This window comes from Stenotrophomonas sp. CFBP8980 (genome assembly GCF_034046095.1).
In the GTDB taxonomy this organism is placed as follows: domain Bacteria; phylum Pseudomonadota; class Gammaproteobacteria; order Xanthomonadales; family Xanthomonadaceae; genus Stenotrophomonas; species Stenotrophomonas lacuserhaii.
The window spans coordinates 227,682-285,352 of sequence record NZ_JAXCXF010000001.1; the positions used below are offsets into that span (position 1 = coordinate 227,682).

Genomic DNA, 57,671 nt, shown 5'->3' on the forward strand with positions numbered 1-57,671 from the left:
CGTGGCCAGCCAGTTCATGCTGCAGCCCGGTGATGTCGTCTTCGTCGGTGCCGCAGGCGTGACGCGCTGGAACCGCTTCGTCAACCAGTTGCTGCCGTTCACCAGCATTCTGTACAACGCAGCACGTACGGAAAGCGAAATCGGAAACAACTGACATGGCGCACGACGAGACCCCTGCTGCCACCTCTTCCATGGAGTGGCACAGGGCCGGGCTGCTTGCGGCTGGATCCATCCTGGCACTGGGGCTGGCCGCCTGTACATCGGCCAGCCGCTCCACCAGCGATTCGTTCCGGCTGCTTTTCAACCGTGACGTTGAAGCCACACCCGCGCAGGTCGCCGCCAACCGCTATCCGCAGATCCAGCTGCGCGCCCCGGACATGAGCGCGGTCATGGTGCTCGGCTATGTCGATGATGGGCAGCAGGTCTGGTACGCAGGAAGGGAAGCGGTATTCCAGCTGGATCGCGATGGCCTGGTCACAGGAACGTCGGGTAACGGAAGGCGGATAAGCAACCGCATCGTCGGCGATTCGCCGTTCCACGACCTGGCGAAGGTCACCACGCCGGTGAAGGTGCAGCGCCAGTACGACGCCATCCCCGCCTACGCGGTGTCGGTGCCGGTCACCGGGACGCTGACCCGCCACGGCACGGACAAAGTGGACATCCTCGGCAGGCAGATGCAACTGGTGCGTTTCGAAGAACAGCTGCAAGGCGGGGGCATTGGTGCCACCAACCTGTACTGGGCGGATGCAACGACCGGTTTCATCTGGAAGAGCCGCCAGCACCTCGCGCCCGGCTACGCGGTGGAACTCACCCAGCTCAAACCCTACCGCACGGCGCAGGACTGAATGATGATGTTTCGCAGTGCGGCGACGCTGATACTCCTGGCCTGCTCTTCCTCGCTGTGGGCCGCATTACCGGACTCCGGTGTGTCCGAAGTCAGCGTGCAGGGCGCGGTCGAGGTGCCCGGTGCCGTCCAGGTGCAGGCGGGTGGACGCATCTCCGATGTGCTCAACGCAGTGCGCCCCAGCGCCGCGGCCTACCTGCTCGGCAGCAGCCTGCAGCGCGAACAGGAAAGGCAGGACCAGCTGCGCCAGCGCGCCGGCCTGCTGCATACGCTGAGTCAGTTGCCGCAGCATGAAAACCTTGATGTACGGGCAGCAGGCGAACTACTGCAGGAGTGGCTGGAAGCACATCCGGCAACCGGCCGCGTGCGGTTGGTGCTGGATCGTCGCCTGATGCAGGTGCAGCCGCACAACAATCCCGTCGCCGGGCAGGGGGACAGCATCATCATCCCGCTGCGCCCGCAGACCGTGCACGTCGTCGGCGCCGTGATCCAGCCCTGCACGCTGCCCCACCAGCCGCTGCAGGACGCAAAGGCGTATCTGGCGCACTGCCCTGTTTCCGATGCCGCAGATCCGGACACGCTGTACGTGGTGCAGCCGGACGGGCTGGTGCAGGCCTTGGGCATCGCGGCGTGGAACCGTGCCGATCCGCAGCCAGTGGCCGCCGGCGGGACGATCTACGTGCCGGTACGCGAGTCGGCGATGAAGCACATCGACACCTCCTTCAACGAAGACTTTGCTTCGTTCATCGCCACGCAACCTGTCGATCCTTGATGACCGTTTCCGCAAAACCCCTGCCCGCCCGTGGCCCCGCCACCCTCGCCGTGAGCCTGCTGGCGATGTGCCTGTCCACCGCGCTTCACGCGCAGCAGGCACCACCGGTCACCGCAAGCGAATGGGGCGGCAGCGGGTTGCTGCAGACCCCCACCGCGCGCATGAACACCGCGGGCGACATTGCCTTCACCGCGTCGCACAACTCCCCCTACAGCCGCTACAACGTCACGTTGCAGCCGTTCAGCTGGCTCGAAGGAACGTTCCGCTACATCAACGTGTCCAATATCCGTTATGGTCCGAACATTGCCGGCGACCAGAACTACAAGGACAAGTCGATCGATTTCAAGCTGCGTCTGTGGCAGGAATCGCGCTGGATGCCCGACGTATCGTTCGGCGTGCGCGACATCGGCGGCACCGGCTTCTTCTCCAGTGAATACCTCGTGGCCAGCAAGAACTTCGGCCCCGTCGACGCCTCGCTGGGCCTGGCGACCGGTTACCTGGGCAACCGTGGCGACTTCTCCAACCCGCTGGGCATCATCGATGACCGGTTCAAAGACCGTCGTCCGATCGCCACCAGCGCCATTGCCCAGGCCGGCAAGTTCGGCGTCAGCAACATGTTCCGCGGCCCGGTTGGCATCTTTGGTGGTCTTACCTACCAGACGCCTTGGGATGCCTTGCTGGTGAAAGTGGAATACGACGGCAACGACTACAAGCGGGAACCGCGCAACAACAACCTGACCCAGCGCACGCCGATCAATGTCGGCCTCGTCTACGTTCCCAACCGCAATGTGGAACTGACGGCGGCGTGGGAGCGCGGCGACGCGGCGATGTTCTCGCTTACGCTGCGCGGCAATCCCGGCGGCGCCTCCCCGGCGCCCAAGCCGTTTGATCCACCGCCGATCAAGCCGAGCGCAGCTGCCGCGCAGCGCGCCGAGGCCGCTCAGCAGGCCCCTGCCCTCGCGTTGGGCGCCGACAGGCCTGAAACCGGCGCTTCCGGTGGGGTGGAGCCCGACTGGGCCACCGTTTCATCGCAGCTCCGCGACAACGCCGGCTTCCGCGTGGACCAGATTTCCCGCCGAGGCGGCGAACTGTTCGTCGACGGCTACCAGGTGCGCTACTTCAGCCCGGCCAAGGGCCTCGGTCGGGCAGGCCGGATCCTGTCCAGTACGACGGGCGACGATTACGATTGGTACACCCTGCGCACCACCCGACTGGGCATGCCGATCGTGGACATGTCGGTCAAGCGTGATGCGCTGCTGGGCAACCTGGACGGCACGGTCGAGGACGATGTCCTGCGGCGCAGTACCGATCTGCAGGCACCTGCCGAAGTGGACCGCGAGGTGCTCTACCGCGCCCCGCACAGCCCGTACGGCGGCGGCTTCAGCCTGGGTTACCGGCAGAATCTCGGCGGCCCGGACGGCTTCATCCTGTACCAGGTCGCGGCCAACTACTCGGGCAGCTTCTTCTTCCGCCCGGACATGTGGCTGACCGGGACGGTGAGCGCGGACCTGTTGAACAACTACGACAAGTTCAAGTACAACGCGCCCAGCCGGCTGCCGCGCGTGCGTACCGACCTTCGCCGTTACATGGTCGACAATGATCTCACCCTGCCCAACCTGCAGCTCAACGTCACCCATCGTTTCGGTCGCGATGTCTACGGCATGGCGTACGCCGGCTACCTGGAATGGATGTATGCCGGCGTAGGCGGTGAACTGCTGTATCGCCCGATGGACCAGCCCTGGGCCGTCGGTGTCAACATCAACCGCGTGCAGCAGCGCGACTTCGACCAGCATTGGGGCCTGCGTGATTACCGCATGACCACCGGCCATGCCACGCTGTACTACGCCTTTGATGCGCGCGAACGCATCGTCGGCTCGATGTCGGTGGGCCGCTACCTGGCCGGCGACTACGGCGCCACGGTGAACATCGCACGCGTGTTCGACAACGGCGTGACCATGGGCGCGTACGCGACCAAGACCGATGTGTCGGCCGCGGACTTCGGCGAAGGCAGCTTCGATAAGGGACTCTATTTCAGCATCCCGTTCGACAACATCCTGCCCCGCTCCACCCGCGCGCGTGCGGCGATCAACTGGAACCCGCTGATCCGCGACGGTGGCGCGATGCTGTCGCGCAAATACTCGCTGTACAACGTGACCGGCGAGCGCGACGAGCGCTTCTTCTATGACAACCTGAAGTCGATCACCGACTGACCGGCGACGTGCCGACCAGGGTCGGCACTGCCGCGGCACGCCCCCGCGCTACAGGTACTTGACCCAGCTCTGCACGCCTTCGGCCATCAGCTTGTACACATGCTCGAAGGCTGCGCGCTGCTGGCGATACGGATCGGGAATTTCACGGTCCTGCTGCCACTTGCCCAGCAGGAAGGTCTTTCCCGAGGCTTCCGGTGCGATCTCGGTGATGCGGCGGACGTGCTTGCGCTCCATCGTCAATACCAGATCGGCCTGCCCGAGGATGCTGCCACTGATCTGCCGGCCTCGATGGCTGCTGCCATCCAACCCGTGCTCGAGCAGCAATGCCTGTGCGGTGGGGTCGACGCCGTGGTCGAGCAGCGCCCCCAGCCCCGCAGAAGACACCTCGATGCCCTTGCCAGCCACCAGGTCGCGCAGCATGACCTCCGCCGAAGGGCTGCGGCAGATGTTTCCCACGCACACGAAAAGAATATTCTTGAACACAAACGGTTCCTGTCGCCATCAGCGCACAGGGTAGCGCAGCGACAGGCCGGGATGCATCAACCAGCCGGCCTAGTAAGCCGACTTCTGCCCCAACACCTTGAACGCCGTCAACGCGATGATGCGCACGTCCAGCGTCGGACTCCATCGACGGATGTAGTCGATGTCGTACTGCACGCGCTTCTTCATCGAGCGCAGCTCCGGCGTTTCGCCACGCAACCCATGCACCTGGGCCCAGCCGGTAATGCCCGGCTTGACGTAATGACGGTGCATGTATCGCCCGATCAGCTTTTCATAGTGGTCGTTGTGCTGGATCGCGTGCGGGCGCGGCCCGACCACCGACATGCTGCCGCCGAGCACGTTGAAGAACTGCGGAAGCTCATCCAGGCTGCTGCGGCGCAGGAAGGAACCGAAGCGGGTAATGCGCGGATCGTGACGGGTCGCCTGCGTGATGGTATCCGGGGTTTCGGCATGCACGCGCATGGAGCGGAATTTCAGCATCCAGAATTCCTTTCCGCCGAGCCCATGCCGGCGCTGGCGGAACAGGACCGGGCCCGGCGAACTCAGCTTCACGCCGGCCGCCAGCACGGCGAACACCGGGGCCAGCAACACCACCGCGATGCCAGCCACCAGCAGGTCCTCGATCCGCTTCACCAACCTGAAATGCTGGTCCGGCAAACCCTGCCGCACACCGATCATCGGCACGTTGCCGACCAGATGGACACCCGGGTTGAGCGTGCCGTAGCCACTGATGTCCGGAATGATGCGGACCGGCACCGGAAAGCGCTCGATCTTCTTCAGCATGTCCTTGATCTGCGGGCCGCTGCCCATCTGCAGCGACACCCATACCTGGTCAAACTCGCCGCGATGCAGGTCCATGTACTGCGGCAGGTCTTCAATCCCCCCCAGCAAGCGCGGAACGTCGGCGCGGCGGCGGGTTGGAATATCGCCGGGGCTGGAGAAGTAACCAATGACTTCCTTGCCCATTTCCGGTTTGCCCCGCAGCAGTCGATGCAGCTTCAGCGACGGCGCGCGCAGGCCTACGAGTAGTACGCGCTCGCGATCCAGTCCGCGTGCCCGCAGGCGATGCAACTGCACCCGCAGTCCGACGCGCGTGGTGGTCATCGCCGCCAGCCCCATCGCGTACCAGCCGACCAACCACGTTGTGGGCACCGAGTCGGTCATGTCCACCAGCACGGCATACATGGAGAAAAGACCGAAGACCGCGGTCCAGGCCAGCAGCAGGAACCATAGGTCGGCCAGCAGGCCGCGGGCACGCCACTGGCGATACATCGGCGCCACGGAGAAACACACCATCGTGCTCAGCAGGACCGCGCCGAAGACCACGCGCTGTGAAGTGGAAGGTGCCGCGAAACCGAAGCGGACAAGGTGGGAGACCACCGCTGCCCCCGGAATGACCAGTAGATCAGCGAGCCGGAGAACCAGCTCCAGTGCAGCGCGCGCCTCGACCCGGCGCGGCTGCGGATGCGCTGGCGCCAAACCCTCTACGGATCCATGTAGCACGTCGGTCTTTCCTTCTTCGGCGTCTGCCCGCACAACTTACTCCAGCGCACCGGCCTCCCCTGCCAGCACAGTTACGTTTGATGATCGCTTTGGGCGTCAATAAGTGACGTAAATGTACCAGACTTGGCGTGTACCAGATCGCAGCAGATTGGTGAACTGAGTCACATCTATCATCGAAACGACCATCTTGGCGCCAGATAATTGACACGCATCACTACAAGGTGACGCGGCACGTCACGTGCCGCCTGTTGAATCGCGTCGTTCGCGAACCGCGCCCTGCTAGCATGGGCGGCTCGCACGTGGAGGCCCTGGCGTGGCCCGCAACTTCGATAGGCAACCATGAAAAACGTCCTGATCTGCGGCGGCGCAGGCTACATCGGCAGCCATATGGCCCACTGGCTCAGCGACCACGGCCACAATCTGACCGTGCTCGACAATCTCTCGACCGGCCATGCCCACGCCGTACATTGGGGCGAGTTCATCCACGCAGATCTGCTCGACCCCGCCGCACTGGATCAGGCATTGAAGGGACGCCGTTTCGATGCCGTAATGCATTTCTGCGCACGTTCGCTGGTCGGCGAGTCGGTCCGACAGCCCAACGCTTACTACCGCAACAATGTCACCGGCACCATCAACCTGCTTGAGGCGATGCAGCGGCATGACGTCCAACGCATCGTGTTTTCTTCCACCGCAGCTATTTTCGGCAACCCGGTGAGCGAGGTGATCGACGAAGATCACCCCAAGGCCCCCATCAACCCATACGGCGCCAGCAAGCTGATGGCCGAGCGGATTCTTGCCGATGCTGCCACCGCCTACGGCCTGCGCTCGGTGTCGCTGCGCTACTTCAACGCCGCCGGCGCCCTGCCCGATCAGGGCATCGGCGAAGCGCACCTGTGCGAGACCCACCTGATACCGAATGTGCTGAAGGCCGCGCTGGGCGATGGGCCGGCGCTGAAAGTATTCGGCGACGATTACCCGACACCCGATGGCACCTGTGTGCGTGATTACGTGCATGTGCAGGACCTTGCCCAGGCGCATGCGCTGGCCCTCGGGTTCATGGAAGCCAATGACGGGGCGCATGCCTTCAACCTGGGCAGTGGCCGAGGCTTCTCTGTGCGCGAAGTCATCGCGACTGCGGCCGAGGTATCCGGCAAGCCGGTACCGTTCGAAGTGGCGCCGCGCCGGGACGGCGACCCGGCCAGCCTGGTCGCATCCAGTGAGAAGGCGCGGGCGCAACTGGGTTGGGTACCGCGCTGGACCGAGCTGGAGCCGATCATTGAAAGCGCGTGGCGCTGGCACCGCGATCAGCCGGACTGGTCGAAGCACGACCACACCGGGTAGCGCCGAGCCACGCTCGGCGAGCGCAGCGGAAAAAGGACCGCCAACGGCAACAGCGTGACGACCAACGGTCGTCACCCACCGGGCCCGGGCCCCACCAGCGCCCGCCCCCACCAGTCCTGCGCCCCGACGGCCCCCGCCGAGCATGGCTCGGCGCTACCGGTGACCCCCACCCCCACCGCAGCGCACCATGCCCTCGCCGGGCCCTCTGCTACCATCTCCGGCTCAGTGCGCCGCTGCCCGCAGGGCCCGCGGCCACCCCAATACAACGCGAAAAGAGGGAGTCTGCATGTCTGCCAAGCTGCTCAAGGCCTTGGGCCTGGATGCGATCAACGCCGGTACCTACCTGGGCAACGGCGAGTGGTCCACCGCCACCGGCGGCGAGCTGATCACCCCGGTCAACCCGACCACCGGTGAAGCCATCGCCCAGGTCCGCGCCACCACCGCCGACGAATACGAAACCGTGATCGCGCGGGCGCAGGAAGCTTTCAAGATCTGGCGCACCACCCCGGCCCCGCGCCGTGGCGAAGCAGTGCGCCTGTGCGGCGAAGCCCTGCGCGCCAACAAAGATGCGCTGGGTTCGCTGGTCGCCCTGGAAATGGGCAAGAGCAAGCCGGAAGGCGACGGCGAAGTGCAGGAGATGATCGACATCGCCGACTTCGCCGTGGGCCAGAGCCGCATGCTGTACGGCTACACCATGCATTCTGAGCGCCCGGGCCACCGGATGTACGAGCAGTACCAGCCGCTGGGCCTGGTCGGCATCATCAGCGCGTTCAACTTCCCGGTCGCGGTATGGGCATGGAACGCGTTCCTGGCCACCGTCTGCGGCGACATCTGCCTGTGGAAGCCGTCCAACAAGACCCCGCTGACCGCGATCGCCTCCATGCGCATCTGCAATGAAGCGCTGCGCGAAGCCGGCTTCCCGGACCTGTTCTTCCTGATCAACGACGCCGGCACCGCGCTGTCGGAAAAGATGGTGGCCGACAAGCGCGTGCCGCTGATCAGCTTCACCGGTTCGACCCAGGTCGGCCGCACCGTCGCTGAGAAGGTCGCCCACCGCCTGGGCCGCTGCCTGCTGGAGCTGGGTGGCAACAACGCGATCATCCTGGACGAGACCGCCGACCTGAAGCTGGCGATCCCGGGCATCGTGTTCGGTGCGGTCGGCACCGCCGGCCAGCGCTGCACCACCACCCGCCGGCTGATCGTGCACGAATCCATCCATGACGACGTGCTGGCCACGCTGGTCAAGGCGTACAAGCAGGTAGAAGGCAAGATCGGCGATCCGACCGACCCGGCCAACCTGATGGGCCCGCTCAACAGCGACGGCGCCGTGCAGCAGTTCCTGGCCTCCATCGAAAAGGCCAAGGCCAGCGGCGGCACCGTGCAGACCGGCGGTACCCGCATCGACCGCGCCGGCAACTTCGTGCTGCCGGCCATCGTCACCGGCCTGAAGAACAGCGATGAAGTCGTGCAGCACGAAACCTTCGCCCCGATCCTGTACGTGATGAAGTACAGCACCCTGGACGAAGCCATCGAAATGCAGAACGGCGTGCCGCAGGGCCTGTCCTCGTCGATCTTCACCACCAACCTGAAGGTGGCCGAGCGCTTCCTGTCCGCGGCCGGCAGTGACTGCGGCATCGCCAACGTCAACATCGGCACCTCGGGCGCGGAAATCGGTGGCGCTTTCGGTGGCGAGAAGGACACCGGTGGTGGTCGTGAATCCGGTTCGGATGCCTGGAAGGTCTACATGCGCCGCCAGACCAACACCATCAACTATTCGGATTCGCTGCCGCTGGCCCAGGGCATCAAGTTCGACCTGTGATGGATACGCGCAGCGTGGTCCTGGTAGCGCCGAGCCTCGCTCGGCGTGGACCGCCATGAACGCCTCACGCAATCCCGCCGAGCATGGCTCGGCGCTACCGGGCCGCCGCGTACTGGTGGCCGGTGGCAGCAAGGGCATCGGACGCTGCATCGCGCTGGCCTTCGCCGGCGCAGGCGCATCGGTGTCGGTCTGCGCGCGCGGCCAGCGGGGCTTGGATGATCTGGCACGCGATGCCCTGGACCAGGGCACGCCGTTGCACACCCACGCCGCCGATCTCTCCAATCTGGAGCAGATCGGTGGGTGGCTGCAGCACGCCGCCGAAGCCCTCGGCGGCATCGACGTATTGGTCAACAACGCGACCGGCTATGGCATGGCCGACGACGAAGACGGCTGGGCCGCCAGCCTGCAGATCGACCTGATGGCAGCGGTGCGGGCCTCGCGGCTGGCCCTGCCCTGGCTGCGCGCATCCACTGATGCCTGCATCCTCAACCTGTCCTCGATCGCCGCCCAGCAACCGCGCCCCGGCGCTGCGCCGTACGCGGCGGCCAAGGCCGCGCTATCGCATTACACGACCAGCCAGGCGCTGGCGCTGGCGCCGCACCGGATCCGGGTCAACGCCATTGCGCCGGGCTCGATCGAATTCGAAGATGGCCTGTGGGATCGCCGCCGCGTGGACGATCCGGACCTCTACCACGGCACCCTGTCGAAGATTCCGTTCGGCCGCTTCGGCCGGCCCGAAGAGATCGCCCATGCCGCGCTTTTCCTGTGCTCGCCGCTGGCGGGTTGGATCACCGGTCACGTGCTCAATGTCGATGGTGGGCAGGTATTGATGGGCTAATGGAGGCACAACCTCTATCATGACCGGGTCTTTAGGGAGGACCCGCATGAGCGTGCCTAGCCGTCATACCAGTGGACTGGCCGTCGCCAGCCTGGTCCTGGGGATCTGCAGCTGGACCGTGCTGCCCTTCGTCGCCAGCCTCGGGGCGATCATCACCGGGCACATGGCCCGCGCCGAGATCCGCCGCCGCCCGCACGAGCTCGATGGCGACGGATTGGCCATAGGCGGCCTGATCCTGGGCTGGCTGATGGTGCTGGGCGCGGTGCTGGCCATCGGCGCCTTCCTCGCCTTCTTCGGCGGCCTGGCCTGGCTGGCCCACGTTTCATCATGAGGTGGGCATGAGCACTCCGGAATCCGCCTCGCGCTTCTCCAACCGCGTCGAAGACTACGTGCGCTTCCGCCCCGGTTACCCGCCCGCCCTGCTGCGGTGGCTGCACGACGAACAGGGCGTGCCGCGCGAGGCGCTGGTGGCCGACATCGGTGCCGGCACCGGCATTTCCAGCCAGATCCTGCTGGCCGCTGGCCATCCGCTGATCGCGGTGGAACCCAACGCGGCCATGCGTGCGGCGGCCGAACAGTGGCTGGGCGCGGAATACCCCCGCTTCCGCGCCGCCGACGGCACCGCCGAGGCGACCGGCCTGGCCGATGCCAGCATCGGCCTGGTCAGCGCCGCGCAGGCCTTCCACTGGTTCGATACGGACGCCGTGCGCGGCGAGTGGAAACGCATCCTGGCCCCGGGCGGACGGGTGCTGGTGTTCTGGAATTCGCGCCTGCTGGACGCCTCTCCGTTCCTGCGCGGCTACGAACAGCTGCTGCTGGAATTCGGCACCGACTACAGCGCCGTGGCCGAGCGTTACCAGACCGACGAACAGATGCGCCAGTGGTTCGCCGGCGGCCTGCAGGCCATCGGCTATTTCCCCAACGTGCAGATGCTGGACTTCGATGCCCTGAAGGGCCGCCTGCTGTCCTCTTCATACGCCCCCACCGCCGGCCAGCCGAAGCATGACGCCATGCTGGCGGCGCTGCGCACGCTGTTCGACCAGCATGCCGTCAACGGCAACGTCGCTTTTGAATACCAAACCCGTGCCTTCCTCGGCACGCTGGACTGATCTGCCCATGTACTCGCTTGCACGCCCCTTCCTGTTCTCCCTCGATGCCGAACGCGCCCACGGCCTGGGCCTGGCCGCACTGGATACGGCCTATCGCTTCGGCACCACGCCGCTGGTGGCGCCGCGCATCGCGCCGTTGCCCACGCCAGCATTCGGCTTGACCTTCCCCAACCCGGTCGGCCTGGCCGCGGGACTGGACAAGAACGGCGCGCATATCGATGCCCTGTTCGCACTGGGCTTCGGCTCGGTGGAGATCGGCACCATCACCCCGCGCCCGCAGGCGGGCAATCCGAAGCCGCGCCTGTTCCGGCTGCCGGACCACGGCGCCATCATCAACCGAATGGGCTTCAACAATGCCGGGGTCGATGCGCTGGTGCGCAATGTCGAAGCAGCGCGTGACCGCCGTGGCCTGCTCGGCATCAACATCGGCAAGAACAAAGACACCCCCAACGAGCAGGCGCTGGACGATTACCTCGCCTGCCTGGACAAGGTGTACCCGCTGGCAGACTACATCACCGTCAACATCTCTTCGCCCAATACCGCCGGCCTGCGCGAACTGCAGGAAGAAAACGCACTGCGCCAGCTGATCGCCGGCCTGCGCGAGCGCCAGGAACAACTGGCCAGCATGCACGGCAAGCGCGTGCCGATGCTGGTCAAGGTGGCGCCGGACCTCAACGAACGCGATATCGATGCCGCAGCGCGCGTGCTCGCCGAGCTGCAGGTGGACGGGGTGATCGCCACCAACACCACCATCGATCGCAGCGCCATTGCAGGCGACGCGCTGGCCAACGAAGCCGGCGGTCTGTCCGGCGCACCGCTGCTGGACCAGTCCACGCTGGTGCTGCGCCGTCTGCGCGCGCGGCTGCCGGAAAGCATGCCGCTGGTCGGCGTGGGCGGCATCAGCTCCGGTGCCGACGCAGTGGCCAAGATGGCCGCTGGTGCCGCACTGGTGCAGCTTTACAGCGGCCTGGTGTTCCGTGGCCCGTCGCTGGTGTCCGACTGCGTGGAGGCGATCCGTCGCCGCCGCGAAGCGCCCAGTCGCGGCGCGGTGGGAGGCCTGTGATGGCGAACACCGGCTGGACCCTCACCGAAAACGCCTCGTTGCTGGCGCTCAACACCTTCCACGTGCAGGCGCAGGCCGCGCAGCTGCTGGAAATCCAGGACTCCGCCACCCTGCCCGATGCCCTGGCCTTGCCGGCCGTGGCCGAAGGCCCGTTGCTGGTGCTGGGCAGCGGCAGCAACGTGCTGCTGGCCGGCGACGTAGAGGGCACCGTGCTGGTGTTTGCCAACCAGGGGATCGACATCCTGGAACACCGTGCCGACTACACCGTGGTGCACGCCGCGGCCGGGGTGAACTGGCACAAGCTGGTGCTGTGGTCACTGCAGCACGGCCTGTCCGGACTGGAAAACCTGGCGCTCATTCCCGGCACCGTGGGGGCATCGCCGATACAGAACATCGGTGCCTACGGCGTGCAGGTCGGTGAGTTCATCCAGGCCGTCGAAGCCTGGGATCGCCAGGTCGGCGAATGGGTGCGGCTGGACAATGAACAGTGCGCCTTCGGCTACCGCGACAGCGTGTTCAAACAGCAGCCGGACCGTTACCTGATCACGGCCGTGGAGCTGCGCCTGCCGTTGCTGCACGAACTGCGCATGGACTACGCCGGCATCGCCGAAGAACTGCAGGCGCAGGGTGTTGAAACGCCAAGCGCGGTGGACGTGGCCAACGCGGTGATCGCGATACGCAGCCGCAAGCTGCCTGATCCGGAGGTACTGGGCAATGCAGGCAGCTTCTTCAAGAATCCGATCCTCGGCGTAGACCAGGTCGAGGTACTGCTGCAGTCCTTCCCGGAGCTGCCGGTGTATCCGGCAGAGCGCGAGGACCAGCGCAAGGTATCGGCCGCCTGGATGATCGAACACTGTGGCTGGAAAGGCTTTCGCGACGGCGATGCCGGTGTGGCACCCAGCCACGCGCTGGTGCTGGTGAACCACGGCAGCGCCAGCGGCGCCGAGCTTCTGGCACTGGCCAGGCGCATCTCCGCCTCCGTGCTGGAAACCTTCGCGGTAGCGATTGAACCGGAACCGCGGCTGATCGGCGCGCAGTGGTGACTCCCACCCTGTCAAATACCGGCGCGCCGCCGATGCGCGCGGCCTGGTTGATGCTGGGAAGTACGCTGTCATTCGGCTTCATGGCCCTTGCCATCCGCTACGCCACCGCCTACGTGCCGACCCAGGAAGTGGCCTTCTTCCGCAATGCGTTCGGCCTGGTGGCACTGCTGCCGATGTTGCTGCGCCCGGGCCGTGCCCCGCTGAAGACCCAGCAGTTGCCGCGCTATTTCCTGCGCAGCGCGATCGGCCTGGCCTCGATGCTGTGCGCCTTCTGGGCGCTGGGCCATCTGCCGATGGCGCAGGCCGTCTCCCTGTCCTACTCAACACCGCTGTTCGTCACCATCGCGGCGGTGCTGTGGCTGGGTGAGACGGTGCGCGTGCGGCGCTGGGCCGCGGTGATCATCGGCTTCATCGGCGTGCTGGTGATCGTGCGGCCGGGCACCGGCAGCTTCAGCGCCGGCAGCCTGGTGGCGGTGGCCGCGGCCGTGCTGAGCTCGGTGGTCGCCATCCAGATCAAGCAGCTCACCCGTGTGGACAGCGCCGATACGGTGGTGTTCTACACCTATGTGTTCTGGGTGCCGCTGTCGCTGATACCGGCACTGTTCGTCTGGCAGTGGCCCACCGGCATCGCGTGGGTGTGGCTGGCCTTGACCGGCGTCATGGGCACGCTGGGGCAATTGCTGTGGACCCGCGCGTTGCGACTTGGAGAAGTCTCCGCCCTGACCCCGATCAGCTTCATGCAATTGCCGCTGGTCAGCATGATGGCCTGGCTGCTGTTCGGCGAAGCCCTGGATCGCTGGACGGTCATCGGTGCGCTGATCATCCTCGGTTCCAACGCCTACATCGCGCACCGGGAAGCCGTACTGGCGCGCCGCGCAAAAAGCGAGGCCGCCAGCGCGGCAGCCAAACCGGGCGAATAGGCCCCCGCCGCGAGCGATGGGATCAACCTGCGCCGGCCTGCCATAACGTATCCTCCTGCAGCAGCCGGGCCCGCTCGGATTCCAACAGGCCATTCAGGCGCCGCAGCGCGTCGCGGCGTACGGCAACCGGGTGCACCGCCGCCTGCGGCCCCAGCAGCAGCTGCTGGGTTTCCACGAGGTGCCGCAGCACGCGCTGGTGGCGGTAGGCCTCGTTGCATATCCGCGATGCGGCACCGCCCGCAGGGGCTTGACCCGATACCGACGCATGTCGGGCAAGCGCATCGTGCAGCGCTTCGGCACGCGCGTGCATGGTGGCGATGTGCTGGCGGTTGCTCAGCCACATGTCGACGAACGCCTGTCCCGGGATATCCGTTGCCGTCGGCAGGCCGGCCGGCTGCGCGAGCCAGCTGCCTACCCGTTCCAGCGCGCGTCCGTCGGCGCACTCCCACGCGTGCGGTCTGCAGGAGTGGGCCGGTTCAACCCGATCCGGTTGCGGTGGCGTTGCACCGCCCGGCCCGTCCTGCGCGGCATGCACTTCCCTCAACATCCAATGCCGACCCCAGCGGGTCGCGCCCGGGGGCCATGCGTGGCCAGCCTGACGGCGCGCGGGCGCTGCCTCCAGCCGCCACTGTCGTCCTGCGACATCGACGACGTCGAACCTCGCCGTCACGTCTTCACTCCCGCTGGACTGTCGCCGTACGCTCGCTGCGACGACGCCGAACGCGCGGGCCAACATCTCCGTTGCGTGGACGATCGGCACCTGGTTCATGAGGAATCCGCCATAGGACTGGTCTGAATCCGCACTATCCCAGAAGCGGGAAAACGGGATGTAGAAACAGCCCTCGGGCGACATCGTGGGTCGCTCCCGACCCGATGGACCGGCTCACCGACGAGCCATTTACGACATACACGGCTCAGGATCGTCGCGAGGTGCGGGCTATGGCCCGACTTCAACCGCACGCTGCACGACCGAGCCCGCGCAGAATGCGGTGTCGGCGGCAGCCGGGCTACCAGAAATCGCTTGCACGCACGCGTGGACATCCGGCGCAATCTGGCGCGTTCAGCCAGCGGTCCGCGCGATCGCCCGCGAGCGTTCTCTCAACAGCCGTTCCCGCAGACCGCCTGCCACTCCCGGCCCCTTGCCTGATCCGCCCTGGGCCGGGACCGCGGCGTACCGCAGCGCGTCGTGTAAGCGCTTCCACTGCCTGTTAGCGTCTGCCCATCCCGTGGGCTTTCCAATGCGCCGAGGAGTGAAAACATGATGCTGCATGCCAGTAACAGGAAGACGATCCGAGCGGTGACGGCGGGCGTGGCACGCCTCCTGTTGCTGCCCACCCTTGCCTGGGCCGGGATCTGCAGCGCGCAGGAACTGGCGCCGCGCAGCCAATGGCAGGCCAGCAGTTCCTCGCAGCAGGTGGCGACGATGGCGATCGGCCACCTGATCGACAACGATCCGAAGACCGTCACTGGCGGCGCCTTCAGCCCAGGACACTGGTTCCAGATCGATGTGGGCCGGCCGGCACTGCTTGGCGGCGTCCGCATCACCTGGGATGTCTCCAATCCGGAGGGCTATACCCTGGAGACCTCGCTGGATGGCAAGCAGTGGGACCTGGCCTACACGATGGGCGACTCGCTGGGCGGCATCGAAACCCTGTTTTTCGCCCCGCGCCGGGCCCGCTACCTGCGCGTGGCGAGCCCTGAGCGCACCTCGGACTGGGGCGTGTCAATTCTTGAAATGGAGCCGCTGGATACCCGCAACAGCGCGCGCGTGGCGGGGCTGGGGGCCGCGTCGTCCGCCGCACTCTGGCAGGGCGGCAGCGCGGTGACGATTCCGAGCGACGACGCCCACGGCCAGCATGTGCTGGCCATCGGCCTGCCCCGCGCACTGGCCACCGCCGGCCTGGTGGTGGACTGGGCCGACAGCGCGCACGGCGCTGCGCGGCTGGAAGTGCAGAACGCAGACGGCAAGTGGACCTTGGTGGCACGCGACCCGCAGGCGGGCAGCCGACAGCAAAGCTGGCTGGCTGGCAACGCCGCGGTGGATGCGCACAGCCTGCGACTGCGGGTGGAGGGCAGCGCGCCATCGGTCCAGCGTATCCGCCTGCTCGGACCGGCTGCGGTGATGACCCCGATGAAGCGTTACCAGGTCGCCGCCAGCGGCGCCCAGCGTGCGCTGGCCCCGGCCTCGCTGCTACTGCAGCAGACCTACTGGACCGCGGTGGGTGTGCACGCAGGCGTGCAGAAATCAATCTTCGACGAGTACGGCAACATCGAGGCTTTCAAGGGGGCTCCGTTGGTGCAACCGATCTGGCGCGCTGACGGCGGCGCCGCCACGGGCGCCGCGGGGCAACGGGTACGCCACGCACTGCGCGATGGCTGGAAGCCGATGCCCTCGGCGTCCTGGCTACCGCAGCCGGGCCTGGAACTGCACAGCGAAGCATTCGCCATTGAACTCGGCGGGCAGCCGGTGACGCTGGTGCGTCATCGCCTGCACAACACCGGCACCACCACGATCAACGGCACGCTGACACTCGCCGTGCGCCCGATGCAGATGAACCCACCGTGGCAGAACGGCGGCCTGTCGCCCATACGCGAGATCGCCGTGGAAGGACGGACAGTGAGCGTGAATGGCCGTCGCCTGCTGCAATCGCTCACCGCAGTGGACGAAGCCGGCGCGGCACCGTTCGGCGCGGATGGCAGCAGCGAAATCAGTGCGGCCATTGCCGGCGGCCAGCTGCCCCACGCGCAGAGCGCGCAGGATGCCGACGGCCTTGCCGCAGCCGCCCTCGCCTACCGCGTTGCGTTGAAGCCCGGTGCATCCCGCTCTGTGGTGGTCGCCTTCCCGCTGGGCACCGCGCCAGCGGCCGCCGATGGCAGCCTGCCGCAGGCGCCGCCGCTGCCGTTCGCCGACGCCTCCAAGGAGCCCGACGCACGCTTCGATGCACTCGCCGCACGGGCGTCCGCTGACTGGCAGGCGCGGCTCGGCCAGGTCGGCCTGCGGCTGCCGGACAATTCGCTGGTGGACATGCTGCGCGCACAGGCCGCCTACATGCTGATCAACCAGACCGGCCCAGCCATGCAGCCCGGCCCGCGCAACTACAACCGCTCCTTCATCCGCGATGGCATGGCCACCTCGGCGGTGCTGCTGCGCATGGGCGAAGCCTCGGTGGCACGCGATTACCTGGCCTGGTACAGCGCGCATGGCGTGTATGCCAACGGCCTGGTCTCGCCGATCCTCAACAACGACGGCAGCGTCAACACCGGCTTCGGCTCGGATATCGAATACGACAGCCAGGGCCAGTACGTCAGCCTGGTCGCCGACGTGGCACGACTGGATGGCGGCCCCGAATCAGTGCGTGCCTACCTGCCCAAGGTAAAGGCCGCGATGCGTTTCCTGCAGGAACTGCGCGAGCGCACGCTGGTGCCGGGCTACATGGCCGGCCACCCTGCGCCGGAGCGTTTTGCCGGCATCCTGGCTCCGTCGATCAGCCACGAAGGCTATCCCGCGCCCACCCACAGCTACTGGGATGACTACTGGGGCATCAAGGGCTGGCACGACGGTGCGTGGTTGGCCGAGTCACTGGGTGACCCGGAAACCGCCGCCTGGGCGCGCGAACAGGGCCGCCTGCTGCACGACGCAGTGGCCGCCTCGATCCACGCCACGATGGCGTGGAAAGGCATCGACTTCATTCCGTCTTCGGCCGACCTGGGCGACGGTGATCCGACCGGTGTTTCGATCGCGCTGGACCCGACCGGCGCGCAGGACGTGCTGCCCGATGCCGCCCTGCGCACAACCTTCGCGCGTTACCTGGATGATGTGCGCAAACGCGCCGAGCCCGGCGCGCTGTATGCCTATACACCGTACGAAATCCGCAACGTGCTGAGCTATGTGCACCTCGGCCAGCCCGAGGCGGCCAACGAACTGCTGATCGGCCTGCTGCACGACCGACGTCCGCTGGAATGGCAGATACTGGCCGAAGTGGTGCACTCGCGGTTGCGCTTCCCGCGCTACCTGGGCGACATGCCGCACACGTGGATTGGTGCCGAATATGGCCGCACCCTGTTCGGGATGCTGATGCGCGAGGACGACGATGCGCTGTCGCTGCTGCCCGGCACGCCGGCTTCGTGGCTTGCCGGCGATGGCCTGTCGGTGGAACGCCTGCCGACCGCCTACGGCACGTTGAAGCTGGACGCGCGGCAGCACGACGGCGTGCTGACGGTGACGCTGGGCGAAGGGCTGCATGCAGGAACCGCCGTGCGGGTGTGGTGGCCCAGCCGCATGCGGCCGCGCGAGGTGCGCGTGGACGGACGCCGCGTGGACGCATTCGATGCCGATGGCGTGTTGCTGCCGCGCGCATTCAAGCAGCTGGAAGCGCGCTGGTAAACTACTGGCCGTGTAGGCACAGACGTTTACGAGCCTGCAGATTGTCGCCGCCGGGCAGCGAGTGCAGCCGCGCGCTGCCCCCGTGCGCGGCTGTGCATGGTCCGACGCAAATCCCGACTTGATGCCGCCGGTGCCGTAACCTTGAATCGACCTTGCAGGGGCCATCACGGCCCTTCCAAGGAGAAAACGTGCTGAACCGTAGATCGATGATGGTGGGAACCGCTTCCGCGCTGGCGCTGGCAAGCGGACTGGCAGGCTCCAAAGGTGCCTTGGCGCAACAGAACCTCAGGGTGCGCCGCAATATCGCGAACATGTCCCTCAACGATCCTGATCTTGTTGCGCTCAGGTCGTTTGTCGACGAGATGCGCGGTCGCAACCCGTCCAATGCGATCAGCTGGATCAAGTTCGCGGACATCCATGGCGGCTCCTACAAATTCAACAACTGCCAGCACGGCAACTGGTACTTCCTGCCTTGGCACCGGGCTTATCTGGACATGTATGAGAAAGCCGTCATCGAGCTGACCGGACGCACCCAGTTCGCCATGCCGTACTGGGACTGGTCGACCCAGCGGGCGTACCCGCCCGCATTCACCGACCCGCTGTATCAAGGCAAGCCCAACCCCCTCTTTTCGCCTCTCGTTGGCGACGATATGCGCCAGGTGAGGAAGCCCGTTCCCAGCCTGCCGCCCACCGAAACGGGACCGGACAAAATACGCCAATTGCTCAACGCCACCATCCTGGAAAATTTCGGCGGAGGCCGCCCGTTCGATCAAACCGTCACGCCACCGCAGGTCCAGAACAGCGTTTCGTCGATATGGCTGGGTCGCCCCGGCGCCATCTCAGAGCTGGAATCGGGTCCGCACAATTACGTCCACGATGAGGTGAACGGCTACATGGGCTTCCCCGCCGCCGCGCGTGACCCGCTGTTCTTCCTGCACCATGCCAACGTAGACCGGATCTGGGAGAACTGGATACTGCAGGGGCATGTCAACACCACCGACCCGCTCTGGCTGGACATGGTGTTTCCCAATCATTTCCTGCGCCTGGATGGCCAGCGCTATAGCGTCCGGGTTGACAAGGTGCTGCGCCCTGCGGACCTGGGTTACAAATACGATGACAGCCGGGCTGCTGCCCGCGCCACGCGCAGCCAGGCGCAGGCCAATGCGGATGAAACCCGCTTCAAGGCCCTGTTCAATCCGGCCGCGACCACCGCCATCCCCCGGGCACGTACCGGGAACATCGGCGCTGCGACACCGTCCGCGCCGCTGAGCACTGTGCTCAGCGTCCCGTCGGCGTCAGCTTCCAGCGGCAACCGCGTCTTCGCCGTCCTGCGAGGCACCCAGGTCGGCATCAACCTGAACTCCGTGCGCGTCTTCATCAACCTGCCAGCTGCCGGGCCGCGCACGCCGACCACCGACCCGCACTACGTTACCTCGATCAACTTCTTCGGCAACAAGGCCCACCAGGGCATGGGCAATCCCGGGCATTGCTATTCCATCGAGTTGACCAGCGCATTGAGGAAACTTGGACAGAATGGTCTGCCAAGGCCTGGATCACTGACGCTGCAGCTGGTGCCGATGCAGAGAGCCGGCAGCCCCGCCACCGGCCTCGCCTTCGTTCCCGAGATGATCGACGTAGGCGCGGTGTAGCCACAAGCGTGACGACCTGCCTGGTAGTGACGACCGCTGGTCGTCACGCTTCCCTGCCCGCCCCAAAGACGTGACGACCAACGGTCGTTACCCACCGAGCGCTTCTCCGCCCACCCACCGACCATCCACTGGCGGACCTTCCCCACTTCGCAACTATTCTCATGGACGCCTCCCCCACCCCATCGCAAGCTGTCCGTGCTGAAGCCGAAGAGCAACAGCCGGGATTGGCATCCTGTTTGATTAGTTGAGCGTATTGGCTCTGTTTTGCCCCTTGGGCACGGCGGAGAATGCACAGCATTGCCCATCGGTTTCATGGTGGGCGATGCGTGGGGATCCCAATCCGCCGGCGTTTTTTGCTCAGCTAGTCACCGGTATGCCAACCCGCATCGCCCGCCACCTCGCGCCCGCGCAGGTGGCCACACGCCATGCGAAGGACGACCGATGGATACCGACTATCCCCTCAGCGCCAAGCGCCTGTACGCCCTCATCGGCGAGAAGATCAGCGAGTTCCCGCCCTACTTCATTGAACGGCTGGAACAGAAGCTCGAAGAGTCCGAGCAGTCCCGGACGCGCAGCGCGGAGGTGGTGCACCTGCGCCTGGTACCCCCTGTCAGGAAAGACGCGCCACTGCGCTCACTTGGCGACGGCGTAGAATCGTACCCGCAGCGGGATGCGACCGCGCACCTCCGCATACTGCAGGCAGTGGCGGTGGTGCTGGAGATCCTGCACGCGGTGCACGCGACCCGCCCCGAGGACCATCCCGAGGCCAGAACCACCGACGATACGGTGGAGGGCCTGATCATCTGCGGACGCGAAATGATCAGATCAGTGACGGCTGGAATGGAGTCCACCCAGTGATCGGCGCAGAGCTTGGAGGGCCAATGGTGAACGGCCCGCAGGCACGCGCCGCCCGGCTTGCCGCGTTTCTCGATGACCTGCTGGGGGTGGAGGCGTGCGATGAAGCCAGCATTTCCCGCGCGCTGCTGCTTGTCGCGGAACAGGATGGAATGGACGAGGTGGCGAAGGCGTGCGGCGTGGGCCCGGCGACACTGCGGCGGCAGTTGAACGGTGCCTTTCCGCTTTACCTGGTCACCCTGTTCCAGGTGACACAGGCGCTTGGCCTGCAACTGCGGGTTGAAGCGATACACGAAACCCGGCGGTAGTGCCGGCCGCTGGCCGGCAAACCTGGGCCAACCCTGGTCCAGTTGACATGCAGGCATTTACCTGCCTATTGTGTTCGCACGGACGGCCCCTGCCGCCCATCGCGGAGGCGTTGTCATGGTGGATATCGCACACAGGGTCGGCATCAGGGCCCCCTCGGCCCAGGTCTACCAGGCCCTTGCCACGCCGGAAGGCATTGCAGCCTGGTGGGCAGAAGGCACCGCCGGCGACCGCCACGTGGGCGGCACGGTCACCGCCCGCTTCACTACCGATGGCACGGAAATCGGCGCGATGCAGATGAAGCTGCTGCAACTGCAGCCCGATGACCTGGTGCTGTGGGAGTTCATCGACGGCCCCGCGGAATGGATCGGCACCACCGCGCGCTTCGCCCTGCACCAGGAAGGCGACTATTGCATCGTGCTGTTCAGCCACGAAGGCTGGAAGGAACGCGTGGAGTTCATGCACCACTGCAGCACCAAGTGGGCCGTCTTCCTGATGAGCCTGAAGGCCCTGCTGGAAACCGGACGTGGCCAGCCGAGCCCGCACGACGTCAAGATCGACAACTGGAACTGAAGATCGCCGATGGATGTAGACAGAGTATTCAAGGCCCTGGCCGACCCCACACGCAGGACGCTGCTCGACCTGCTGTGCGAGCGCAACGGGCAAACGCTGGGGCAGCTCTGCGAGCACCTGCAGATGGCCCGGCAATCGGTGACCCAGCACCTGGGCCTGCTGGAAGAAGCCAACCTGATCAGCACGGTCAGGCGCGGCCGCGAGAAACTGCACTTCATCAATCCGGTGCCGCTGCACGATGTCTATACGCGCTGGGTAAGCAAGTTCGAGCAGCAGCGCCTGAGCCTGCTGCATGACCTGAAACAGGAACTGGAAGGAGAATGACGATGACCGCTGAATCCACCCGTTTCATCCACGTGATCTACATCGCGACCACGCCGCAGAAAGTGTTCGAGGCTATCACCCGGCCAGAGATTGCCCGCGCTTACTGGGGGCATGAAAACGTATCGGACTGGGCGCCCGGTTCGCGCTGGCAGCATGTGCGCGCCAACGAAGAACGCAAGGTGGAACTGGTCGGCGAAGTAGTGGAAAGCACCCCGCCCTCGCGGCTGGTGATCACCTGGGCGGCCGCCTCGCAGGCAGATGATCCCAAGGCCTACAGCCGGGTGACGTTCGAGATCGTGCCGTACGAGGACATGGTCAAGCTGACGGTGACGCATGAGGATCTGCAAGCGGGCAGCGGGATGGATACCGGTATCCGCCAGGGCTGGCCGATCGTATTGTCGAGCCTGAAATCGTTGTTGGAAACGGGCAAGGGGCTGGATGTGTTCGCCAAGCCCAGCTAAGCAGGCGCGCTGCAGCGGCGGGCACGGACGGCCCGCTAACGGGCTGTCCAGCCACCATCCACCGGAAGCGCCGTGCCGGTCATCTGCGCCGCGGCGTCCGAGGCCAGGAAGACCACCATTTCGCCGATCTGATCGGGCGTCACGAACTGCAGCGATGGCTGTTTGTCGGCCAGCAGTGCGCGAGCGGCGGACTCCTGGTCCATTCCCTCGCGCTGCGCCAACGCGGTGATCTGTTGTTCAACCAGCGGCGTCCGCACCCAACCCGGGCAGAGGGCATTGGCGGTGATGCCGGTGCCAGCGGTTTCCAGCGCCGTCGCTTTGGTAAATCCCACTACGCCATGCTTCGCCGCTACATAAGCGGACTTGTTCACCGACGCCACCAGTCCGTGCACCGATGCGATGTTGATGATGCGACCAGATCCCTGCTGCTTCATGTGGGGCAAGGCCGCCGCTGTTGCATGGAACACTGCGGATAGATTCAGCGCGAGGATCGCATCCCACTTTTCGACCGGAAACTCCTCGATGGACGCGGTGTGCTGGATGCCCGCATTGCTCACCAGGATGTCGATGCGCCCCATTCTGGAAACGGCATGGGCGATCATTTCCCGCACTGCCTCACCACGGGTCAAGTCGGCGCCATCGTGTGCCACCCGAACACCGAATTCGGCTTCCAGGCTGGAACGGATTCTTTCGATTTCCTGCGCATCGCCGAGTCCATTCAGCACGATGTCCGCGCCTTGCTGCGCAAGCGCGGTGGCAATGCCAGGGCCGATACCGCTGGTGGAGCCGGTGACTACTGCGACCTTTCCGGTGAACATGGGCGAGCTTCCGTCGGGTGTAGAACGCCAGTGTAGCTTCAGTCGATCCCACGCCATGCGTGGATGTGCTCCTTCAACGGCCCATCACTTCAACCGCTCAACCAACCGCTGCCCCACCTGAAGCGCAGAAGCCGGGTTCTGCCCGGTAATCAGCTCGCGATCCACCACCACATGGCCAGTCCACGGCGCGGCATTGCTGCTGAAGCGCGCACCCGCCCTCTGCAGCGCGGTCTGCGGGTAAAACTTCATCTCACCGCCGCCGAGCAACGGCTTGGCCTGCTCTTCTTCCTGGTTGCTGATCACCGTCATCTGGTAGCCGCTGTAGATCCACTTCGGCGTAGCCGGCATCGCACCCTCTTCCAGCGTCGCCACGAAACCCTCAGCATTCGGTAGCGTGGACAGCAGCGCGATCGGCCCGTGGCAGACCAGCGCGGTGGTCTTGTTGCGCTGGTGGAAGTCGGCCAGCAACCGGCCAAGCGCAGGGCTCTTCAGCAGGTCCTGCATGGGCGCGTGGCCACCGGGAATGTAGACCGCATCGAAACGCGCGTAACCCTGCTGCTCCACGCGCGCCAGGCTGACCACCGGCGAGGCCGTCGGCGAGGTCAGCGCCAGTTTCTCCAGCAGGTCCTTGTGCAGCGTCAGCTGCGCGACATCGTTGCCGAAGTACGCCGGCGTCACCGATGACGCATCCACCGTCGGCGCCCGCCCCTGCGGCGTAGCGAAGGTCACCTCGTGGCCCGCGTCCAGCAGCAGCTTGACCGGCTGCATCAACTCGTTGAGATAGAGGCCGGTGGACAGCATCTTGCCGTCCTTCAGGTCCAGGTGGTTTTCGTCGGACAGCACCACCAGCACGTTGGCGGCATGCGCGCCGGTTGCGGCCAGGGTCAGGGCCAGCGCTGCGGCCAGCCGGGACATCAGGTTCATGGGGAGCTCCTATCGGGGAATGGCCGCCACTTTATTCATCGCCTCAGCGGCGATAAATTAGCCTCCCCGCAAAACATCTGTTCCCCGGAGAGCCAAATGAGCCGCAAGTTCGACTACCTGGGCGATGTCGAGGTGTTCATGGCGGTGGTCGAGCACGGCTCTTTCACAGCCGGCGCGGTGGCGCTGTCCACCACGCCCTCGGTACTGAGCCGCGCGGTCACCCGTCTGGAAGCGCGGCTGGGCCGGCAGCTGCTGCAGCGGACCACCCGCCGCGTGGGGCTGACCGACGCCGGGCGGCTGTATCTGGAACAGGTGCGCGCCGCCTTCGGCCTGCTGGACGACCCCGAGCGCGACGTGCAGGGCCAGGACGGCGCGCTGGCCGGCCGCGTGCGCCTGAGCGTGCCGACCACCTATGGCCACTACCGGCTGCCGCCTGTCCTGGCGCGCTTTGCGCAGCAGTACCCGCAGGTGCAGGTGGAACTGAACATCACCAACCGCAACGTGGACCTGGTAGCCGAGGGTTTCGACCTGGCCATCCGCCTGGGCCAGCTGCCGGACAGCGGGCTGGTGGCACGCAAGTTGGAAGACGCCCCATTGCTGCTGGTGGCCGCGCCGGACTACCTGCAGCAACACGGCACGCCGCAGACGCTGGACGAGCTGCAACAGCACCTGTGCCTGCCCTTCGTGATGCCGCGCACCGGGCGCTTGGCGCCGTGGGTGTTCCGCGATGATGGGCGCGACGTGGACTGGCTGCCGCGTTCGTCCATCGAGACGTCCGACGATGTGCTAGGGGTGGTGTCGCTGGCAGTACAGGGGATTGGGATCTGCCAGAGCTATGAGTTCATAGTGCGCGAGCGGTTGCAGCGTGGGGAGCTGATGGAGGTGTTGCCACAGCTGCGGGGGCGGTCAAGGCCGTTCTCGGTGATCTATGCGCCGCATCGGCGGCAGTCGGCGGCGGCGCGGGCGATGATTGAACTGTTGGTGGGGAATCCGTCGGTGGTTGAGGATCGCGTTGATTGAGGGTTCTGATGCTCCCTAGCGATGTCGGGTTTGAACCGAATTTCGGGCTGTGCGGCTGATCGGGCGGCGTTGCCAGCCGATGCGGACTAAGAAATGTTGCAAAGAACGCCGTAGCGTTATCCGCTTGCAGCAGGGGCGATGGCGCCACCTAGATTTGGAGTGTCAGGAATTTTGTGTTCGGGCATAACATGTTGAAAAGGAACATGTATGCCAGCCAAGAAGAAGATGCCACGGCAAGCGCCACGTGAGCTGCCAACGCTGCCGAAGGAGCTGATTGATCAGCTTGCCACCGGAATGATGAGCGCCGGGGAGATCGAGGACATCTCAGCAGCCCTGAAGAAGGCACTCATTGAGCGTGCACTGGGTGCCGAGCTTGGGCACCACCTGGGTTACGCCGCTGGTGCCGAGCGCCCGCCGGAGGCGGGCAACCAGCGCAACGGCAAGAGCAGCAAGACGGTGCTGACCGGCGATGGGCCGTTGCGGTTGGATGTGCCGCGCGATCGCGACGGCAGCTTCCAGCCGATCCTGATTCCCAAGCACGAGCGGCGCTTTACTGGCTTTGACGACAAGATCATCGCCATGTACGCACGAGGCATGAGCGTTCGGGACATCCGTGCGTTTCTGGCCGAGCAGTACGGCACGGAGGTCTCGCCGGACTTCATCAGCTCGGTCACCGATGGGGTTCTTGAAGAGGTGGCCCTGTGGCAGCAGCGGCCTTTGGAGCCCATGTACCCGGTAGTTTTCTTCGACGCACTTCGGGTGAAGATCCGCGACGAAGGCTTGGTTCGCAACAAGGCGATCTACTTGGCTTTGGGTGTCCTGCCCGATGGCACGCGGGACATCCTGGGCATCTGGATTGAAACTACCGAAGGCGCCAAGTTCTGGATGAAGGTGTTCAACGACCTTAAAACACGGGGTGTGGAAGACATCCTGATCGCGGTGACCGACGGCCTGAAGGGCATGCCCGAGGCGCTGGAGGCGGTGTATCCGGCAACCACCCTGCAGACCTACATCGTGCATTTGATCCGCAACAATCTTGATTTTGCAGGCTGGAAGGACCGCAAGCCGCTCGCGGCGGCTCTCAAGCCGATCTACCGGGCAGCCAACGCAGAGGCCGCAGAACTGGCACTGGCGGCGTTTGAAGCCGGTCCGCTTGGCCAGCGGTATCCAACAGTGACGATGGCCTGGCGGCGAGCTTGGGATCGCGTCATCCCCTTCTTCGTATTCCCCCCGGAAATCCGCAAGGTCATCTACACCACCAACGCCATCGAAAGCGTCAATGCGCAACTGCGCAAGGTCATCAAGGCCCCAGGGCACTTCCCAACTGATGAGGCGGCCACCAGCTGATCTGGCTGGGTCTACGTAACATTACGGCCAACTGGACCGGCACCAGCTACGGATGGAAAGAGGCGATGAGCCAGTTTGCCGTCCTCTACGGAGACAGGTTCATCCGCTCGCCTTACTGAGAAGCCGGGCCACCTGACGGCGGCCCACCACCGCCCGAACACAAAAAATCGGACACTCTCGATTTCCGTAATCCCTCGCCAAATCAAACGGGCGCCTCTCGGCGCCCACGTACGTTCACTCAACCATACTCAACCTGGTATACCAGGCCACGTCTTGTCAGGATGCGCCTGAGTTTTTGGCATCCAGCCGGCGATGGCAGCGTCTTCCGCTGGGCAGATCAATCGTCAAGCGACGCCCGGCCATACTTTCCGTTAACGCGCCCAAATGAAGAACTGCAGACTGCTCCACCGGCAGACAAGGACGATAAGTTGATCGTGAAATTATTCGATGACCTTTCGCTGAAGTTCATCACCAACTACCTATAGAGTGCACTTTCGTCCTTCGATGAATGAATCAACTCAGCATCTTCTCCGACTAGAAGATCCGCCACGGCAGATTATTTAATCTTCTTTGCGATGTAATCCGCCCGTGCTTTCATCGCCTTTTCTTCCGAGTCCTTAAGTGTCTTACGCACTTCGATTAGATAGCGTCGCCCGTGTTCGCTCCGAGCCGCCTCATCGATCAGCGAGAACACAAGTTTGCCATCGCTTGTAAGTCGCCCAAACGTGCCAGGATCCAAGTGGCTGCTAACGAACAACTGTACGACTGTCTCTCTCAATCGCCTACATTCGTCCCAGCCGAACCACCCCCCCCAAATCAACCGCCGCGTCACAAGACCCTCTACCTGTGGCGGCAACCTTACGTGCTCCAATGCACGATAAACAACCGTATAGGATTGTCGAATGAGGTCGGCACGGGAGCGGGACTTAGTTCCCAAAGCTCGCGACATGAGGAACACTGCGAAGAAGTCCTCGTCGGCCTGCTCAAGCTTGCCGGATGCGCCAGAAGCCGCCACTACCCACGGATCGTCACCGTAGTCATTGGGGACCGCGTCCGGATCCACACGACGTGCGAGCGCAACAAGCGTTTTACGCCCAGTAACCGCGCATGAAGCAAGCGCAGCAGCCAGCCGATTCGGATCTCGTGCCAGTTCTCTCAGCCAGGCGTCAAGCAAAGGACCTTCGCTCATGCGTTCGAGAATGGATGCCACGGCTACGCCATCTAAGCGCCGGATAAGCATCGATGCCGAGCCCTCAATCCCGGCCTCAATCAGAGCCGACGCGACAGAAAAGCATCGATCATCATCAAGAAGCTCGAGTAGATCCAAACTCGCCCCAGGCCCCCGCCAGAAATCGGCACTCTCCAGTAGGTCTGGGCGAACCGTGACCACCCGCGAACTGAGCTCGGGACTGACTCCTGCACCTTGGACAATAAACTGCAAGGGCATGGAACGTAGAACATCCATGAGGTGCCCACCAAAGTCGCCCCCTAGATCGATGATAGTGAAGAATCTCGTAGGTGACTTTCGCCAAAGGGAGACGAAGCTATGCTGAGACGGAGGGAACCACCCCGACACTGCACCATCCCCTAGTGCCTCAATGACGAAGCCGAACACTTCATCATCAATCTCATCAATTTCTTCGATTGCATGTTTGACAACGATCAAGCGAACGGATCGCGCTTGGCTCTTACCGAGGCTCTCTAATGCGCCAATTGCAGCCGCAAGGTCAGGTTGGCCCCCCGAAAAAAGAGCGGTGTGCAAATGGCATAGAGGAACCATTGCCCGGCGTCCGCCGTCAACATCACCGCCGGTTTTCCGCAGAAACTCGCGCAACTTCGTTTTGTCTTCGCCTTCGAGATCATGAGCCAACGTATCTAACGCATCGGCGCTATCGACCTCTTGGGGGAGAACCGCCCCCGGAAAACGAGACCTCGAACTGCGGTCAATATCTGGTACAAACTGGACGTCAATCCGAATCCCCTTGTTCGAGCGGTCCATACCGGCCAGCGTACAGAAGCTAAAAGCGCGGCGAAGTCTTGGCCACTGCTGCATCCATATTGCGAGGAGAAGCGCCTCATCTTCATCAGAATTTTCTGCGGACGCCACGACTTGCTCCGTAGACGCAGCATAGATTGCGTTCAAGACACTGCGAGCACGACGACCGTGCACCCGCGGCAGCCGAAGCGGCCCTGCCGGCACATCAATTGGTTCCACGTAATTTGCTCTAGCACTCAATCCCAAGGGGCGTCGAAAAGCAGCCAGCAAGTCATCACTCGACGTCAGCGTCGCGAGATCGGCGTTCTCGATTATTAGCGAATGAGTCCACACACAGCCGGGCCGCGGCATCTCTGGCGCGGCCCAAGTCCGGGCGAGAACGTAACGACCGCTGCCCTCTAGGGGGTAGCCAGTGAGATAGCCAGATGGCCCCGGCCGAACACCTGCACCCGAGAGATCGCTCATTACAACCATAGTGCGGGCTTCAACACTAGAGAGCGAGAGCGAGCCCGCGACCATCCTATGCCCGTCGCTATATCCGTGCAGAACTTGGTGAATCCTGCGCTGCATCAGCTGATCAGCCAGTCCAGTGGAGCCGTAATGTCAGTACTGGAGACCTCCCCGTCAATCACTTTGATCCTGTCAGAAGGCCGACTGATTTCACGCAGCGCCTCAGTCTCGGGCAGTATCTCACCAGAGTCAGCATCCTCGTACGCGCCACCTTGGGCACTCAGCCCCCAAACCCGCCATGTCCAGGAATCTCGGCCATTCCGAAGATACTGATCGAGTAGGGGTAGATGAACACTGAGAACTTCTTCGGGATTCATGCCGTCCTCTTGTACTACATCCCACGCCGTGATGAGCACCGCGAGCCGGCGCGGCCCGGCGTCCAGAATGCCTGACATAAGAAACTGAAGCAGCTCTACTACTTGGACTTGTGTCGGGGCGAGCTCAGCTCTCCAGTCGACTACGTCTGACACTTCTGGTGGAATGCCGAGCCCACGCTGAATTGCATTCCGCTCCGCGATCCAAGCAGGAAAGCGGATCTTGTCCCCATTGACGACAAGCACGATCGCCGGTGCGAGCAACGTAGCGCGCATCGACTCGTCCAACTCACGCCGTTCCCACATGCGGCTGAATTCTTCGCCAGGAGAATCCGGAAAGGACACCTCAACAGTACGTCCCAAGCTGTCGTTCAGGCGCATGCTAACTGCCTTTGTGCCAGCCAGTTGAGTTCGCTGCTGCCGTTTTCCTGAGCGCCATCGCTTGGCGAGCGAATTCAGGTGCTCGTAGTTGCCCTGACTCAAACCAGCAAAAGTAAGGCGAGTACAAGCTCCCTTCTCCCGAACCATGTGCCATAGAGCCGCTAGCAGCGTGGTCTTGCCGGATTCGGGAAGGCCGATGATCGCAACGTCAGAGGCCGCCTCCTTCATTGATTCTGCTCCTCTATCTCGAGAAGGTCCATCAATCGAGTACTTGAATTCCGAACCTGCGTCGCGGGGAGCGGACTTAAACCAGCGCAAAGCCAAAAGTGCAGAAGCTTATCCATTCCGTGCCCTCTCTGGACATCCGCGATGTTTCGCGGCGACGCTGCAATGACAAAGCGTTCAATCTCTCCAAAGTAGGCTCCATGGTCTTCTACAATCCCATCGACAACCTCGCCGAAGTCCGCCCCCACACGTCCCGCATTTGGCGAATTCAACACAACATCCTGTTTAGTCAGGACGACCGCCAGCCGGCATCCACGCCGAACCGCTCCAGCCTCGACGAGCGCACCTACGATCTGCGAAGTGATCGCCTTGGTCTCGTGCCGATACGCGGAGGAAACGAGATGTTCACCGTTCACCAGCATTGTAAGCGTGTCCGCACGCCGCAGTTCAAAGAGGCTCGCTGAACGACCTAGATCGTCGGCCACTGCGAGGTAGTCCTCGCCCGACCGATCGGCGATGAAAAGCGACACTAATTCACCCTGTGTGGACAAGAGATCAAGATGGAAGAACGTTGCATCCGCGCCTGCGCTAGTCCGCTCCATATGCGGCATATCTCTCCGCGACGAAGTTCGAGCGCTGTGGCATACCTTCTCAAAGCCAATTAACGTCGACGATCCGGCGAAACCAATGCCGTCGATCGCGCCACCTTGGAGAAGATCGTAGACGCTCGCTATGAGACTCGTTTTCCCGGCTTCGTTCGGTGCAACAATACCGATGGCACACGATGATCTCTGCCGCTGAAGAGTCGAAGCATCACAGCGCGCAAGCGCCTCACCAAGAGAAAGCGGAAGGGTTTTCACCTCTTCGCGCCGAACGTCAGTTTCCCCTGCTTCCTCAATAGTCTCAATGTCCAGCGCCGAGACATGGGGGCATTCATCCAGTGCAAAGCCTTCCACGCAGCGCCCATCCGCTTCAAAGTTGCAGTCGGCGTTGGCACAGCGAATGGACTCGGCAGCCATTTCCTCAAGACTCCACGTACAGGAAGACATGCTCCCGGTAGAAAAGCTCTGCCAACTTGGCTGATGGAAGTTGAGCGTCCACAGAAAGGCCCGTGAGGCTCGACCAGCCCGCCTGCCACGCGTCGGTAGAGCCCATCTCCGACCGCTGCTCCAGCGCGAAATGGATTGGTGTCGTCGCAGGTGAAATGAGCGCCGAAGTGGACGCTGATTTCGCCCATTCGGCGCCCACGGTGTTGACTGCATCCGAGAGCTTCACCTTGCCAGACCCCACTCCGGCGCGCGCGAGCATCGCCCGGATCGATCCGGGCCCAGGTGAGACATTCGTCAATTCACCAAGCTCTTCGGCAAGAACCAATGGGCGTGCCGCATCTGGCACCTTACCAAATGGCTTGTTCACCGATTTGCTATGCCCGCCCGTCAACCACCAGAGCATCTGCAACTCCTCTTCCCCAAGCCTAATTCGGCCATGTAGCTGTTTCACCACACGGTTCTGCGCTGTCACAACCCTCTCGATAGCGGCCGACGCCGCACCGTGCAGCTTTTCAAAATGAGTTCTAAATTGCTCGTACTGCATGGTCGCCAGATTGTCACCATCGACCGCGAAGGCGACTTTAGGAGCCGCGAGGAGAAGTTCTTCTTCGTTCTGCCGGATATGCTTGCGTGCCGATAATGCGATGATCGCACTCTCTGCCAAGCCGACAAGATCCATCGGCAAATTCACCTTCCGCAATCCGCCGGCTGCCGCCGTAGTGACCACCAGGGCAGCATCAGGCATGGTGCCTAACAGTCGACTAAGTGTGGCTGCCGCAAGCACCTGCAATTCGCGCGCATCCCTCACGCCATCAATGTACGGATCACCGCCAGAGATCGTGGACAGAACGGAGGCATACTCTTCATCCAAGCTTTCGCCCTTCCTCCCAGAAGCCGGAACGACTGTCCGGAACGCAAGCCGTGCTAAGACTTCGACGGTGATGTGGGTAGCCTTCCCAGCTAGCTCCACTACGCCCTTCCACCTCATATCGCGTCTGGCACCTTCATCCATGAATGTGTCGGTATACCATCCAGCAAAATCACTGCTCATCCCTGGCACCTTGGCCATGATCAGTTCTCCAACCTAGCGACCGCAGCCGCAACTTCATTGATTAGATTTCGTTCACCCGCGCGGATCAATGCCCGCCCATATCGCTCGGGCTCGGGCAACCTCAGCTCGTCCCTTTCAAGCAGATCAAGATCCAGCGCGATTCTGCGTCGCTGCCCACTGGTCAGGCTCCAGAATCGATAGAGCAGGTCCCGGTTATCAGACTCCCCCATGGCCGCCTCTGCATCCTGGACGTCAACTGATTCTGGCTCTTCTTCTGACGGAGTTACGTGACACATGGACGGCTCGACTGCCGAACAAGCGCCAATAACCGGCAGAGGAGCCTCTTCTGGCACCAAAATGCTCGCGCGGAAGAGGGCTAACCCATGCTGCGTCAAGATTGGAACAAATATCTCGGGGTTATCTTGCAGGCGGCGTTGATGGAGGGTCACTTCAATTCGCCTATCCGCCCCGACACCCTCCACCTGCAGATTGATCAAATTATATCCAGGCAGATAGGGCTGCTCAGCTCGCGATGGATTAATCGCTCCAGCGCCAATTCGGACATAATTATCCGTCATAACGGCTCGCTGCTTATGTTTGTGACCAAACAGATGGAACGCAGCCCGACCAGTGAGCGCATCATCCACTGCCTCTCCGTCGACGAGCCAGTCGATCGGATGGTGTACCAGAACCATATTTGCAGTGTTCGGAGCGGGGTCGAGAACTGTTTGCCTCGGTCCCACATAAAGAGAGCCCTGCGCATCATCTTTACCGTCTCTGCCCGACAGCAGCGTAGAGGTCAGCCCATGAATACGTAGCTTCACGCCGCCATCAAGTTCGATATCTTGATGCCAGAATGGTTTTTCCGGCCAAATCTGACACATGAGGGGAGCTGCGAACTGATTGTACGCGGCATGCGGCAATAGCAAAGACTGCCCGCTCGCCTCGTGGCCAAGTTGCTGCGAAAGGCGCCACTCCCTATCGGCTGCCGAGGCCGTCGCGACGACGTGCTGAGCATTCTGAGTCGGCACATTAGTCGCCGCTACCGATCTATCAACGTCGTGATTGCCTGGGACGACAAATATTCTTTCGAGAGGACATTTCGCAATCACAGCAAGCTGCTGTATCCACTTCCAAGCAGTTGCATACTCGTCCGGTGCTCCTTTGAAAGCAACGTCGCCACCGATGAGAATCGCGCCGATCGATCCAAGCACCCTAACCTGTTCGACGAGATCACGCATCATACGTGTACGGATCGCGGAGTCCGGATCCTGCTCGGGAACCAAACATTGCGGCGATCTAAAGTGGATGTCCGAGATATGTAGCATCAACATTGTCGGCGCGAGTCCTTTAGCTGCCTAATCAAAATGTAGACTTCGCGAGAAAACTACACTTCATACGAGCCAACTTCAAGCTAGAAGTGCTCGCCGCCCCCTCGGTCGCATTCGGGAACGATTCAATCGATCATGAAAGCGCAAATCGAGCCCACTGCGCCGACCCTTCCAACCTAAACGTCAGAGAAGCGCCTCGCAGCGACTGCGATAAATGCGAGTCGCTGCAGCAAACAACGGTAATGCGAGGCAATACCGTCAACGAAATCCAACACCAAGCGAAACCATTGCAAGTGCTGCACTTACGCTGGGACAGGCAACTTCACTCCCACTCAATAGTCGCCGGCGGCTTCCCCGAGATGTCATAGACAACCCGTGAAACCCCCCGCAACTCATTGATGATCCGGTTGCTCACCGTACCCAAAAACTCATACGGCAGGTGCGACCAGTGCGCCGTCATGAAGTCAATCGTCTCCACCGCCCGCAGCGCAATCACCCACTCATAAGCCCGCGCGTCGCCCACCACGCCCACCGACTTCACCGGCAGGAACACCGCAAACGCCTGGCTGGTCTTGTCGTATAGATCCGCCTTGCGCAGCTCTTCGATGAAGATCGCATCGGCCTTGGCCAGCAGTTCGGCGTACTCACGCTTCACTTCACCCAGGATGCGCACGCCCAGGCCCGGGCCCGGGAACGGATGGCGGTAGACCATGCTGCGCGGCAGGCCGAGTTCAACACCCAGGCGGCGCACTTCGTCCTTGAACAGCTCGCGCAGCGGCTCCACCAGGCCCAGCTTCATGTGTTCCGGCAGGCCGCCCACGTTGTGGTGGCTCTTGATCACGTGTGCCTTGCCGGTCTTGCTGCCGGCCGACTCGATCACGTCCGGGTAGATGGTGCCCTGCGCCAGCCACTTGGCGTTGCTCAGCTTGTTGGATTCTTCGTCGAAGATGTCCACGAACAGGTTGCCGATGATCTTGCGCTTGGCTTCCGGATCACTCACGCCTTCCAGCCTGGCGAAGTAGCGGTCGGCCGCGTTCACGCGGATCACCTTGACGCCCATGTGCTCGGCGAACATCGCCATCACCTGGTCGCCTTCCTGCCAGCGCAGCAGGCCGGTGTCGACGAACACGCAGGTCAGCTTGTCACCGATCGCCTTGTGCAGCAGCGCCGCCACGACCGACGAATCAACGCCGCCGGACAGGCCCAGGATCACTTCGTCATCGCCGACCTGTTCGCGCACGCGGGCGATCTGGTCTTCGATGATGTTGGCCGCGGTCCACAGGGTCTCGCAGCCGCACACGTCCACCACGAAGCGGCGCAGCAGCGCCTGGCCCTGCAGGGTGTGGGTCACTTCCGGGTGGAACTGCACGCCGTACCAGCGCTTTTCTTCGTTGGCCATCGCAGCCACCGGGATGCGGTCGGTGGTGGCGGTGATGGTGAAGCCCGGCGGCGCCTTGGACACGTGGTCGCCGTGGCTCATCCACACGTTCAAACGGGCCTCGCCCGGGTGGTCGCTCAGCCCGGCGAACAGCGAATCCGGGGCGACGATGTTGACTTCGGCGTGGCCGAATTCGCGCTGGTCGGCCGCTTCGGTTTCACCGCCCAGCTGCGCGGCCAGGGTCTGCATGCCGTAGCAGATGCCGAACACCGGCAGGCCGCTGTCGAACACTTCCTGCGGCGCGGCGGGCGCGCCCGGCAGGGTGGTCGATTCCGGGCCACCGGACAGGATGATGCCCTTGGCCCCGAAGCCGGCGATGTCGGCCGGGTTGTGGTCCCACGCCCAGATTTCGCAGTAGACACCGAGCTCGCGGATGCGGCGGGCGATCAGCTGGGTGTACTGCGCGCCGAAATCGAGGATGAGGATCTTGTCGGTATGGATGTTGGTCATGATGCCCGGGCGATGCAGGAGGAATAACGGAGTACGAAGGCGCAACCAGCGGCGGATATGGAAAGAGGAACGGGAATCAGCTTCCTCGTTCCTCTTGCTGCGTCCGGCCTCAGGCGCGGTAGTTCGGCGGTTCCTTGGTGATCTGCACGTCGTGGACGTGGCTCTCACGTTGGCCGGCGCCGCTGATCTTGACGAACTTCGGCTTGCTGCGCATGTCTTCGACCGTGCCGCAGCCTACGTAGCCCATGGTGGCGCGCAGGCCGCCCATCAGCTGGTGGATGATGCCGCCAACCGGGCCGCGATACGGCACGCGGCCTTCGATGCCTTCGGGCACCAGCTTGTCGGCGCTGGAAGCATCCTGGAAGTAGCGGTCCTTGGACCCCTTTTCCATCGCCGCCAGCGAGCCCATGCCGCGGTAGCTCTTGTACGAACGGCCCTGGAACAGCTCGGTTTCGCCGGGCGATTCCTCGGTACCGGCCAGCAGGCCGCCGATCATGATGGTGGACGCACCGGCGGCCAGCGCCTTGCCGATGTCACCGGAGTAGCGGATGCCGCCGTCGGCGATCAGCGGGATGCGATCCTGCAGCGCCTCGGCGACCAGGTCGATGGCGGTGATCTGCGGCACACCGACACCGGCAACCACGCGCGTGGTGCAGATCGAGCCCGGACCAATGCCGACCTTCACCGCGTCCGCGCCGCAATCCAGCAGCGCCAGTGCGGCTTCGCCGGTGCAGATGTTGCCACCGACCACCTGCACCTGCGGGAAGTGCTTCTTGACCCAGCGCACGCGGTCCAGCACGCCCTGCGAATGGCCGTGCGCGGTGTCCACCACCAGCACGTCCACGCCGGCGGCAACCAGCGCTTCGACGCGGCGATCGGTATCGCCGCCAACGCCGACCGCGGCGCCCACCAGCAGGCGCGTGGCGGAGTCCTTGGCAGCGTTCGGGTAATCGGTGTTCTTCTGGATGTCCTTGACGGTGATCAGGCCACGCAGGGCGAAATCATCGTTGACCACCAGGATCTTTTCGATGCGGTTGCGATGCAGCAGCAGCTGCACTTCTTCCGACGCGGCGCCTTCCTTGACCGTGATCAGGCGATCCTTCTTGGTCATGATGTGGCGGACCGGATCGTCCAGCTCGGTTTCAAAGCGCATGTCGCGGTGGGTCACGATGCCCACCAGCTGGCCGCCATCCACCACCGGCACGCCGGAGATGTTGCGCGCCTGGGTCAACGCCAGCACGTCGCGGATGGTGGTTTCCGGCCCGACGGTGATCGGATCGCGGATGACGCCGGCTTCGAACTTCTTGACCTTGGCCACTTCGGCGGCCTGCTGTTCCACGCTCAGGTTCTTGTGGATGATGCCCATGCCGCCGAGCTGGGCCATGGCGATGGCCAGGCGTGCTTCGGTGACGGTATCCATCGCAGCGGACAGGATCGGGAGCTTCAGCCGCAGGTCGCGCGTCAGCCGGGTTTCCAGGCTGACATCCTTGGGCAGGATGATCGAGTGGGCGGGGACGAGCGAGACGTCGTCGTAGGTGAGAGCTTCAGCCTGGATGCGCAGCATCGGCATACCCGAGATGTGGGGAAGCGCGTCATTTTACCCTGTTTGTCGGCCGAGCGGCAGGGGGTAGATGCGACGCAGTGTCGCGGCGGTGGGTGTGGGGCACTTCGGTGGGTGACGGCTTCGGTGGGTGACGACTTGGTGGGTGACGACTTGGTGGGTGACGACCGTTGGTCGTCACGATTTTCGGCGGCCGAGGGAAAAGCGTGACGACCAACGGTCGTCACCCACCGGGGCTTGGTCGTCACCCACCAGAGCTTGGTCGTCACCCACCAGAGCTTGGTCGTCACCTACGAAAGGCGCCGCTGCGCTCGCCGACCATGGGTCGGCGCTACCCATCCGTCACCGCCCGGGCGGCCTTAGACGAACGCTTCGGCCGCTTCCAGGGTGTTCTGCATCAAGGTGGCCACGGTCATCGGGCCGACGCCGCCGGGCACCGGGGTGATCCAGCTGGCGCGCTCTGCGGCCGCTTCGAAGCCGACATCGCCGACCAGCCGGCCGTCGTCCAGCCGGTTGATGCCCACGTCGATCACCACCGCACCGGGCTTGACCCATTCACCCGGGACGATGCCCGGGCGGCCGACCGCCACCACCAGGATGTCGGCGTTGCGCACGGCCTGTTCCAGCACGTCCTTGGGGGTGAACTTGTGGCAACTGGTCACCGTACAGCCGGCGATCAGCAGCTCCAGCCCCATTGGCCGGCCGACGTGGTTGCTGACGCCGACGATGGTGGCATTGCGGCCGCGCACGGGCTGGTCGGTGTGGCCCAGCAGCGTGGTGATGCCACGCGGGGTGCACGGGCGCAGGCCGAACTCGCGCAGCGCCAGGTGGCCGACGTTTTCCGGGTGGAAGCCGTCCACATCCTTGCGCGGGTCGATGCGCTGGATCAGCCGACGCGCGTCGGGAATGCCGGGCAGCGGCAGCTGGATCAGGATGCCGTGGATCTTCGGGTCCGCATTCAACGTATCGATCAGCGCCAGCAGCTCGGTTTCGCTGGTGCCGGCGGGGAGATCGAAGTCATGCGCCTCGATGCCGACCTTTTCCGCCGCACGGCGCTTGTTGCGCACGTAGACGGTGGACGCCGGGTCGCCGCCCACCAGCACCACGGCCAGCCCGGGGCGGCTGCCACCGGCGGCGACACGGGCGTCTACGCGCACTTTCAGGCTGTCCAGCAGCGCTTCGGAGATGCGGCGGCCGTCGAGGATGCGGGCGGAATGGGAGGCGTCGGTTGGCAAGGTCATCGAAGCAGGCGTGGAGCGGCGGGGATGGCTATTGTCCCTGATTCAGGCCCGGTAGTGACGGCCGCTGGCCGTCAACCGCAGATGGTAGTGACGGCCGCTGGCCGTCAACCCGCGATGGTAGTGACGGCCGCTGGCCGTCTGCCGCGCAATGACGGCCAGCGGCCGTCACTACCGACCCATCCCTGCCCTGCTCAGGCGTCCGGCGGCACCTGATCGGCATTCAGCGTGCGCGACTGGCGCTTGGGCACGGTGAACGGGGTCGGCGTGGGCACGCCCGGCAGCGAGCTGCCGAAGGCCATGTGGGCGCCGGCGCGGAGGTCGCCACCGGCCATTTCCAGCTGCAGGCGCTCGGCGTCGCGCTCGCGGATCTGCTCGGCGATATCGCGGGCGTCGTCCTCGTCCGCACCGAGCTCCATGAGCGCGGCCTGGCCGAACATCACCGCCGATTCGAAGGTCTCGCGGATCTGGAAATCGACGCCGGCATGGATCAGCCGTAGCGAATGTTCGCGGTCGAACGAGCGCACCAGCAGCTTGGCCTGCGGGAACTCATGCGAGACCAGTTCGACGATACGGTCCGCTTCGGCGGCATCGTTGACGCACACCGCGATCGCCCGGGCGCTGGCCGCACCGGAAGCATGCAGCACGTCCAGCCGGGTGCCGTCGCCGTAATAGATCTTGAAGCCGAAGCGCTCGGCGCTATGGATCATCTCCACATCGTTGTCGATGATGGTCACGTCCACGTCGCGCGCCAGCAGTGACTGGCTGGCGACCTGGCCGAAGCGACCGAAGCCGATCAGCAGCACGCTGCCGGACAAGCCTTCGGCGGTTTCAACGCCTTCCATGCTGACCACCGCAGGCGCGGCAAAGCGCTTGTGCGCCAGCACCACCAGCGGCGTCAGCGCCATCGAAAGCACCACCACTGCGGTGAAGTTGGCATTGATGTCCACGTCGATGACACCGGCACTGGCGGCCGCGGCAAACAGCACGAAGGCGAACTCACCGCCCTGCGCCATCACCACGCCACGGTCCAGTGCCTGCGCATGGTTGCTGCCCATCACGCGCGCCACTGCATAGATGCACAGGGCCTTGGCCACCATCAGCGCCAACACCAGCCCGACGATCAGCGGCCAGTTGCGCGCCACCACGCCCAGGTCCAGCGCCATGCCCACGCTGAGGAAGAACAGCCCCAGCAGGATGCCGCGGAACGGTTCGATGTCCGCTTCAATCTGGTGCCGGAACGTGGACTCACTGAGCAGCACGCCGGCCAGGAAGGCGCCCATCGCCATCGACAACCCGGACAGCTGCATCAGCAATGCCGCGCCCAGCACCACGAGCAGCGCGGCGGCGGTCATCACTTCGCGTGCCTTGGCGGCGGCGAGGATGCGGAACAACGGATTGAGCAGGAAGCGCCCGACCAGCACCAGGCCGACCACCGCACCGGCGCCGATGGCCACCGAGAGCCAGCGCGACCCTTCGCCACCGGCACTGCCGGCCGAGGGCCCCATGAAGGCGACCAGCGCCAGCAGCGGCACGATCAGCAGGTCTTCGAACAGCAGGATGGAGACGATCTTCTGGCCGGGCGGCAGCGCGATGTCACCACGCTCGGCCAGCAACTGCATCACCACCGCGGTGGAGGTCAGCACGAAGCCGGTGGCGCCGATGAAGGCGACCTGCCAGGGCAGCCCGAACAGCTTGGCCACCAGGGTCAGCACGATCGCGCAGGTAACGATCTGCGCGGTGCCGAGCCCGAAGATTTCCTTGCGCAGGCTCCACAGATGCGAGGGCCGCATCTCCAGGCCGATCACGAAAAGAAACATCACCACGCCCAGTTCGGCGGTGTGCAGGATCGCCTGCGGATCGGAGAACCAGCCCAGCCCGAACGGCCCGATCGCCAGGCCGGCAGTGAAGTACCCCAGCACCGACCCGAGGCCGAAACGCCGGAACAACGGCACCATCACCACCGCCGCGCCCAACAGGGCGACGACCTTGACCAGTTCACTGCTTGCAGCTGCTTCCACCGCCATGCGGCCATTCCTGTGATGCGTTGAAGTGCGTCAACGATAGGGCATGCAGGACGCAATCAATAGCACGTGGGTTGCGGTTCATTGTTCCGCAGATGAAACGGACGGCTAATTCATCGCCATGTCGTTCCATCTGGTGCTGCGAACGTACGGCTGCCGCTGCGCTCGCCGACCATGGGTCGGCGCTACCGCTGGCACGGCACTGCGTGCCAGATTGGCACCTCCGTAGCGCCGAGCCACGCTCGGCTAGCGCAGCGGGCGGATCAGCGACCCGAGCAGAACGCGGCGTAATCGATGTAGCCGGGGAAGTCCCGGCCGGGGGCGCAGACCGCGCAGTGTGGATCCGGCGACAGCCGGGTTTCGCGGAAGCGCATTTCCAGTGCATCGAAGCGCAGCAGCCGTCCGGTCAGCGGCTCGCCGATGCCCAGCAGCAGCTTCAGTACTTCGGTGGCCTGCAGCACGCCGGCCAGGCCTGGCAGAACACCCAGCACGCCTGCTTCGGCGCAGTTGGGGGCGAACTCCGGCGGCGGGGGCTGCGGAAACAGGCAGCGGTAGCACGGCGCTACGCCGCGCTGGCGGCCGGCATCGAACACGCTCACCTGGCCGTCGAAGCGCTCGATGGCCGCGTAGACAAGCGGCGTGGCGTGCTTGATGCACGCATCATTGAGCAGGTAGCGCAGCGGGAAGTTGTCCGAACCATCCAGCACCACGTCCACACCTTCCATCAGCGCGTCGATGTTGGTCGAGGTGGCGCGTTCGGCGATGGCCTCCACGGTGATGGAGGGGTTCAATGCGAGCAGGCGCTCGCGCGCCGAGTCGACCTTGAACAGGCCGACGCCGGCTTCGGTATGCACGATCTGCCGGTGCAGGTTGCTGCGCTCCACGCGGTCGTCGTCGACGAAGCGCAGCTGCCCTACTCCGGCGGCGGCCAGGTAGAAGCCGGCCGGCGAACCCAGCCCGCCGGCGCCGAGCACCAGCACGCGTGAACGCTGCAGCTGGCGCTGGCCCACCTCACCGACCTGCGGCAGCAGCAGGTGGCGCGAATAGCGGTCATGGAAATCACGGTCTTCGGCGGTGCCGGACGGCTGCACCAGCGGCAGTTGCTGCGCGCGCCAGGCCACGGTGCCGCCGGTTACCGAGGCGACGTTTGCATAACCCGCCGCGTGCAGGAACAGCGCAGCATCGGCAGAGCGTTTGCCGGTCTGGCAGATCAGCAGGATGTCTTGATCCTGGTGCGGCAGGTGCGCGGCCGGATCGGCCTGCAGGTCAGCCAGGGTGATGCCACGTGCGCCTTCGGCCATGCCGCCGGCGCGCTCGAGCGGCTGGCGTACGTCGATCAGCACGGCGCCTTCGGAAAGGCGCTGCAGGACGAGTCCGGGGGAGATTTCGAGGATGCGCATGGCCGCATTATCGGCCATGCACATCGGGTCGGCACACTGCCGCTGCGCTCGCCGACCATGGGTCGGCGCTACCGGGATTGGCTTGGTAGCGCCGAGCCATGCTCGGCGGAATCTCTCCGCACACTGCCGCTGCGCTCGCCGACCGTGGGTCGGCGCTACCGGGGGTTGGCTTGGTAGCGCCGAGCCGTGCTCGGCGGAATCTCTCCGCACACGGCCCGCTGCGCTCGCCGACCATGGGTCGGCGCTAGCGGGTCAGCGACCCTTGACGTGCTTCATCAGGCGGCGCTTGGCCTTGACCTGGCGTTCGGTCAGCGGGTTCTTCTTGCCTTCATAGGGGTTGGTACCCTCGCGGAAGATGAACTGCACCGGCGTGCCGACCAGCTTGAAACGCTTGCGGAAGAAGTTTTCCAGGTAGCGCTTGTAGGTCTCCGACAGTTCCTTCAGGCGCGTGCCGTGCACGATGAAGGTCGGCGGGTTGGCGCCGCCCGGATGCACGTAACGCAGCTTGGACACATGCCCACGGATGGTCGGCGGCGGATTGGCGGTGTAGGCCATTTCCAGCGCCTGGTTCACTTCGCTGGTGCTGAACTGGTGATTCGCCGAATCGTGCGCGCGGTGGATCGCGTTGAACAGCTCACGCAGCCCGGAGCCGTGCATCGCCGAGATGCGCACCGATTCGGCCCACGGCACGAAGCCCAGGCGCAGCGACAGCTGGGTCTCTGCCTGCTCACGCTGGTAGTCGGTCAGTCCGTCCCACTTGTTGATCGCGATGACCAGCGCGCGCCCGGCATCCAGCACCGCACCGAGCACGGTGGCGTCCTGGTCGGTCACGCCTTCATGCGCGTCCAGCATCAGCACCGCGACCTGGCACTGTTCGATGGCCTGCATGGTCTTGACGACCGAGAATTTCTCCACCGCTTCGTCCACGCGGCCACGACGGCGCAGGCCGGCGGTGTCGATCAGACGGTAGTCGCGGCCCTCGCGTTCCAGGTCCACCGAGATCGAATCGCGGGTGGTGCCCGGCACTTCCGAGGCGATCATCCGCTCCTCGCCGAGGATGCGGTTGACCAGCGTCGACTTGCCCACGTTGGGGCGGCCGACGAAGGCGATGCGCACGCGGTTCGGATCGTTGTCCATCTCTTCGGCGCTGCCCTCTTCAGGCAGGCGCTCGACGATTTCCTCCAGCAGATCGTCCAGGCCCTGGCGATGCGCCGCCGAGACGGTCAGCATCTCGGCAAAGCCGTAGCGCGAGAACTCCGCACGCACGGTGTGCTCGTCGGTGCCGTCGATCTTGTTGATCAGCAGCACCTTCGGCTGCTGCTGCTTGCGCAGCCAGGCCAGGATGTCGTCGTCCAGCGAAGAGGTGCCATCGCGCGCATCGACCACAAAGACGATCAGATCGGCTTCTTCGGCGGCGGCACGGGCCTGGCGCGCGGTGGCGCCGGCCAGGCCTTCTTCTTGTTCGGCGATGCCGCCGGTGTCCACGATCAGGAAGTGATTGTCCTCGTCCAGGCGACAGACACCATAGTTGCGGTCACGGGTCACGCCGGGCTGGTCATGGACCAGCGCGTCGCGGGTGCGCGTGAGCGCATTGAAGATTGTGGACTTGCCGACATTCGGCCGTCCGACCAGGGCGACCAGGGGCAGCATCGCGTTTACTCCGTGATTAATTGGCCAACCGGAAAGCGGTCAGCTTGCCTTCGACGTTCTGCACCAGCAGGACCCCGTCGGCGACTATCGGTTGGGCCTTGACGGTCCCGCCGGTCTTTGCCCGGGCGGCCATCGCGCCATCGGACTGTTGCAGCCAGTGAACGTAGCCGTCGAAATCGCCGACAACCACGTAATCGCCCTGCAGGGCCGGGCCGGTCAGCTGGCGCCGGGCCAGTCCGGTCTGCGACCAGCTGGCCGCACCGCTCTGCTTGTCCAGGCCGAACACACCGCCCTGGTTGTCGGTGACGATCACGTAGGACGAGGACAGCGTGACGCCGCCTGCTCCGCCGTGATCGCGCGTCCACAACGGACGCCCGGTCGGACCTTCGATGGCGATGGTCTGGTTCTTGAAGCTGCTGGCGTACAGCGTGTTGCCTTCCAGCACCGGCGCGCCGTCGACGTCGGCCATGCGATCCAGTTCGGTGCGCCCTTCCGGGTTCCCGACCACCTGGTCCCACAGGGTGCGGCCATCAGCTGCGCCCAGCGCAGCCAAGGTGCCGTCGTCGTTGCCGACGAAGACCACGCCCGGGCCCTGCACCACCGGCGCGTTGCCGCGCACGGTCAGCATCGGCAGTTCGCGCGGGTTGAACCAGCGCTGGGTGCCGTTGGTGGCGTCGAAGGAGGTGATGCGGCCGTCATTGCTGCGCACGAACACCATGCCCTGGCCGACGGCCGGGGCCGAGATCACTTCGCCCGGCACCTTGGCGCGCCACTTTTCGGTGCCGTCAGCGGCATCCAGCGCGATCACCTGGCCGTCCAGCGTGCCGATGACCACCAGGCCCTCGCCCACGCCCGGACCACCGGAAAGGCGCAGCTTGGGCTTCTTCTTTTCCTTTGCCGGCTCATAGGTCCAGACCTTCTTGCCGGTCTGCAGATCGATGGCATGCACGCCGCCGGTGATGGCAGCGGCATACACGCGGCCGTCGGCGACTGCCGGACCCTGGCGCACGCCGATGCGATCCTCGCCCTTGCCCAGGTTGACCGTCCACAGCTTGTCGACCTTGACGGTGGCATCGAACTTCACCAGTTCCACCGGCTCCTGCAGTTTCTTGGCTTCGGCGTCCTTGCCGGCGAACCAGCCCTTGACCGTGCTGCAACCGGACAGCGCCATGCCGAGCATGGCAACCGTGGCAACCCGCTTGAGGATGACCATCTGACTCATTACACCGACTCCTCAGTCGCCGCGACGGTGCCGCCGGCGTCCATCAACTTGGTTTCCAGCAGGCGCCGCTGCGGCGCTGCCACGTCCAGCGTCTTCAGCGCTTTCTCATACTGCCCACGCGCTTCATCGCGCTTGCCGGTGGCCATCAGGGCATCACCGTGGATTTCCAGCGAACCGGGATCGGTGGCGTTGCCCAGCAGGGTGATCGCTTCGCTGCCCTTGCCGGTGGCCACCAGCAGGCGCGCGATGCGCTGGTCCACGACCTGCTTGAGGTCGCCTTCCACCTTCACCGCGCGCAGGGTCGCCAGCGCGTCTTCATCCTTGCCCGCTTCCACCTGCGCCTTGGCCAGCTGCAGCGCAGCCAGTTCGGAATAGATGTTGGACGGACCGGCGTCGAGCGCCTTGACCGCCTTGCTGGCGTCGTCGAGCTTGTTTTCCTGGATGCCCTTGAGCACCTTCTGGTATTCGACGTTGGCCGAAGCCAGCTTGTTGCCGTGCTCCTGCTGCCAGTAGCCCCAGCCCCAGATGGCACCGACGGCGATCACTACACCGCCGATGATGCTCAGGCCATTCTTCCGCAGCCAGGTGCGGACGCGTTCACTTTGTTCGTGCTCGTCGAGCAGGTCGTCGATCGCCATGCGTACTCTCGCCCTACCCGAGCCGGAGACAAGCTCGCCGGGGAGGACTGTTCAATGGGTTGTGGATTCCGGTCCGGGCCTCAGTTTGAAACCGGGACCACGGAGCCCTCAGAGGATACCGTAAAGCGTGCGACGTTGGCTCGCCGATACGGGCCAAGGTCGATGATGGCGCCGTTCTGCTGAACCTGCACCTGCGCGGCATTGCCCAGCACCACCCGGCCGACCTGGCCCGGGGTGAAGCTGCGCGACTGGCCGGCCTGGATCAACGCCTTTTCCACCGTGCTGCCATCCGGCGCGGTGATCTCCACCCAACTGTCGCCGCTGAACTGAAGGCCGAGTGCGCCCTTGGCCATAGCCGGTGGTTCGGTGGGCGCCGCAGGCCGCGGCACCGGCGTCAGCGAGGCCATGTAGGGCTGCGTGACAGGACGCGCTGGTGCGGCGGCCGGGGCTGCAACGCCGGGGGTGGCCGCATCGTCGTTGCGCGGCGGGGCCACGGTGACGGTGGCCGGAATCACATCCAGCGAGGCCGTGCTCGGCCCCTGCCCGTCGGCATCCAGATGGCTGCGGGTGGCGAACCAGACCGGCACCGCCAGCGCGGCGGTGATGCCCACGTACAGCAGACGCCGGCCAACGCTCTCGGCAATCCGGCGCGCACGCGGCGTATGGGTGTGGCTGACCAGGGTGGGCGGAACGATCGGGCCGACCTGCGCCTGCTCCAGCACCTCGCCTACGTCCACGCCCAGCAGGCGCGCATAGCTGCGCAGCTGGCCCCGGACGAATACCGGCGCACCGAGCCGCTGCCATTGTTCTTCTTCCAGCGAACGCACCACCTGCGCCGGCATGTGCAGGCGCTGGGCCACATCATCAAGCGTCAGTCCTGCCGCTTCACGGGCTTGGCGCAGGCGTTGGCCACAGCCGGCGGCCGTCTCGAAAGCGTTCACGGTCTGGTTGTCAGTCACAGTGCTTCAACCCTTGGAATTGAGGTCCGCTTCCTGCGGAAATTCCTGTCGAATCCGCTGCTGGTAGCGCTCAGCGGCTCGCTGATCACCCAGTCGCGTCTCTATTTGCGACGCCAGTTGTAACACGGAACGCGTTGGCGGTGCAGCCGCGAGCCGGCGCTCGGAGAACGCGCGCGCTTCCATGTAACGGCCATTGTCGAAGGAAAGCTGGGCCATGGCATCCAATGCCTGGGCATCGCGCGGGTCCTGTGCGAGCGCCGCGCGCAGGTAGCGCTCGGCAGGCACCGGCTGCTTGGCCCGAAGCGCACACGCACCCGCATTGGACAAGGCAACGCCGGGACTGGAATAACCGGGCGCTGCGATGGCGCGCTCGAACATGCCGAGCGACGCTTCGGCGTTGCCGTGGTCACACATCCAGGCCGCGTAGTTGTTCAATACATCGCCGCGCTCGGGGGCCTGTGCCACGGCGCGCTGCAGCAGCTCACCGGCACGCGGACCCTCGCCACGACGGTCGGCGATGGCAGCCAGCAGCAGCAGCGCGTCGGGACGATCGGGAATGAGCTTGAGCGCGGCACGCGCGCGCTTTTCCGCAGCGTCCAGCTTGCCGGTGCCGAAGTCCGAGCCGGCAAGGGTCAGCTGGCTCTGGTACTGGTGCAGCTTGCGGATACGACCATCATCCTGGGCAACGTAGGTGGGGGCCACCGCCAGCTGCGCCTTGGGCAGTTTGACGCCCTTGGAACCGCTGTTGCAGGCGGCCAGCGCCAACGCACACAGCGTAGCGAGGGCCAGGATCCACGCGCGGTCAGGCCGCTGCATCGCGCCCGGCGCCTTCCTTGATGGCCTTGTCGAGCGTCTTGTTGAACTCGGCCTGGCGGCGGGTGCGGTCCATCACCTGCCCCTTCAACTGGCCACACGCCGCATCGATGTCGTCACCACGCGTGCGACGCACCATGGTCAGCACGTTGCTGTCCAGCAGGATGGTCTGGAACGCGCGGATCTGCACATCGTCGGAGCGCTCGTAGCGGGTGCCCGGGAACGGATTGAACGGAATCAGGTTGATCTTGCCCGAGCCCTTGGCCTGCACCGCGTTGTCGAACTGGCGCATCAACCGGGCCAGTGCACGGGCGTGCTCGGGCTGGTCGTTGATGCCCTTCATCAGGGTGTATTCGAAAGTCACCGATTCGCGGCGCTTGTTGGCGCGCAGGTAGCGCGCACAGGAGGCCATCAGATCGGCGATCGGGTATTTCTTGTTGAGCGGCACCAGCGTCTCGCGCAGCTCGTCGGTCGGCGCATGCAGCGAAACGGCCAGCGACACGTCGCTTTCGGTGGACAGCCGGTCGATCTGCGGCACCAGGCCGGAGGTGGACAGGGTCACCCGCTTGTTGGCCAGGCCGTAGCCCAGGTCATCGCGCATCACGCTCATGGCGCGCACGACGTTTTCGAAATTCATCAGCGGCTCGCCCATGCCCATCATCACCACGTTGGTGAGGCGACGCTGCTTGTGCGGGATGTTGCCCAGGTGGCGCGCGGCCACCCACACCTGGCCGATGATCTCGGCGGTGGACAGGTTGCGGTTGAAGCCCTGCGTGGCGGTCGAACAGAAGGTGCAGTTCAGCGCGCAGCCGACCTGCGAGGACACGCACAGCGTGCCGCGGTTCTTGTCCGGGATGTAGACCGCCTCGATGGCGTTCTTGCCATCGGTGCCCATCGCCAGCAGCCACTTGTGGGTGCCGTCGGCGGACGGTTTTTCGAACACGATGTTCGGGACGAGGACCTCGGCATGTTCCTGCAGCTTGGCGCGCAGGTTCTTGCCGAGGTCGGTCATCTCATCGAAGTCGGTGACGTAGTGATGGTGGATCCACTTCATCACCTGGTGGGCCCGGAACTTCTGTTCGCCCAGTTTCTCGACGAAAAAGCGCTCCAGGCCCGCGCGATCAAGGTCGAGCAGGTTCTGCTTGCCAGCCGTGGGTGCCGACTTCGGCAGCGGCTGGATGGCGGGTGTCTGTACGACCTCGTTCACGTCGACCTCTTAGCGGGAAACCACTTCGGTAGCGGCAAAGAAATAGGCGATTTCGTTGGTGGCGTTCTCGACCGAGTCCGAGCCGTGGGCGGCGTTGGCATCGATGGATTCAGCGAAATCGGCGCGGATTGTGCCCGGCGCAGCTTCCTTCGGGTTGGTGGCACCGAGCAGGTCACGGTGGGCCAGCACGGCGTTCTCGCCTTCCAGGGCCTGGATCATCACCGGGCCGGAGATCATGAACTCGACCAGTGCGTTGAAGAACGGACGCTCGCGGTGCACGGCGTAGAAGCCTTCGGCTTCGCGGCGCGACAGCTGCTTGTACTTGGCGGCGACGACCTTCAGGCCAGCCTTCTCGAAGCGGGCGTAGATTTCACCGATGACGTTCTTGGCAACGGCGTCCGGCTTGATGATCGAAAGGGTGCGCTCCAGCGCCATGGTGGTATCTCCGAAAGTCCGGGCCACTCAAGGCCCGAGGGTAACATGAAAAAAACCCGCGTCAAAACGCGGGCTTAGCCTGATAAACGTGCGCGGATTGTAACGCCTCGCTCCCCTCCACGGTAGCCCTGGCCATTCATGTGAGACGTGGCTGAACGCCGCCAACAACATGCTGCGGCGCACAATGCGCTGGCCCGTAGGCGGGTCTAATATCAAACAATCGTTTGATTGAACCTGTCCCGCCCCATGGCCAAACCCGCTCACTTCTCCACCAAGGACCGCATTCTCGGCGCTGCCGAGGAGCTGTTCGCGCTGCATGGCTTTGCCGGGACCTCGCTGCGCCAGGTGACCACCCAAGCCGATGTGAACATCGCCGCGGTCAACTACCACTTCGGCTCCAAGGAAAACCTGGTCAACGAGGTGTTCCGCCGGCGCATGGACGAAATGACCGCCGCGCGCATGGGCCAGCTGGAAAAGGCGCGCGCCGAGCATCCCGGCGCGCTTCGGCCGGTGCTGGCTGCCTTCGTCGAACCGGCACTGGCGATGGCCCAGGACCGGCAGAGCGGCGGTGCCTTCGTAAGGGTGATCGCCCGCGCCTACGCCGAAAAGAACGACAACCTGCGCCGCTTCCTTTCCGACCACTACGGGCACGTGCTGCGCGATTTCGGCCGTGCCATCGCCGGTTGCGTACCGGGCCTGAGCAAGGAGGAGCTGTACTGGCGGCTGGACTTCCTGGCCGGTTCGCTGACCTACGCCATGGCCGATTTCGGCCTGATCAAGCGTCCCGCCGGTGTCACCGAAGAAGCCCATCGTGCACAGGCCGCCCAGGAACTCATCCACTTCGCCGAGGCCGGTTTCCGCGCCGCGGCACGCAGTGAAGGCAGCCCCACGCCTTCGACCCCTGCCCCCTCCCTTTCCACCCAGTAACTGCTGACCAACCAAGGCTTATCGACATGTCCAATTCCCTGCCAGTCCGCCGCGCCGCCGTGCTGGGTGCCGGCGTCATGGGTGCCCAGATCGCCGCCCACCTCACCAACGCCGGTGTCGACACCGTGCTGTTCGACCTGCCCGCCAAGGAAGGTCCCGCCGACGGCGTGGTGATCAAGGCGATCGCCAACCTGACCAAGCTGAGCCCGGCCCCGCTGGCCAGCAAGTCCTACGCCGAAGCGATCACCCCGGCCAACTACGAGACCGGACTTGAGCAGCTGCGCGACTGCGACCTGATCATCGAGGCCATCGCCGAACGGATGGACTGGAAGCAGGACCTGTACAAGAAGATCGCCCCGTTCGTGGCCGACCACGCCGTGCTGGCCTCCAACACCTCCGGGCTGGGCATCAACAAGCTGGCCGACGTGCTGCCCGAGCAGCTGCGCCACCGCTTCTGCGGCGTGCATTTCTTCAACCCGCCGCGCTACATGCACCTGGCCGAACTGATCCCGGCCACCACCACAGATACCTCGGTGCTGGAAGCCCTGGAAGCCTTCCTGGTCACCACCCTGGGCAAGGGCGTGGTGTACGCCAAGGACACCCCGAACTTCATTGGCAACCGCATCGGCGTGTTCTCGATCCTGTCCACCATCCACCACACGCAGGAATTCGGGCTGGGCTTCGATGAAGTCGATGGCCTGACCGGACCGCTGGTCGGCCGCCCGAAGTCGGCGACCTACCGCACCTCCGACGTGGTCGGCCTGGACACCATGGCGCACGTGATCAAGACCATGGGCGATACCCTGCCGAATGATCCGTGGCATGAGTTCTTCAAGTCGCCGAAGTGGCTGGACGCGCTGATTTCCAAGGGCGCACTGGGCCAGAAGACCGGCGCGGGCATCTTCCGCAAGGTCGGCAAGGACATCGTGGTGCTGGACCTGGAAAAACAGGACTACCGCCCGGCCGACCGCGCCGCAGCACCGGAAGTGGTGGAGATCCTGAAGATCAAGAACCCGGCCGAGAAGTTCGCCAAGCTGCGCGAGAGCCAGCACCCGCAGGCGCAGTTCCTGTGGGCGAGCTTCCGTGACCTGTTCCATTACAGCGCCTACCACCTGGCCGATATTGCCGAGACCGCGCGCGATGTTGATCTGGCCATCCGCTGGGGCTACGGCTGGTCGCTGGGCCCGTTCGAAACCTGGCAGGCCGCCGGCTGGAAGCAGGTCGCGCAGTGGATCGCCGATGACATCGTGGCGGGCAAGAGCATGAGCAGCGCGCCGCTGCCGGACTGGGTGTTCGATGGCCGCGATGGCGTGCACGCCGCCGAGGGCAGCTACAGCCCGTCGCGCAACGCCAAGCTGCCGCGCTCGGCGCTGCCGGTGTACCAGCGCCAGCGCTTCCCCGATCCGCTGCTGGGCGAGAAGTTCGCTCCGGGCGAAACCGTGTTCGAAAACGACGGCGTGCGCATGTGGCACGACGGCGACGGCATCGCGGTGGTCAGCTTCAAGACCAAGATGAACACCGTTTCCGACCACGTGCTCGATGGCCTGCAGGAGGCGATCAAGCGCGCCGAGCAAGGCTTCCAGGGCCTGGTGATCTGGCAGCAGAAGGAACCCTTCTCCGCCGGTGCCGACCTGGCTGGCGCGCTCGGCCTGCTGCAGGCCGGCAAGGTCGAACAGTTCGAAGAAATGGTGCACAACTTCCAGCGCACCAGCCAGGCGATCAAGTACTCGCTGGTGCCGGTGGTGACCGCCGTGCGCGGCCTGGCACTGGGTGGTGGCTGCGAGTTCCAGATGCACAGCGCCAAGAGCGTGGCCTCGCTGGAAAGCTACATCGGCCTGGTCGAGGCCGGAGTCGGCCTGCTGCCCGCCGGCGGTGGCCTGAAGGAACTGGCGGTGCGTGCTTCGCAGGCGGCCGGTCCGGGCGGTGATGTGTTCGCCGAACTGAAGAAGACCTTCGAAACCGTGGCCATGGCCAAGGTATCCAACTCGGCCGTCAACGCCAAGGAACTGGGCCTGATGCGCGCCACCGACAAGGTGGTGTTCAACAGCCATGAGGCGCTGTACATCGCCAAGGCCGAAGTGCGCGCACTGGCCGAAGGCGGCTATCGCCCGCCGATGCCGGCGCGCCGCATCCAGGTCGCTGGCGACGTGGGTATCGCCACCTTCAAGATGATGCTGGTCAACATGCTGGAAGGCCGCTTCATCAGCCCGTACGACTACGAGATCGCCGTGCGCATCGCCACCGTGCTGTGCGGTGGCGAAGTGGATCGCGGCACGCTGGTGGACGAAGAGTGGCTGCTGGCCCTGGAGCGCAAGCACTTCGTCGAACTGGCCCAGCAGGAGAAGACCCAGGCCCGCATCGCGCACATGCTGAAGACCGGCAAGCCGCTGCGCAACTGATCGCCCCTCCCTGCTTTCGGTGGGTGCCGACCGTTGGTCGGCACTCCTGCTAAAAATTTCGAGAGATCACTGCAATGACCAAGCAAATCCAGGACGCCTACATCGTCGCCGCCACCCGCACCCCGGTCGGCAAGGCGCCCAAAGGCGTGTTCCGCAATACCCGCCCCGATGACATGCTGGCCCACGTACTCCGCTCCGTGGTCGCGCAGGCGCCGGGCATCGACGTCAACCGCATCGACGATGCGATCATCGGCTGCGCCATGCCCGAGGCCGAGCAGGGCATGAACGTGGCCCGCATCGGCGTGCTGCTGGCCGGCCTGCCGGACACCATCGCTGCGCAGACCGTCAATCGCTTCTGCTCCTCCGGCCTGCAGGCGGTGGCGATGGCCGCCGACCAGATCCGCCTGGGCAATTCGGACCTGATGCTGGCAGGTGGCACCGAGTCGATGTCGATGGTGCCGATGATGGGCAACAAGATCGCGATGGCACCGAGCGTGTTCGACAACGACCACGTCTCCATCGCCTACGGCATGGGCATCACCGCCGAGAAGGTCGCCGAGGAATGGAAGGTGTCGCGCGAGGAGCAGGACGCCTTTGCCCTGGCCTCGCACCAGAAGGCGATCGCGGCGATCCAGAACGGCGAGTTCAAGGACGAGATCAGCCCGTATGACGTGCGCACCCGCCAGCCGGACCTGGCTGACGGCCGCCGCATCATCACCCGCGACAAGGTGGTGGACACCGATGAAGGCCCGCGCCTGGATTCGTCTGCCGAAGGCCTGGCCAAGCTGCGCCCGGTGTTCCGCAACGGCCAGTTCGGTGGCACGGTGACGGCCGGCAATTCCTCGCAGATGAGCGATGGCGCCGGTGCGGTACTGCTGGCCTCAGAGCAGGCGATCAAGGATTACGGCCTGACTCCGCTGGCGCGTTTCGTCAGCTTCTCCGTGGCCGGTGTACGCCCGGAAGTGATGGGCATCGGCCCGATCGCCGCGATTCCCAAGGCCCTCAAGCAGGCCGGCCTGAGCCAAGACCAGCTGGACTGGATCGAGCTCAACGAAGCCTTCGCCGCGCAGTCGCTGGCGGTGATCCGCGATTGCGGCCTGGATCCGTCCAAGGTCAACCCGCTGGGCGGGGCGATCGCGCTGGGCCACCCGCTGGGCGCGACCGGTGCGATCCGCACCGCGACCCTGCTGCACGGCCTGCGCCGTCGCCAGCAGAAGTACGGCATGGTGACGATGTGCATCGGCACCGGCATGGGTGCGGCGGGCATCTTCGAATCGCTGTAAGGGGTGTGTGGTTGCCGGGGCTGCGCCCCGGCACCCTGCTTCTTTTTGAAGCAACGGCAACGGCAACGGCAACAGCAGAGGCTGTGGGGCTGTGTGTTTGGCGGGGCGGGGTGGGTTCGCGGGGGACGGCAGAAGCCGCATCCTGCGGGCCTCGTTTCGCGCCATCCATGGCGCTCAACGCCCCCGCGAACCCACCCCGCCCCACCCTCTGACAGGTTCATGGGGGCCGTATTGGGAAAATACTAAAAAGGGGTCAGAGTCCTTTCGCGCAGCGAAAGGACTCTGACCCCTTTTTCGGGCTTCGTCGGATCGTCGGGTGGAGGGAGCCCCTGAGTCAGGGGCGGCCGCGAAGCGGCGGGGTGTGGGTACTGGTGAGACGGGGCCCGCGGTTTGCGCAGCAAAGCGTGGGAGCGGCAGCGCGAATGCGATGACGTGGACCCGCGCCATGGATGGCGCGAAACGAGGCCCGCATGGACGCAGTGTTTGCCGTCCCCCGACCAGCCCCACCGCCCGGCCCACCTCGCAGCTAAAGCATTAGCCACCAGCCACGAGGGGCCCAGCCGCTCGCCGGATCAATCCTCTTCCGCAAGCATTTCCTGCAGCTTCTGCCGTGCCGGCTTGGCCAGCTTCTTGCTGTTCAATGCGAACCGGATGGTAGCTTCCACCAAGCCCAGGTGCGTGCCGCAATCGAAGCGGCGGCCTTCAAAACGATAGGCATCCACCGGCTCGCTCTTCAGCAGTTCGGCAATGGCGTCGGTCAGCTGGATCTCGCCGCCGGCACCGGTACCGGTCGATTCCAGCAGCTCGAAGATCTTCGGGCTCAGCACATACCGCCCGACTACGGCAAGGTCGCTCGGCGCGTCTTCCGGCTTGGGCTTTTCCACGATCGCCGAGATGCGGCCATGGCTGCCATCGAAGGTCTCAGTGGCGACGATGCCGTAGCTGGCGGTCTGCTCGTGCGGCACGTCTTCCACGGCGATCACACTGGCCCCGGTGGACGCATTGAGGTCGGCCATCTGCTTCAGGGCGCCGTCGCCGCGGTTGTAGATCAGGTCATCCGGCAGCAGCACCGCGAAGGGCTCATCGCCGATGATCTCCTTGGCGCACAACACGGCATGGCCAAGGCCCAGCGCTTCGGCCTGGGTCACGAACACCGCGCGCACCCCGTTGGGCAGCACGTGGCGGACCAGCTCAAGCTGTTCGGTCTTGCCGGCGCGCTCGAGCTTCTGTTCCAGCTCGTAAGCCTTGTCGAAATAGTCGGCGACGGCGTGCTTGTAGCGGTTGGTGATGAAGATCAGGGTGTCACAGCCGGCTTCGATGGCCTCATCGACCGCGTACTGGATAAGCGGACGATCAATGATCGGCAGCATTTCCTTCGGAACCGTCTTGGTTGCCGGCAAAAAGCGCGTCCCGAGCCCTGCCACTGGAAAAACTGCCTTTCTGATTCGCTTGCTCATCGATTACCTGTTGGCCTCACGTGCCGGGAAAGGCACTACGTTAGCGGATGGAATGTAAGCATCCTGTTGAAGCGGATCGAATTCCGGCATCGTCGCGAACAGGATCTCCTGGATCGCGTTGATATCGTAAGTAGCGATGGCCTCGCGCAGCTTGGGCACGTTGCCCAGTACCAGGTCGCGCGAGAACGTGCGCACACCGGCCTCCAGCACTTTCGGGTGCGAAGTGGGCCGGTAATCCTCATCGGAATAGAACAGCGTCTCGTGCAGCTTTTCACCGGGGCGCAGTCCGGTATAGATGATTGCGATGTCCTTGTACGGCTGCTTGCCCGCCAGCCGGATCATCTGTTCGGCCAGCACGCGGATCGGCACCGGTTCGCCCATGTCCAGCGTGTAGATCGCGCCGTGCGATGCCGACGCGGCCGCCTGCAGGATCAGCTGGCAGGCCTCGGGAATGGTCATGAAATAGCGGGTGACTTCCGGGTCGGTCACGGTCACCGGGCCGCCCTTCATGATCTGGTCGCGGAACACCGGCACCACGCTGCCGGCCGAGGCCAGCACGTTGCCGAAGCGGACGGTCACGAAACGGGTATGCGTGGACTTCTGGTCCAGGCTCTGGCAGATCATCTCCGCATAGCGCTTGCTGGCGCCCAGCGAATTGACCGGGTCCACCGCCTTGTCGGTGGAGATGAACACGAAGTGCTCGACCTTCGCGTCCATGCAGGCCCGGGCCACATTTTCGGTAGCCAGGATGTTGTTGCGCACCGCTTCGCGCAGCTGACGCTCCAGCACCGGCACCTGCTTGTAGGCGGCCGCGTGGAAAGCCGCTTCGATGCGATGCAGCGACAGCGCGTGGCGGATCACCGCCGGATCGCCACAGTCACCCAGCACCGCCTCCACTTCGATATCCGGGAAGCTGCGGCGCAGCTCGGCTTCGATGGTCAGCAGCAGCAGCTCGCTCATTTCCAGCAGGACGATGCGCCCTGCCCCGTGGCGGGCGCACTGCCGGCACAGTTCCGAACCGATCGACCCGCCCGCGCCGGTGACCAGCACCGTACGGCCACCCAGCCAATTGCGGATCAGCGACCAGTCCGGCTGGATCGGCTTGCGGCCGAGCAGGTCTTCGATCGCCACTTCCTTCAACTGCCCCGGCAGCGACTGCCCCTGCAGGATGTCAGTGAGTTTGGGCACGGTGCGGAACGGCACCCCGGTGCTTTCGCACAGGCCGACCACGCGCTGCATGCCGACCGCATCCAAGGAGGGAATGGCGATGACGATCAGCTTGGCGGCCGTCTCGCGGGCAACTGCGGCGGCGTCATCCAGCGTGCCCAGGATCGGCAGGCCCTGCAACTTGGCGCCCTGCAGGTGCGGGGCGTCGTCGAGCAGGCCGACCGGATCGAACTCGCCTGAACGCCGCAGGTCACGAACCAGTGCCTCGGCAGCCTGGCCTGCACCGAGAATCAGCACGCGCCGCCCGCTGGTATCGGACTGCACGGCCTGGTAATCCTTCCAGGCGCGGTACAGCAGGCGCGGAGCGCCCAGCAGGGCCGACAGCGCGAACGGGTAGATGACCAGCACCGACATTGGAACGCCGTCGAAGCGCTTCCACATCAGGGTCAGGACGATGGCCACCAGGCCGATGAAACTGGCCTTGAAGATGTTGATCAGGTCGGCAACGCTGGCGAACCGCCACAGACCGCGATACAGCCCGACGCGCCAGAACACCAACGCCTGGATGCCCAGCACCAGCGAGGTGTCGACATTCCAGAGCGGCAACGCGGGCGCCTCGGGCAGGATGGAATAGCGGCCGGCATGCAGCAGCTGCCAGCAGGCCCACACCATGAACAGGTCATGGACGACAATGGCCGCGCGGGGCACCAACGCGATTATTCGATTCCACCGAGCTGACATGACCAGGTTAAACCCTCAATAGTTGCGCAGGCGAACACGCATGACAGCCCACAGACAGGCCAACAGCGCGCCCCAGGCCACCGCTACGCCGGCCTGTTGCAGCGGCGGCAGCGGAACGGAAGCATCCAGCACTGCTGCGCCGACGAGGCCGAGCAGAATATACACGCCCGTCACCCGTGCGTGGCTGAAACCCGCCTTCACCGCGCGCTGGTAGACATGCTGCGTATGCGGTTCCATCCAGCGCTGCCCCGAGAGCATGCGGGATGACAGCGTGAAGCCCGCGTCCACGATGAAGGCTGACAACGGTATCAGCAGCGCCAGCCAGTGAATGCTGGTGACCACGCTGGCCAGCCCCGCCAAGGCCGCCATCAGGTACCCCAGCGCACCACTGCCGACGTCACCCATGAAAATGCGTGCGCGCGGGAAGTTGAACGGCAGGAACCCCAGGCAGCCGGCCGCGACCACCACCGCGATCAGCGCGAACGGCATCGGCATCACCGCGGCCAGGCTCAGCGCACCGACCAGCGCATAGCCGCTGGCGATGCCGTTGATGCCGTCCATGAAGTTCCACAGGTTCACCAGCGCGGTCGCCACCAGGAACAGCAGCACGGCCTGCAGCGCATTGCCCGTCGCCTGCCAGACCAGGCCAGCCAGCAGGGCCGATGCCAGCATGTGTACCAGCAGCCGGCGAATGGCCGGCAACGGGCGGTGATCGTCCCACCAGCCGATGCCCGCCACCAGCGCCAGGCCAGTGGCGAATATCGCCAGTTGCGCTGCGGCGGTCGGGTAGAGCAACGCGCCCGCAGCGAGGCCGACCAGTGCAGTCACCACGATGGCGATCCCCCCGCCGCGCGGCGTCGCAACCTGGTGGCTGCGGCGCTCGCCCGGGTGGTCCAGCAGCTGCCGCCGCAACGCGTAGCGACGCGCCAGCCAGGTCAGCACGCCCGATACCAGCGCCAGCGCCACAAGCGCCAGCCACGGTTGGATCTCCCGCATCGCTTACAGCACCGCGTAGTTCAGCAGCGGCTTGACCGTTCCCCATTCCTTGCAGCTGGGGCATTGCCAGTGATGGGTGCGCGCGCCGAAGCCGCAACGCGTGCAGCGATAGGCCGGGTTGCGCACCAGCAGCTGATCGGTGATGTGTTTGAGGTCATGCAGGGTCGCGGTGGGATCGGCGCCTT

The 57,671-nt window shown here is 64.7% G+C and carries 49 protein-coding genes and 2 pseudogenes (2 of these 51 cut by a window edge); 24 read left to right on the forward strand and 27 right to left on the reverse strand.

Annotated elements, in window-relative coordinates; genetic code table 11:
* The 4 genes in view from SOM47_RS01085 to SOM47_RS01100 are tightly spaced (at most 3 nt apart) and all read left to right on the forward strand, a layout consistent with a single transcriptional unit that may run on beyond the window.
* Positions 1 to 154, forward strand: the final stretch of a protein-coding gene (locus SOM47_RS01085; protein WP_320504537.1) for a polysaccharide biosynthesis/export family protein. Its footprint begins 956 nt before the window's first position; only the last 154 of its 1,110 coding nucleotides appear in the window; the start codon falls outside the window, past its left edge; it ends in the stop codon at positions 152 to 154.
* 1 nt (position 155) lies between these two features.
* Positions 156 to 845 (forward strand): YjbF family lipoprotein, encoded by a 690-nt coding sequence (locus SOM47_RS01090; RefSeq protein ID WP_320504538.1) that lies wholly within the window; start codon positions 156 to 158, stop codon positions 843 to 845.
* A gap of 3 nt (positions 846 to 848) precedes the next feature.
* On the forward strand, positions 849 to 1,616 hold the full coding sequence (locus SOM47_RS01095) for a capsule biosynthesis GfcC family protein (RefSeq protein WP_320504539.1): 768 nt from the start codon (positions 849 to 851) through the stop codon (positions 1,614 to 1,616).
* The gene (locus SOM47_RS01100) at positions 1,616 to 3,826 is read left to right on the forward strand and encodes a YjbH domain-containing protein (protein ID WP_320504540.1); all 2,211 of its coding nucleotides are present in this window, start codon (positions 1,616 to 1,618) and stop codon (positions 3,824 to 3,826) included. The genes SOM47_RS01095 and SOM47_RS01100 overlap by 1 nt, the downstream gene beginning before the upstream one ends.
* Positions 3,827 to 3,874: 48 nt before the next feature.
* On the opposite strand, the gene SOM47_RS01105 is transcribed toward SOM47_RS01100, so the two are convergent.
* A complete protein-coding gene (locus SOM47_RS01105; protein ID WP_320504541.1) occupies positions 3,875 to 4,309 on the reverse strand; it encodes a low molecular weight protein-tyrosine-phosphatase in 435 nt (144 codons plus the stop codon).
* Between the two features lie 69 nt (positions 4,310 to 4,378).
* The gene (locus SOM47_RS01110; RefSeq protein WP_320504542.1) at positions 4,379 to 5,806 is read right to left on the reverse strand and encodes an undecaprenyl-phosphate glucose phosphotransferase; all 1,428 of its coding nucleotides are present in this window, start codon (positions 5,804 to 5,806) and stop codon (positions 4,379 to 4,381) included.
* A gap of 363 nt (positions 5,807 to 6,169) precedes the next feature.
* Here SOM47_RS01110 and galE point away from each other — a divergent pair, with 363 nt between their 5' ends.
* From galE to SOM47_RS01150, 8 genes are all read left to right on the forward strand, one after another.
* The gene (gene galE / locus SOM47_RS01115) at positions 6,170 to 7,171 is read left to right on the forward strand and encodes a UDP-glucose 4-epimerase GalE (protein WP_320504543.1); all 1,002 of its coding nucleotides are present in this window, start codon (positions 6,170 to 6,172) and stop codon (positions 7,169 to 7,171) included.
* A 286-nt stretch (positions 7,172 to 7,457) separates the two neighbouring features.
* On the forward strand, positions 7,458 to 8,990 hold the full coding sequence (gene amaB / locus SOM47_RS01120) for an L-piperidine-6-carboxylate dehydrogenase (protein ID WP_042612492.1): 1,533 nt from the start codon (positions 7,458 to 7,460) through the stop codon (positions 8,988 to 8,990).
* A 55-nt stretch (positions 8,991 to 9,045) separates the two neighbouring features.
* Positions 9,046 to 9,828: an SDR family NAD(P)-dependent oxidoreductase gene (locus tag SOM47_RS01125; RefSeq protein WP_320504544.1), complete on the forward strand. Its 783-nt coding sequence runs from the start codon at positions 9,046 to 9,048 to the stop codon at positions 9,826 to 9,828.
* 46 nt (positions 9,829 to 9,874) lie between these two features.
* The gene (locus SOM47_RS01130; protein ID WP_320504545.1) at positions 9,875 to 10,159 is read left to right on the forward strand and encodes a DUF4190 domain-containing protein; all 285 of its coding nucleotides are present in this window, start codon (positions 9,875 to 9,877) and stop codon (positions 10,157 to 10,159) included.
* 7 nt (positions 10,160 to 10,166) lie between these two features.
* A complete protein-coding gene (locus tag SOM47_RS01135) occupies positions 10,167 to 10,937 on the forward strand; it encodes a class I SAM-dependent methyltransferase (RefSeq protein ID WP_320504546.1) in 771 nt (256 codons plus the stop codon).
* 7 nt (positions 10,938 to 10,944) lie between these two features.
* The gene (locus tag SOM47_RS01140; protein WP_192083733.1) at positions 10,945 to 12,000 is read left to right on the forward strand and encodes a quinone-dependent dihydroorotate dehydrogenase; all 1,056 of its coding nucleotides are present in this window, start codon (positions 10,945 to 10,947) and stop codon (positions 11,998 to 12,000) included.
* Positions 12,000 to 13,043 carry a UDP-N-acetylmuramate dehydrogenase gene (gene murB, locus SOM47_RS01145; RefSeq protein WP_320504547.1) on the forward strand — a complete coding sequence of 348 codons (1,044 nt, stop codon included), beginning with the start codon at positions 12,000 to 12,002 and terminating at the stop codon, positions 13,041 to 13,043. The genes SOM47_RS01140 and murB overlap by 1 nt, the downstream gene beginning before the upstream one ends.
* A 32-nt stretch (positions 13,044 to 13,075) precedes the next feature.
* Positions 13,076 to 13,963 (forward strand): DMT family transporter, encoded by an 888-nt coding sequence (locus SOM47_RS01150; protein WP_042612608.1) that lies wholly within the window; start codon positions 13,076 to 13,078, stop codon positions 13,961 to 13,963.
* Between the two features lie 22 nt (positions 13,964 to 13,985).
* Here SOM47_RS01150 and SOM47_RS01155 read toward each other — a convergent pair whose 3' ends face one another.
* Positions 13,986 to 14,816, reverse strand: coding sequence for a hypothetical protein (locus tag SOM47_RS01155; protein ID WP_320504548.1), 831 nt, complete (start codon positions 14,814 to 14,816; stop codon positions 13,986 to 13,988).
* Between the two features lie 456 nt (positions 14,817 to 15,272).
* On the opposite strand from SOM47_RS01155, the gene SOM47_RS01160 reads away from it, so the two are divergent.
* The 7 genes from SOM47_RS01160 (at position 15,273) to SOM47_RS01190 (ending at position 22,515) form a co-directional block, all read left to right on the forward strand.
* On the forward strand, positions 15,273 to 18,347 hold the full coding sequence (locus SOM47_RS01160; RefSeq protein WP_414715742.1) for a discoidin domain-containing protein: 3,075 nt from the start codon (positions 15,273 to 15,275) through the stop codon (positions 18,345 to 18,347).
* A 188-nt stretch (positions 18,348 to 18,535) separates the two neighbouring features.
* Positions 18,536 to 19,996: a tyrosinase family protein gene (locus tag SOM47_RS01165; protein WP_320504550.1), complete on the forward strand. Its 1,461-nt coding sequence runs from the start codon at positions 18,536 to 18,538 to the stop codon at positions 19,994 to 19,996.
* Between the two features lie 441 nt (positions 19,997 to 20,437).
* Positions 20,438 to 20,854: a hypothetical protein gene (locus SOM47_RS01170; protein WP_320504551.1), complete on the forward strand. Its 417-nt coding sequence runs from the start codon at positions 20,438 to 20,440 to the stop codon at positions 20,852 to 20,854.
* 26 nt (positions 20,855 to 20,880) lie between these two features.
* A complete protein-coding gene (locus SOM47_RS01175) occupies positions 20,881 to 21,159 on the forward strand; it encodes a helix-turn-helix domain-containing protein (protein WP_320504552.1) in 279 nt (92 codons plus the stop codon).
* 115 nt (positions 21,160 to 21,274) lie between these two features.
* The gene (locus SOM47_RS01180; protein WP_320504553.1) at positions 21,275 to 21,730 is read left to right on the forward strand and encodes an SRPBCC family protein; all 456 of its coding nucleotides are present in this window, start codon (positions 21,275 to 21,277) and stop codon (positions 21,728 to 21,730) included.
* 9 nt (positions 21,731 to 21,739) lie between these two features.
* Positions 21,740 to 22,054 (forward strand): ArsR/SmtB family transcription factor, encoded by a 315-nt coding sequence (locus tag SOM47_RS01185; protein WP_042612481.1) that lies wholly within the window; start codon positions 21,740 to 21,742, stop codon positions 22,052 to 22,054.
* Between the two features lie 2 nt (positions 22,055 to 22,056).
* The gene (locus tag SOM47_RS01190) at positions 22,057 to 22,515 is read left to right on the forward strand and encodes an SRPBCC family protein (protein ID WP_320504554.1); all 459 of its coding nucleotides are present in this window, start codon (positions 22,057 to 22,059) and stop codon (positions 22,513 to 22,515) included.
* A 35-nt stretch (positions 22,516 to 22,550) separates the two neighbouring features.
* On the opposite strand, the gene SOM47_RS01195 is transcribed toward SOM47_RS01190, so the two are convergent.
* Positions 22,551 to 23,333 (reverse strand): 3-hydroxybutyrate dehydrogenase, encoded by a 783-nt coding sequence (locus tag SOM47_RS01195; RefSeq protein ID WP_320504555.1) that lies wholly within the window; start codon positions 23,331 to 23,333, stop codon positions 22,551 to 22,553.
* Between the two features lie 84 nt (positions 23,334 to 23,417).
* The gene (locus SOM47_RS01200; protein ID WP_320504556.1) at positions 23,418 to 24,257 is read right to left on the reverse strand and encodes a type 1 glutamine amidotransferase domain-containing protein; all 840 of its coding nucleotides are present in this window, start codon (positions 24,255 to 24,257) and stop codon (positions 23,418 to 23,420) included.
* A 96-nt stretch (positions 24,258 to 24,353) separates the two neighbouring features.
* Between SOM47_RS01200 and SOM47_RS01205 the strand changes: the two genes are divergently transcribed.
* Positions 24,354 to 25,277, forward strand: a complete 924-nt coding sequence (locus SOM47_RS01205) for a LysR family transcriptional regulator (protein WP_320504557.1) — start codon at positions 24,354 to 24,356, stop codon at positions 25,275 to 25,277.
* Positions 25,278 to 25,484: 207 nt separating this feature from the next.
* Positions 25,485 to 26,743: pseudogene (locus SOM47_RS01210) on the forward strand (IS256 family transposase).
* Positions 26,744 to 27,180: 437 nt separating this feature from the next.
* Here SOM47_RS01210 and SOM47_RS01215 read toward each other — a convergent pair.
* From SOM47_RS01215 to ndk, 18 genes and pseudogenes are all read right to left on the reverse strand, one after another.
* A complete protein-coding gene (locus SOM47_RS01215) occupies positions 27,181 to 28,731 on the reverse strand; it encodes a hypothetical protein (protein ID WP_320504558.1) in 1,551 nt (516 codons plus the stop codon).
* A gap of 156 nt (positions 28,732 to 28,887) precedes the next feature.
* Positions 28,888 to 29,190 (reverse strand): annotated as a pseudogene (locus tag SOM47_RS17630) (GAP1-N1 domain-containing protein); the annotation flags it as partial.
* Positions 29,190 to 30,053, reverse strand: a complete 864-nt coding sequence (locus SOM47_RS01220) for a TRAFAC clade GTPase domain-containing protein (RefSeq protein WP_320504559.1) — start codon at positions 30,051 to 30,053, stop codon at positions 29,190 to 29,192. The pseudogene SOM47_RS17630 and the gene SOM47_RS01220, both read right to left, overlap by 1 nt.
* The gene (locus SOM47_RS01225) at positions 30,050 to 31,069 is read right to left on the reverse strand and encodes a TRAFAC clade GTPase domain-containing protein (RefSeq protein ID WP_320504560.1); all 1,020 of its coding nucleotides are present in this window, start codon (positions 31,067 to 31,069) and stop codon (positions 30,050 to 30,052) included. Before SOM47_RS01225 ends, SOM47_RS01220 begins: the two co-directional genes overlap by 4 nt.
* Positions 31,070 to 31,073: 4 nt before the next feature.
* Entirely contained in the window at positions 31,074 to 32,168 is a 1,095-nt protein-coding gene (locus tag SOM47_RS01230) for a GTPase-associated system all-helical protein GASH (RefSeq protein WP_320504561.1), read from the reverse strand.
* Between the two features lie 2 nt (positions 32,169 to 32,170).
* A complete protein-coding gene (locus tag SOM47_RS01235) occupies positions 32,171 to 33,484 on the reverse strand; it encodes a metallophosphoesterase (protein WP_320504562.1) in 1,314 nt (437 codons plus the stop codon).
* A gap of 319 nt (positions 33,485 to 33,803) precedes the next feature.
* Positions 33,804 to 35,369 (reverse strand): glutamine-hydrolyzing GMP synthase, encoded by a 1,566-nt coding sequence (gene guaA, locus SOM47_RS01240; protein WP_320504563.1) that lies wholly within the window; start codon positions 35,367 to 35,369, stop codon positions 33,804 to 33,806.
* A gap of 109 nt (positions 35,370 to 35,478) precedes the next feature.
* Complete coding sequence (gene guaB, locus SOM47_RS01245; RefSeq protein ID WP_101099189.1) at positions 35,479 to 36,933, reverse strand: IMP dehydrogenase; 1,455 nt, start codon at positions 36,931 to 36,933, stop codon at positions 35,479 to 35,481.
* A gap of 356 nt (positions 36,934 to 37,289) precedes the next feature.
* Complete coding sequence (gene folD, locus SOM47_RS01250; protein ID WP_320504564.1) at positions 37,290 to 38,171, reverse strand: bifunctional methylenetetrahydrofolate dehydrogenase/methenyltetrahydrofolate cyclohydrolase FolD; 882 nt, start codon at positions 38,169 to 38,171, stop codon at positions 37,290 to 37,292.
* A 191-nt stretch (positions 38,172 to 38,362) separates the two neighbouring features.
* A complete protein-coding gene (locus SOM47_RS01255; protein WP_320504565.1) occupies positions 38,363 to 40,195 on the reverse strand; it encodes a monovalent cation:proton antiporter-2 (CPA2) family protein in 1,833 nt (610 codons plus the stop codon).
* Between the two features lie 260 nt (positions 40,196 to 40,455).
* Positions 40,456 to 41,592: a molybdopterin-synthase adenylyltransferase MoeB gene (gene moeB / locus SOM47_RS01260; protein ID WP_320504566.1), complete on the reverse strand. Its 1,137-nt coding sequence runs from the start codon at positions 41,590 to 41,592 to the stop codon at positions 40,456 to 40,458.
* A 252-nt stretch (positions 41,593 to 41,844) separates the two neighbouring features.
* Positions 41,845 to 43,242, reverse strand: a complete 1,398-nt coding sequence (gene der, locus SOM47_RS01265; protein WP_042615370.1) for a ribosome biogenesis GTPase Der — start codon at positions 43,240 to 43,242, stop codon at positions 41,845 to 41,847.
* A gap of 16 nt (positions 43,243 to 43,258) precedes the next feature.
* Positions 43,259 to 44,464, reverse strand: coding sequence for an outer membrane protein assembly factor BamB (gene bamB / locus SOM47_RS01270; RefSeq protein WP_192083757.1), 1,206 nt, complete (start codon positions 44,462 to 44,464; stop codon positions 43,259 to 43,261).
* On the reverse strand, positions 44,464 to 45,102 hold the full coding sequence (locus SOM47_RS01275; RefSeq protein WP_320504567.1) for a YfgM family protein: 639 nt from the start codon (positions 45,100 to 45,102) through the stop codon (positions 44,464 to 44,466). The genes bamB and SOM47_RS01275 overlap by 1 nt, the downstream gene beginning before the upstream one ends.
* Before the next feature lie 80 nt (positions 45,103 to 45,182).
* Positions 45,183 to 46,061 (reverse strand): RodZ domain-containing protein, encoded by an 879-nt coding sequence (locus tag SOM47_RS01280; protein ID WP_042615373.1) that lies wholly within the window; start codon positions 46,059 to 46,061, stop codon positions 45,183 to 45,185.
* A 6-nt stretch (positions 46,062 to 46,067) separates the two neighbouring features.
* On the reverse strand, positions 46,068 to 46,877 hold the full coding sequence (locus SOM47_RS01285) for a tetratricopeptide repeat protein (RefSeq protein WP_192083760.1): 810 nt from the start codon (positions 46,875 to 46,877) through the stop codon (positions 46,068 to 46,070).
* Positions 46,864 to 48,081, reverse strand: coding sequence for a dual-specificity RNA methyltransferase RlmN (gene rlmN / locus SOM47_RS01290; RefSeq protein ID WP_320504568.1), 1,218 nt, complete (start codon positions 48,079 to 48,081; stop codon positions 46,864 to 46,866). Before rlmN ends, SOM47_RS01285 begins: the two co-directional genes overlap by 14 nt.
* A gap of 9 nt (positions 48,082 to 48,090) precedes the next feature.
* Positions 48,091 to 48,516, reverse strand: coding sequence for a nucleoside-diphosphate kinase (gene ndk / locus SOM47_RS01295; RefSeq protein WP_042615376.1), 426 nt, complete (start codon positions 48,514 to 48,516; stop codon positions 48,091 to 48,093).
* Positions 48,517 to 48,762: 246 nt separating this feature from the next.
* Between ndk and SOM47_RS01300 the strand changes: the two genes are divergently transcribed.
* The 3 genes from SOM47_RS01300 to SOM47_RS01310 all read left to right on the forward strand — a co-directional run bounded on the left by SOM47_RS01300 (position 48,763) and on the right by SOM47_RS01310 (position 53,125).
* Positions 48,763 to 49,443, forward strand: coding sequence for a TetR/AcrR family transcriptional regulator (locus SOM47_RS01300; RefSeq protein ID WP_192083761.1), 681 nt, complete (start codon positions 48,763 to 48,765; stop codon positions 49,441 to 49,443).
* Positions 49,444 to 49,469: 26 nt separating this feature from the next.
* Positions 49,470 to 51,842, forward strand: a complete 2,373-nt coding sequence (locus SOM47_RS01305; RefSeq protein WP_320504569.1) for a 3-hydroxyacyl-CoA dehydrogenase/enoyl-CoA hydratase family protein — start codon at positions 49,470 to 49,472, stop codon at positions 51,840 to 51,842.
* 74 nt (positions 51,843 to 51,916) lie between these two features.
* Complete coding sequence (locus tag SOM47_RS01310; RefSeq protein WP_320504570.1) at positions 51,917 to 53,125, forward strand: acetyl-CoA C-acyltransferase; 1,209 nt, start codon at positions 51,917 to 51,919, stop codon at positions 53,123 to 53,125.
* 572 nt (positions 53,126 to 53,697) lie between these two features.
* Here the strand turns inward: SOM47_RS01310 and galU are convergent.
* The 4 genes in view from galU to lapB are tightly spaced (at most 15 nt apart) and all read right to left on the reverse strand, a layout consistent with a single transcriptional unit that may run on beyond the window.
* Positions 53,698 to 54,582, reverse strand: a complete 885-nt coding sequence (gene galU / locus SOM47_RS01315) for a UTP--glucose-1-phosphate uridylyltransferase GalU (protein WP_042615397.1) — start codon at positions 54,580 to 54,582, stop codon at positions 53,698 to 53,700.
* Positions 54,583 to 54,585: 3 nt separating this feature from the next.
* Positions 54,586 to 56,490 (reverse strand): polysaccharide biosynthesis protein, encoded by a 1,905-nt coding sequence (locus SOM47_RS01320; protein ID WP_320504571.1) that lies wholly within the window; start codon positions 56,488 to 56,490, stop codon positions 54,586 to 54,588.
* A gap of 15 nt (positions 56,491 to 56,505) precedes the next feature.
* Positions 56,506 to 57,486, reverse strand: coding sequence for an MraY family glycosyltransferase (locus tag SOM47_RS01325; protein WP_042615399.1), 981 nt, complete (start codon positions 57,484 to 57,486; stop codon positions 56,506 to 56,508).
* Between the two features lie 3 nt (positions 57,487 to 57,489).
* On the reverse strand, positions 57,490 to 57,671 hold the 3' end of the coding sequence (gene lapB / locus SOM47_RS01330) for a lipopolysaccharide assembly protein LapB (protein ID WP_042615400.1). Its footprint extends 997 nt past the window's final position; the window shows 182 of its 1,179 coding nt (coding positions 998-1,179); its start codon lies off the right edge, out of view; it ends in the stop codon at positions 57,490 to 57,492.

What these genes read in the sequence shown, in the direction of transcription:
- SOM47_RS01090 (WP_320504538.1), top strand. Translation starts at nt 156, where the DNA reads ATGGCGCACGACGAGACCCCTGCTGCCACCTCTTCCATGGAGTGGCAC.
- SOM47_RS01095 (WP_320504539.1), top strand. Translation starts at nt 849, where the DNA reads ATGATGTTTCGCAGTGCGGCGACGCTGATACTCCTGGCCTGCTCTTCC.
- SOM47_RS01100 (WP_320504540.1), top strand. Translation starts at nt 1,616, where the DNA reads ATGACCGTTTCCGCAAAACCCCTGCCCGCCCGTGGCCCCGCCACCCTC.
- galE (WP_320504543.1), top strand. Translation starts at nt 6,170, where the DNA reads ATGAAAAACGTCCTGATCTGCGGCGGCGCAGGCTACATCGGCAGCCAT.
- amaB (WP_042612492.1), top strand. Translation starts at nt 7,458, where the DNA reads ATGTCTGCCAAGCTGCTCAAGGCCTTGGGCCTGGATGCGATCAACGCC.
- SOM47_RS01125 (WP_320504544.1), top strand. Translation starts at nt 9,046, where the DNA reads ATGAACGCCTCACGCAATCCCGCCGAGCATGGCTCGGCGCTACCGGGC.
- SOM47_RS01130 (WP_320504545.1), top strand. Translation starts at nt 9,875, where the DNA reads ATGAGCGTGCCTAGCCGTCATACCAGTGGACTGGCCGTCGCCAGCCTG.
- SOM47_RS01135 (WP_320504546.1), top strand. Translation starts at nt 10,167, where the DNA reads ATGAGCACTCCGGAATCCGCCTCGCGCTTCTCCAACCGCGTCGAAGAC.
- SOM47_RS01140 (WP_192083733.1), top strand. Translation starts at nt 10,945, where the DNA reads ATGTACTCGCTTGCACGCCCCTTCCTGTTCTCCCTCGATGCCGAACGC.
- murB (WP_320504547.1), top strand. Translation starts at nt 12,000, where the DNA reads ATGGCGAACACCGGCTGGACCCTCACCGAAAACGCCTCGTTGCTGGCG.
- SOM47_RS01150 (WP_042612608.1), top strand. Translation starts at nt 13,076, where the DNA reads ATGCGCGCGGCCTGGTTGATGCTGGGAAGTACGCTGTCATTCGGCTTC.
- SOM47_RS01155 (WP_320504548.1), bottom strand. Translation starts at nt 14,816, where the DNA reads ATGTCGCCCGAGGGCTGTTTCTACATCCCGTTTTCCCGCTTCTGGGAT.
- SOM47_RS01170 (WP_320504551.1), top strand. Translation starts at nt 20,438, where the DNA reads ATGGATACCGACTATCCCCTCAGCGCCAAGCGCCTGTACGCCCTCATC.
- SOM47_RS01180 (WP_320504553.1), top strand. Translation starts at nt 21,275, where the DNA reads ATGGTGGATATCGCACACAGGGTCGGCATCAGGGCCCCCTCGGCCCAG.
- SOM47_RS01185 (WP_042612481.1), top strand. Translation starts at nt 21,740, where the DNA reads ATGGATGTAGACAGAGTATTCAAGGCCCTGGCCGACCCCACACGCAGG.
- SOM47_RS01190 (WP_320504554.1), top strand. Translation starts at nt 22,057, where the DNA reads ATGACCGCTGAATCCACCCGTTTCATCCACGTGATCTACATCGCGACC.
- SOM47_RS01195 (WP_320504555.1), bottom strand. Translation starts at nt 23,333, where the DNA reads ATGTTCACCGGAAAGGTCGCAGTAGTCACCGGCTCCACCAGCGGTATC.
- SOM47_RS01200 (WP_320504556.1), bottom strand. Translation starts at nt 24,257, where the DNA reads ATGAACCTGATGTCCCGGCTGGCCGCAGCGCTGGCCCTGACCCTGGCC.
- SOM47_RS01205 (WP_320504557.1), top strand. Translation starts at nt 24,354, where the DNA reads ATGAGCCGCAAGTTCGACTACCTGGGCGATGTCGAGGTGTTCATGGCG.
- SOM47_RS01220 (WP_320504559.1), bottom strand. Translation starts at nt 30,053, where the DNA reads ATGAAGGAGGCGGCCTCTGACGTTGCGATCATCGGCCTTCCCGAATCC.
- SOM47_RS01225 (WP_320504560.1), bottom strand. Translation starts at nt 31,069, where the DNA reads ATGGCTGCCGAGTCCATTCGCTGTGCCAACGCCGACTGCAACTTTGAA.
- SOM47_RS01230 (WP_320504561.1), bottom strand. Translation starts at nt 32,168, where the DNA reads ATGGCCAAGGTGCCAGGGATGAGCAGTGATTTTGCTGGATGGTATACC.
- SOM47_RS01235 (WP_320504562.1), bottom strand. Translation starts at nt 33,484, where the DNA reads ATGTTGATGCTACATATCTCGGACATCCACTTTAGATCGCCGCAATGT.
- guaA (WP_320504563.1), bottom strand. Translation starts at nt 35,369, where the DNA reads ATGACCAACATCCATACCGACAAGATCCTCATCCTCGATTTCGGCGCG.
- guaB (WP_101099189.1), bottom strand. Translation starts at nt 36,933, where the DNA reads ATGCTGCGCATCCAGGCTGAAGCTCTCACCTACGACGACGTCTCGCTC.
- folD (WP_320504564.1), bottom strand. Translation starts at nt 38,171, where the DNA reads ATGACCTTGCCAACCGACGCCTCCCATTCCGCCCGCATCCTCGACGGC.
- SOM47_RS01255 (WP_320504565.1), bottom strand. Translation starts at nt 40,195, where the DNA reads ATGGCGGTGGAAGCAGCTGCAAGCAGTGAACTGGTCAAGGTCGTCGCC.
- moeB (WP_320504566.1), bottom strand. Translation starts at nt 41,592, where the DNA reads ATGCGCATCCTCGAAATCTCCCCCGGACTCGTCCTGCAGCGCCTTTCC.
- der (WP_042615370.1), bottom strand. Translation starts at nt 43,242, where the DNA reads ATGCTGCCCCTGGTCGCCCTGGTCGGACGGCCGAATGTCGGCAAGTCC.
- bamB (WP_192083757.1), bottom strand. Translation starts at nt 44,464, where the DNA reads ATGAGTCAGATGGTCATCCTCAAGCGGGTTGCCACGGTTGCCATGCTC.
- SOM47_RS01275 (WP_320504567.1), bottom strand. Translation starts at nt 45,102, where the DNA reads ATGGCGATCGACGACCTGCTCGACGAGCACGAACAAAGTGAACGCGTC.
- SOM47_RS01285 (WP_192083760.1), bottom strand. Translation starts at nt 46,877, where the DNA reads ATGCAGCGGCCTGACCGCGCGTGGATCCTGGCCCTCGCTACGCTGTGT.
- ndk (WP_042615376.1), bottom strand. Translation starts at nt 48,516, where the DNA reads ATGGCGCTGGAGCGCACCCTTTCGATCATCAAGCCGGACGCCGTTGCC.
- SOM47_RS01300 (WP_192083761.1), top strand. Translation starts at nt 48,763, where the DNA reads ATGGCCAAACCCGCTCACTTCTCCACCAAGGACCGCATTCTCGGCGCT.
- SOM47_RS01305 (WP_320504569.1), top strand. Translation starts at nt 49,470, where the DNA reads ATGTCCAATTCCCTGCCAGTCCGCCGCGCCGCCGTGCTGGGTGCCGGC.
- SOM47_RS01310 (WP_320504570.1), top strand. Translation starts at nt 51,917, where the DNA reads ATGACCAAGCAAATCCAGGACGCCTACATCGTCGCCGCCACCCGCACC.
- galU (WP_042615397.1), bottom strand. Translation starts at nt 54,582, where the DNA reads ATGAGCAAGCGAATCAGAAAGGCAGTTTTTCCAGTGGCAGGGCTCGGG.
- SOM47_RS01320 (WP_320504571.1), bottom strand. Translation starts at nt 56,490, where the DNA reads ATGTCAGCTCGGTGGAATCGAATAATCGCGTTGGTGCCCCGCGCGGCC.
- SOM47_RS01325 (WP_042615399.1), bottom strand. Translation starts at nt 57,486, where the DNA reads ATGCGGGAGATCCAACCGTGGCTGGCGCTTGTGGCGCTGGCGCTGGTA.